The 55888-nt window shown below is 60.5% G+C and carries 55 protein-coding genes, 1 pseudogene and 1 riboswitch (1 of these 57 cut by a window edge); of the genes and pseudogenes, 28 read left to right on the top strand and 28 right to left on the bottom strand.

What is annotated here, in order from left to right; genetic code table 11:
• Nucleotides 1-295 carry the 5' portion of a c-type cytochrome gene (locus H8F23_RS17365; protein WP_194935204.1) on the bottom strand. The gene continues 155 nt to the left of window position 1, outside the view, so the window shows 295 of its 450 coding nt (coding positions 1-295); it begins with the start codon at nucleotides 293-295; the stop codon falls past the left edge of the window.
• Between the two features lie 128 nt (nucleotides 296-423).
• On the opposite strand from H8F23_RS17365, the gene mltA reads away from it, so the two are divergent.
• Nucleotides 424-1602, top strand: a complete 1179-nt coding sequence (gene mltA / locus H8F23_RS17360; protein ID WP_194935203.1) for a murein transglycosylase A — start codon at nucleotides 424-426, stop codon at nucleotides 1600-1602.
• A gap of 121 nt (nucleotides 1603-1723) precedes the next feature.
• Here mltA and H8F23_RS17355 read toward each other — a convergent pair whose 3' ends face one another.
• Nucleotides 1724-2107 carry an MAPEG family protein gene (locus H8F23_RS17355; RefSeq protein ID WP_008081053.1) on the bottom strand — a complete coding sequence of 128 codons (384 nt, stop codon included), beginning with the start codon at nucleotides 2105-2107 and terminating at the stop codon, nucleotides 1724-1726.
• Between the two features lie 38 nt (nucleotides 2108-2145).
• Nucleotides 2146-2979 (bottom strand): EamA family transporter, encoded by an 834-nt coding sequence (locus H8F23_RS17350; RefSeq protein ID WP_093429860.1) that lies wholly within the window; start codon nucleotides 2977-2979, stop codon nucleotides 2146-2148.
• Between the two features lie 328 nt (nucleotides 2980-3307).
• Here H8F23_RS17350 and H8F23_RS17345 point away from each other — a divergent pair, with 328 nt between their 5' ends.
• Nucleotides 3308-4477: an MFS transporter gene (locus H8F23_RS17345; RefSeq protein WP_194935202.1), complete on the top strand. Its 1170-nt coding sequence runs from the start codon at nucleotides 3308-3310 to the stop codon at nucleotides 4475-4477.
• A gap of 275 nt (nucleotides 4478-4752) precedes the next feature.
• Nucleotides 4753-6018: a cation:proton antiporter gene (locus H8F23_RS17340; protein WP_194935201.1), complete on the top strand. Its 1266-nt coding sequence runs from the start codon at nucleotides 4753-4755 to the stop codon at nucleotides 6016-6018.
• On the opposite strand, the gene H8F23_RS17335 is transcribed toward H8F23_RS17340, so the two are convergent.
• Together H8F23_RS17335 and H8F23_RS17330 are read right to left on the bottom strand one after the other, a co-directional pair.
• Nucleotides 6019-6906 carry a formate/nitrite transporter family protein gene (locus H8F23_RS17335; RefSeq protein WP_194935200.1) on the bottom strand — a complete coding sequence of 296 codons (888 nt, stop codon included), beginning with the start codon at nucleotides 6904-6906 and terminating at the stop codon, nucleotides 6019-6021. It lies immediately after the preceding gene.
• A gap of 174 nt (nucleotides 6907-7080) precedes the next feature.
• Complete coding sequence (locus H8F23_RS17330) at nucleotides 7081-7488, bottom strand: acyl-CoA thioesterase (protein WP_016984776.1); 408 nt, start codon at nucleotides 7486-7488, stop codon at nucleotides 7081-7083.
• Between the two features lie 198 nt (nucleotides 7489-7686).
• Nucleotides 7687-7785, top strand: a riboswitch (S-adenosyl-L-homocysteine riboswitch).
• Nucleotides 7786-7808: 23 nt separating this feature from the next.
• On the opposite strand from H8F23_RS17330, the gene ahcY reads away from it, so the two are divergent.
• The 4 genes from ahcY to H8F23_RS17310 all read left to right on the top strand — a co-directional run bounded on the left by ahcY (nucleotide 7809) and on the right by H8F23_RS17310 (nucleotide 13351).
• A complete protein-coding gene (ahcY, locus tag H8F23_RS17325; RefSeq protein ID WP_194935199.1) occupies nucleotides 7809-9218 on the top strand; it encodes an adenosylhomocysteinase in 1410 nt (469 codons plus the stop codon).
• Between the two features lie 173 nt (nucleotides 9219-9391).
• Nucleotides 9392-10237, top strand: coding sequence for a methylenetetrahydrofolate reductase [NAD(P)H] (gene metF, locus H8F23_RS17320; RefSeq protein WP_194935198.1), 846 nt, complete (start codon nucleotides 9392-9394; stop codon nucleotides 10235-10237).
• A 192-nt stretch (nucleotides 10238-10429) separates the two neighbouring features.
• On the top strand, nucleotides 10430-11242 hold the full coding sequence (locus tag H8F23_RS17315) for a substrate-binding periplasmic protein (protein ID WP_194935197.1): 813 nt from the start codon (nucleotides 10430-10432) through the stop codon (nucleotides 11240-11242).
• Between the two features lie 222 nt (nucleotides 11243-11464).
• A complete protein-coding gene (locus H8F23_RS17310) occupies nucleotides 11465-13351 on the top strand; it encodes a DEAD/DEAH box helicase (protein ID WP_034153634.1) in 1887 nt (628 codons plus the stop codon).
• 240 nt (nucleotides 13352-13591) lie between these two features.
• Here H8F23_RS17310 and H8F23_RS17305 read toward each other — a convergent pair whose 3' ends face one another.
• The 3 genes from H8F23_RS17305 to H8F23_RS17295 all read right to left on the bottom strand — a co-directional run bounded on the left by H8F23_RS17305 (nucleotide 13592) and on the right by H8F23_RS17295 (nucleotide 16858).
• Nucleotides 13592-14167: a YceI family protein gene (locus H8F23_RS17305; RefSeq protein WP_007913714.1), complete on the bottom strand. Its 576-nt coding sequence runs from the start codon at nucleotides 14165-14167 to the stop codon at nucleotides 13592-13594.
• 31 nt (nucleotides 14168-14198) lie between these two features.
• Nucleotides 14199-14750 (bottom strand): cytochrome b, encoded by a 552-nt coding sequence (locus H8F23_RS17300; protein ID WP_077574882.1) that lies wholly within the window; start codon nucleotides 14748-14750, stop codon nucleotides 14199-14201.
• Between the two features lie 338 nt (nucleotides 14751-15088).
• Nucleotides 15089-16858, bottom strand: a complete 1770-nt coding sequence (locus H8F23_RS17295) for a flavin monoamine oxidase family protein (protein WP_194935196.1) — start codon at nucleotides 16856-16858, stop codon at nucleotides 15089-15091.
• A 223-nt stretch (nucleotides 16859-17081) separates the two neighbouring features.
• Between H8F23_RS17295 and H8F23_RS17290 the strand changes: the two genes are divergently transcribed.
• Entirely contained in the window at nucleotides 17082-18488 is a 1407-nt protein-coding gene (locus tag H8F23_RS17290) for an adenosylmethionine--8-amino-7-oxononanoate transaminase (RefSeq protein WP_194935195.1), read from the top strand.
• A 143-nt stretch (nucleotides 18489-18631) separates the two neighbouring features.
• Entirely contained in the window at nucleotides 18632-19351 is a 720-nt protein-coding gene (locus H8F23_RS17285) for a 16S rRNA (uracil(1498)-N(3))-methyltransferase (RefSeq protein ID WP_194935194.1), read from the top strand.
• Nucleotides 19352-19481: 130 nt separating this feature from the next.
• Here the strand turns inward: H8F23_RS17285 and trhA are convergent, their stop codons facing one another.
• Nucleotides 19482-20099 (bottom strand): PAQR family membrane homeostasis protein TrhA, encoded by a 618-nt coding sequence (trhA, locus tag H8F23_RS17280; RefSeq protein ID WP_007964065.1) that lies wholly within the window; start codon nucleotides 20097-20099, stop codon nucleotides 19482-19484.
• A gap of 188 nt (nucleotides 20100-20287) precedes the next feature.
• On the opposite strand from trhA, the gene H8F23_RS17275 reads away from it, so the two are divergent.
• Nucleotides 20288-21208 carry a LysR family transcriptional regulator gene (locus H8F23_RS17275; RefSeq protein ID WP_194935193.1) on the top strand — a complete coding sequence of 307 codons (921 nt, stop codon included), beginning with the start codon at nucleotides 20288-20290 and terminating at the stop codon, nucleotides 21206-21208.
• 210 nt (nucleotides 21209-21418) lie between these two features.
• Here the strand turns inward: H8F23_RS17275 and madM are convergent, their stop codons facing one another.
• The 16 genes from madM to pilG all read right to left on the bottom strand — a co-directional run bounded on the left by madM (nucleotide 21419) and on the right by pilG (nucleotide 39791).
• A complete protein-coding gene (madM, locus tag H8F23_RS17270; protein WP_007913704.1) occupies nucleotides 21419-22183 on the bottom strand; it encodes a malonate transporter subunit MadM in 765 nt (254 codons plus the stop codon).
• A gap of 1 nt (nucleotide 22184) precedes the next feature.
• The gene (gene madL / locus H8F23_RS17265) at nucleotides 22185-22601 is read right to left on the bottom strand and encodes a malonate transporter subunit MadL (RefSeq protein WP_194935192.1); all 417 of its coding nucleotides are present in this window, start codon (nucleotides 22599-22601) and stop codon (nucleotides 22185-22187) included.
• 65 nt (nucleotides 22602-22666) lie between these two features.
• Nucleotides 22667-23587, bottom strand: coding sequence for a malonate decarboxylase subunit epsilon (mdcH, locus tag H8F23_RS17260; protein WP_194935191.1), 921 nt, complete (start codon nucleotides 23585-23587; stop codon nucleotides 22667-22669).
• Nucleotides 23584-24204: a malonate decarboxylase holo-ACP synthase gene (locus H8F23_RS17255; protein WP_194935190.1), complete on the bottom strand. Its 621-nt coding sequence runs from the start codon at nucleotides 24202-24204 to the stop codon at nucleotides 23584-23586. Before H8F23_RS17255 ends, mdcH begins: the two co-directional genes overlap by 4 nt.
• Nucleotides 24198-24983, bottom strand: coding sequence for a biotin-independent malonate decarboxylase subunit gamma (mdcE, locus tag H8F23_RS17250; RefSeq protein WP_194935189.1), 786 nt, complete (start codon nucleotides 24981-24983; stop codon nucleotides 24198-24200). The genes H8F23_RS17255 and mdcE overlap by 7 nt, the downstream gene beginning before the upstream one ends.
• Nucleotides 24980-25831 carry a biotin-independent malonate decarboxylase subunit beta gene (locus H8F23_RS17245; protein ID WP_194935188.1) on the bottom strand — a complete coding sequence of 284 codons (852 nt, stop codon included), beginning with the start codon at nucleotides 25829-25831 and terminating at the stop codon, nucleotides 24980-24982. Before H8F23_RS17245 ends, mdcE begins: the two co-directional genes overlap by 4 nt.
• A complete protein-coding gene (locus tag H8F23_RS17240) occupies nucleotides 25824-26123 on the bottom strand; it encodes a malonate decarboxylase subunit delta (RefSeq protein ID WP_007913697.1) in 300 nt (99 codons plus the stop codon). Before H8F23_RS17240 ends, H8F23_RS17245 begins: the two co-directional genes overlap by 8 nt.
• Nucleotides 26123-26995, bottom strand: coding sequence for a triphosphoribosyl-dephospho-CoA synthase (locus H8F23_RS17235; protein WP_194935187.1), 873 nt, complete (start codon nucleotides 26993-26995; stop codon nucleotides 26123-26125). Before H8F23_RS17235 ends, H8F23_RS17240 begins: the two co-directional genes overlap by 1 nt.
• Nucleotides 26995-28665 carry a malonate decarboxylase subunit alpha gene (gene mdcA, locus H8F23_RS17230; protein ID WP_038358792.1) on the bottom strand — a complete coding sequence of 557 codons (1671 nt, stop codon included), beginning with the start codon at nucleotides 28663-28665 and terminating at the stop codon, nucleotides 26995-26997. The genes H8F23_RS17235 and mdcA overlap by 1 nt, the downstream gene beginning before the upstream one ends.
• 296 nt (nucleotides 28666-28961) lie before the next feature.
• The gene (locus H8F23_RS17225; RefSeq protein WP_194935186.1) at nucleotides 28962-29327 is read right to left on the bottom strand and encodes a DUF6124 family protein; all 366 of its coding nucleotides are present in this window, start codon (nucleotides 29325-29327) and stop codon (nucleotides 28962-28964) included.
• A 508-nt stretch (nucleotides 29328-29835) separates the two neighbouring features.
• Complete coding sequence (locus tag H8F23_RS17220; protein WP_137217437.1) at nucleotides 29836-30306, bottom strand: chemotaxis protein CheW; 471 nt, start codon at nucleotides 30304-30306, stop codon at nucleotides 29836-29838.
• The gene (locus H8F23_RS17215; RefSeq protein ID WP_194935185.1) at nucleotides 30299-36196 is read right to left on the bottom strand and encodes a hybrid sensor histidine kinase/response regulator; all 5898 of its coding nucleotides are present in this window, start codon (nucleotides 36194-36196) and stop codon (nucleotides 30299-30301) included. Before H8F23_RS17215 ends, H8F23_RS17220 begins: the two co-directional genes overlap by 8 nt.
• A gap of 11 nt (nucleotides 36197-36207) precedes the next feature.
• The gene (locus tag H8F23_RS17210) at nucleotides 36208-38256 is read right to left on the bottom strand and encodes a methyl-accepting chemotaxis protein (RefSeq protein WP_194935184.1); all 2049 of its coding nucleotides are present in this window, start codon (nucleotides 38254-38256) and stop codon (nucleotides 36208-36210) included.
• 154 nt (nucleotides 38257-38410) lie between these two features.
• Nucleotides 38411-38950, bottom strand: coding sequence for a chemotaxis protein CheW (locus H8F23_RS17205; protein WP_194935183.1), 540 nt, complete (start codon nucleotides 38948-38950; stop codon nucleotides 38411-38413).
• 10 nt (nucleotides 38951-38960) lie between these two features.
• On the bottom strand, nucleotides 38961-39326 hold the full coding sequence (gene pilH, locus H8F23_RS17200; RefSeq protein ID WP_007913674.1) for a twitching motility response regulator PilH: 366 nt from the start codon (nucleotides 39324-39326) through the stop codon (nucleotides 38961-38963).
• A 60-nt stretch (nucleotides 39327-39386) separates the two neighbouring features.
• Nucleotides 39387-39791 carry a twitching motility response regulator PilG gene (gene pilG, locus H8F23_RS17195; RefSeq protein WP_194935182.1) on the bottom strand — a complete coding sequence of 135 codons (405 nt, stop codon included), beginning with the start codon at nucleotides 39789-39791 and terminating at the stop codon, nucleotides 39387-39389.
• A gap of 225 nt (nucleotides 39792-40016) precedes the next feature.
• Here pilG and gshB point away from each other — a divergent pair, with 225 nt between their 5' ends.
• The 7 genes from gshB to H8F23_RS17160 all read left to right on the top strand — a co-directional run bounded on the left by gshB (nucleotide 40017) and on the right by H8F23_RS17160 (nucleotide 46026).
• On the top strand, nucleotides 40017-40988 hold the full coding sequence (gshB, locus tag H8F23_RS17190; protein WP_194935181.1) for a glutathione synthase: 972 nt from the start codon (nucleotides 40017-40019) through the stop codon (nucleotides 40986-40988).
• A gap of 107 nt (nucleotides 40989-41095) precedes the next feature.
• A complete protein-coding gene (locus H8F23_RS17185) occupies nucleotides 41096-41995 on the top strand; it encodes an energy transducer TonB (protein WP_194935180.1) in 900 nt (299 codons plus the stop codon).
• Nucleotides 41996-42129: 134 nt separating this feature from the next.
• Entirely contained in the window at nucleotides 42130-42702 is a 573-nt protein-coding gene (locus H8F23_RS17180) for a YqgE/AlgH family protein (RefSeq protein WP_016985971.1), read from the top strand.
• A complete protein-coding gene (gene ruvX / locus H8F23_RS17175) occupies nucleotides 42702-43139 on the top strand; it encodes a Holliday junction resolvase RuvX (RefSeq protein WP_064589634.1) in 438 nt (145 codons plus the stop codon). The genes H8F23_RS17180 and ruvX overlap by 1 nt, the downstream gene beginning before the upstream one ends.
• Before the next feature lie 80 nt (nucleotides 43140-43219).
• Nucleotides 43220-43726 (top strand): bifunctional pyr operon transcriptional regulator/uracil phosphoribosyltransferase PyrR, encoded by a 507-nt coding sequence (gene pyrR / locus H8F23_RS17170; RefSeq protein WP_034153653.1) that lies wholly within the window; start codon nucleotides 43220-43222, stop codon nucleotides 43724-43726.
• A gap of 27 nt (nucleotides 43727-43753) precedes the next feature.
• Entirely contained in the window at nucleotides 43754-44758 is a 1005-nt protein-coding gene (locus tag H8F23_RS17165) for an aspartate carbamoyltransferase catalytic subunit (RefSeq protein ID WP_007913665.1), read from the top strand.
• On the top strand, nucleotides 44755-46026 hold the full coding sequence (locus tag H8F23_RS17160; RefSeq protein WP_194935179.1) for a dihydroorotase: 1272 nt from the start codon (nucleotides 44755-44757) through the stop codon (nucleotides 46024-46026). The genes H8F23_RS17165 and H8F23_RS17160 overlap by 4 nt, the downstream gene beginning before the upstream one ends.
• A gap of 93 nt (nucleotides 46027-46119) precedes the next feature.
• On the opposite strand, the gene H8F23_RS17155 is transcribed toward H8F23_RS17160, so the two are convergent.
• Entirely contained in the window at nucleotides 46120-46551 is a 432-nt protein-coding gene (locus H8F23_RS17155) for an NINE protein (protein ID WP_194935178.1), read from the bottom strand.
• 248 nt (nucleotides 46552-46799) lie between these two features.
• Here H8F23_RS17155 and H8F23_RS17150 point away from each other — a divergent pair, with 248 nt between their 5' ends.
• Nucleotides 46800-47423, top strand: coding sequence for a C40 family peptidase (locus tag H8F23_RS17150; protein WP_194935177.1), 624 nt, complete (start codon nucleotides 46800-46802; stop codon nucleotides 47421-47423).
• Between the two features lie 105 nt (nucleotides 47424-47528).
• Here the strand turns inward: H8F23_RS17150 and H8F23_RS17145 are convergent, their stop codons facing one another.
• Entirely contained in the window at nucleotides 47529-48563 is a 1035-nt protein-coding gene (locus tag H8F23_RS17145; protein WP_194935176.1) for a type IV pilus twitching motility protein PilT, read from the bottom strand.
• Between the two features lie 56 nt (nucleotides 48564-48619).
• On the opposite strand from H8F23_RS17145, the gene H8F23_RS17140 reads away from it, so the two are divergent.
• From H8F23_RS17140 to H8F23_RS17095, 10 genes are all read left to right on the top strand, one after another.
• Nucleotides 48620-49306: a YggS family pyridoxal phosphate-dependent enzyme gene (locus H8F23_RS17140; protein WP_194935175.1), complete on the top strand. Its 687-nt coding sequence runs from the start codon at nucleotides 48620-48622 to the stop codon at nucleotides 49304-49306.
• Nucleotides 49307-49329: 23 nt separating this feature from the next.
• On the top strand, nucleotides 49330-50148 hold the full coding sequence (gene proC, locus H8F23_RS17135) for a pyrroline-5-carboxylate reductase (RefSeq protein WP_093429835.1): 819 nt from the start codon (nucleotides 49330-49332) through the stop codon (nucleotides 50146-50148).
• Between the two features lie 10 nt (nucleotides 50149-50158).
• On the top strand, nucleotides 50159-50749 hold the full coding sequence (locus tag H8F23_RS17130; protein WP_194935174.1) for a YggT family protein: 591 nt from the start codon (nucleotides 50159-50161) through the stop codon (nucleotides 50747-50749).
• Nucleotides 50746-51042 carry a DUF167 domain-containing protein gene (locus tag H8F23_RS17125; protein WP_007913642.1) on the top strand — a complete coding sequence of 99 codons (297 nt, stop codon included), beginning with the start codon at nucleotides 50746-50748 and terminating at the stop codon, nucleotides 51040-51042. Before H8F23_RS17130 ends, H8F23_RS17125 begins: the two co-directional genes overlap by 4 nt.
• A 228-nt stretch (nucleotides 51043-51270) precedes the next feature.
• Nucleotides 51271-52410: a homoserine O-succinyltransferase MetX gene (metX, locus tag H8F23_RS17120; RefSeq protein ID WP_007913641.1), complete on the top strand. Its 1140-nt coding sequence runs from the start codon at nucleotides 51271-51273 to the stop codon at nucleotides 52408-52410.
• A gap of 7 nt (nucleotides 52411-52417) precedes the next feature.
• Nucleotides 52418-53038 carry a methionine biosynthesis protein MetW gene (gene metW / locus H8F23_RS17115; RefSeq protein WP_007913638.1) on the top strand — a complete coding sequence of 207 codons (621 nt, stop codon included), beginning with the start codon at nucleotides 52418-52420 and terminating at the stop codon, nucleotides 53036-53038.
• A 26-nt stretch (nucleotides 53039-53064) separates the two neighbouring features.
• Nucleotides 53065-53499 carry a DUF4426 domain-containing protein gene (locus H8F23_RS17110; protein WP_123454321.1) on the top strand — a complete coding sequence of 145 codons (435 nt, stop codon included), beginning with the start codon at nucleotides 53065-53067 and terminating at the stop codon, nucleotides 53497-53499.
• On the top strand, nucleotides 53496-54092 hold the full coding sequence (rdgB, locus tag H8F23_RS17105) for an RdgB/HAM1 family non-canonical purine NTP pyrophosphatase (protein ID WP_194935173.1): 597 nt from the start codon (nucleotides 53496-53498) through the stop codon (nucleotides 54090-54092). The genes H8F23_RS17110 and rdgB overlap by 4 nt, the downstream gene beginning before the upstream one ends.
• A complete protein-coding gene (gene hemW / locus H8F23_RS17100; RefSeq protein ID WP_228759278.1) occupies nucleotides 54089-55294 on the top strand; it encodes a radical SAM family heme chaperone HemW in 1206 nt (401 codons plus the stop codon). The genes rdgB and hemW overlap by 4 nt, the downstream gene beginning before the upstream one ends.
• Before the next feature lie 22 nt (nucleotides 55295-55316).
• Nucleotides 55317-55640, top strand: coding sequence for a DUF3392 domain-containing protein (locus tag H8F23_RS17095; RefSeq protein ID WP_034153666.1), 324 nt, complete (start codon nucleotides 55317-55319; stop codon nucleotides 55638-55640).
• 118 nt (nucleotides 55641-55758) lie between these two features.
• Here H8F23_RS17095 and H8F23_RS17090 read toward each other — a convergent pair.
• Nucleotides 55759-55884: pseudogene (locus H8F23_RS17090) on the bottom strand (tRNA (guanosine(46)-N7)-methyltransferase TrmB); the annotation flags it as partial.
• Nucleotides 55885-55888: the final 4 nt, after the last annotated feature.

Genomic DNA, 55888 nt, shown 5'->3' with positions numbered 1-55888 from the left:
GTGCCTGTTGTTTCCAGACATCGTCCTTGGCGCTGGTGTGATCTTCTTCGCGAACCTGCGGAAAATGTTTCCACGGTTCATGGGACAAGGCATCAAGTTTGATCGCGCCCTCGGCGAATTTCGGCCCGTCGAACGGAATACGCCCACGCAACATGCCCCCCAGATCTTCACCAGTCTTGAGCATCTGTTTGAAGATCGCCTTGCGCTGGCCCAGCGGAGAATTCGGATCGACACCGCCACAGGCGGACAAGCTCAGACAGGCCAGCAATACAACAGAAATGCTTTTAAGAGTCATGGTGGCTTCAGGTCACGGAATTCGGCGGCCAGTATCCTCGCGTCACCGCCAAACACCAATAGCCCTATTAAAAATACGGGTTGTTCGAGCGCATGGAGCACTCGGTCAACCGGCACAGGAATTACTCCATGAACAGCCGTTTCAAGGCCTGGCGTCACCCGCTGATCGCATCCCTGCCTCTAGTGGCGATTCTCGCTGGCTGCACCGGCGGTGATAGCGCCAAACCAAAAACCCACGCACTGGCCACATATTCCAGCGCCACTTGGGAAGCATTACCGGCAGTATCCGACAGCGATCTGGTCGCCGGTTTCGGTTCGTGGCGTAGCGCCTGCACCCGACTCAAAGCTGATGCCGTATGGGGCTCCACCTGCGCCGCTGCGGCCAACGTGCCGCAAAGTGCTGGCGAGATTCGCGCCTTCCTTAAGCAAAACCTCGACGTCTACGGCTTGCGCGCTGAAAACGACAACCCGAACGGGTTGATCACCGGTTACTACGAACCGGTCTACCCCGGCAGCCTGACGCCCACCGAAAGGGCCAATGTGCCGGTATACGGCGTGCCCGAAGACATGATCATTGTCTCGCTGGACAGCATTTACCCGGAGCTGAAAGGCAAACGCCTGCGCGGCCGCCTCGAAGGTCGCGTGCTCAAGCCTTACGACGATGCCGCCACCATTGAATCCAAAGGTGTGAAAGCCCCGGTGGTTGCCTACCTGACCGACCCGATGAATCTGCAATTCCTGCAGATCCAGGGTTCCGGGCGAATTCAGACCGAGGACGGCAAACAGTTGCGCATCGCCTACGCCGATCAGAACGGCCATCCGTATCGCCCAATCGGGCGCTGGCTGGTCGAGCAAGGCGAGCTGAAGAAAGAAGACGTGACCATGAGCGCGATCAGCAACTGGGCCAAGGCCAATCCTTCGCGCATTCCGGAACTGCTGGGCAGCAACCCGAGCTACGTGTTCTTCACGCGCAACCCGGACAGCAACGAAGGCCCGCGCGGTTCGCTGAACGTGCCGTTGACTGCCGGTTATAGCGCGGCAGTGGATCGCAAGGTGATTCCGTTGGGCAGCCTGCTGTGGCTGTCGACGACAAAACCGGATGGCACGGCCCTGGTTCGCCCGGTGGCGGCACAGGATACCGGCGGCGCGATTGCCGGCGAGGTGCGTGCGGATCTGTTCTGGGGCACCGGTGACGCGGCCGGGCAACTGGCCGGGGACATGAAACAGCAGGGGCAGATCTGGATGCTTTGGCCCAAAGGCGCAGCGCTGCCGCAAGTGCCGCAGGTGGCTGATACAGAAAAGAAGTAACCCTTGGAATCTGCTGAGGTAATCAGATAGCTATCGCGAGCAGGCTCACTCCTACAGGGGAACGCATTCCAAAATGTAGGAGTGAGCCTGCTCGCGATGAGGCTATCAGCAACACCGATAATCAAACAGACACAAAGAAGAACGAAGCAATCAACCCCATCCCCACAAACCACACCAGCGAGCGCAAGATTGCCCAGTCCGCCAGGTAGCAAATGATGTAGAGCAGGCGACTGGTGATAAACAGCACCGCCAGCACATTGACCGTCACCAGCTCCGCCGTCCCCACCAGGTGCGCAACAATCACTGCCGCCGCAAATGCCGGCGTCACTTCAAAGCTGTTCATCTGCGCGGCATGGGCACGCCTCGCCACACCGTTGAGACTTTCGAGAAAGTCGCGCGGGTCGTGGTTGTCACTCAGCCGGTAGCCACCCACGGCTTTCGCTACGCCAGTGCAGATATACGGCAGGAAAATCGCAATCAACACACACCACAGAGCCACCGTCATAACGCCGTCCTTTTTCGAGTTATAGAGTTCGCGAGCGGTCAGAACTTCATTACCAGCATGCCGATCAGTACCAGCCCACAGGCTAAGAGCCGCGGCCGGCCAAAAGGTTCTTTGAGGTAACGCATACCGAACAGCACTACCAGAATCACGCTGATCTCGCGCAATGCCGCCGCCTCCGCAATCGAGCCCAATTGCATCGCCCACAGCACCAGAGCGTAGCTGGCCAATACGCAGAAGCCCACCGCCAACCCCAGCTTCCATTGCTCACGCCAGAACAACATGAACGCCGGACGCTTGGCGACCCACGCCAACAGCGGAAACGGCCAGGCGCTGAGCAGCGTGACCCAGACCAGATAATCCAAAGGATGGGACCAGCGCCGCAACGCCTGGCCATCAATGTAGGTGTAGCAGCCGATGCACAGGCCGATCAGCGCCACCACCGGCAACATCGACCATGGCAAATGCTTGCCACCGCCACCCTGCCATAGCAGACAAACCATGCCGAACGGGATCAGCATGATGCCGAAGATTTGCTGCGTGGTGAGCACCTCTCCCGCGAAGATCAGGGTCAGCGCGAGCACCACCAAAGGCGATAATCCACGCATCAGCGGATACACCAGCCCGAGATCGCCGACCCGGTAGGCTTGAATCAGCAGATAGCGATAAAGCAGTTCAAAGGCTGCCGAAGCGAGTATCCACGGCCAGATTTCCATGGGCGGCAAGCTCACGAATGGAAACGCGATGGCAACGACCAGCAGCGCCACGGTGTCCATGCACGCCACCACCAACAGTCGCTCGGCGCTGAACTTGATTAACGTATTCCACGTCGCATGCAACAGCGCCGCCATCAATACCAAAGCTGTCGCCAGCACCTTTCACCTCTTATTTTTATGAGTCCCCGTGTAGGAGCTGCCGCAGGCTGCGATCTTTTGATTCTGATTTTCAACAACAAGATCAAAAGATCGTCCGAACGCGGCCCGAGCCTTCGGCAGCTCCTACAGTGAAAATCGATAATTCGAATAGTCAGATTATTGATTCGCGATGTGTCAGCAGCTGTTTATACTGCAAGCGACCACGCCGCACTCAGTTGCGCACAGAAAAATACCAATAATTCCTGCCTGCCCTGCTTTCATTCGAAAGCGGTCGTCGGCCTGCGTATGCCTGATCAAAGCGTCAAGACTACCGACAGAGACCTTGCGCATGCCACTCGCCTTGCTTGCACTTGCTGTTGCCGCATTCGGCATCGGCACCACCGAATTCGTCATCATGGGCCTGCTGCCCGATGTCGCCCGCGATCTTTCTGTGAGCATTCCCCATGCGGGCCTGCTGATCACCGGTTACGCCCTGGGCGTGGTGTTCGGCGCGCCGATCCTGGCGATCGGCACCGCGAACATGCCGCGCAAAGCGACGCTGTTGGGAATGACGCTGATGTTCATCCTTGGCAACGTGCTCTGCGCACTCGCGCCGAACTACGCGACGCTGATGGCCGCTCGCGTGGTCACCGCACTGTGCCACGGCGCGTTCTTCGGCATTGGCTCGGTGGTCGCCGCCGGGCTGGTCGCACCGAACAAACGCGCGCAGGCGATTGCAATGATGTTCACCGGACTGACCTTGGCCAACGTTCTCGGCGTGCCGCTGGGCACGGCGCTCGGGCAGTACGCCGGCTGGCGTTCGACGTTCTGGGCGGTGTCGGTGATCGGTGTAATTGCGGCGCTCGCGCAATGGTTGTGGCTGCCAAAACACATCCCCATGGACAAGGCCAATCTCGCCAGCGAATTCAAGGTGCTGGGCAAGGTCAACGTGTTGCTGGCGCTGGGCATGAGTGTGCTCGCGTCGACCAGTCTGTTCAGTGTGTTCACTTACATCGCGCCGATCCTGCAGGACATTACCGGCGTCAGCCCGCATGGCGTGACGGTGATGTTGCTGTTGTTCGGCGTCGGTTTGACCGGTGGCAGCATGCTCGGCGGGCGTCTGGCTGATAGCCGTTTGCTGCCGTCGCTGGTTGGTGTGGCCTTGGCGGTGGTGGTGATTCTGGCGGCGTTCAGTCAGACCAGTCGCTCGGTGGTGCCAGCGGCAATCACGCTGGTGCTGTGGGGGATTTTCGCTTTTGCGCTGTGCCCGATTCTGCAACTGCTGATCATCGATCAGGCGCACGAAGCACCGAACCTGGGCTCGACGTTGAACCAGAGTGCATTCAACCTTGGCAACGCAGCGGGTGCGTGGATCGGCGGGCTGGTGGTGGCCAGTGGCGCGGATCTGGCGGACTTGCCGTGGACGGGTGCATTGGTCGGTGTATTGACGGTGCTGACGGCGCTGCTTTTCATCTATCTGCAACGTCGCGAAGCGGCTGCGGTCAATGTGTCCGGCTAATCGTGTTGTGCCAGGAAGCGCCCTCACCCTAACCCTCTCCCAGAAGGAGAGGGGACTGACCGTGTTGAATGTTCGAGTTACATCGACCTGAAATTTCGAGCCGAACTCAGGCCCTGAAAGACTTGAAGATCTGCTCCCTTTCCCCCTCTCCCTAAGGGAGAGGGCTCTTGATCTCATCACACCATCAACTGTGTCCCGATCCTGACTCAACCCATCCAACCCCTGTACCAAAGATTCGGTGCGCTATCTTTCACCCCTCATCCAAAGGACCCCGGATGCTTGAACTTGTCGCCGCTTTCATCTGCCTCACCACCCTCCTGACCTTCGTCAACTTCCGCTTCATCGGCCTGCCGCCGACCATCGGCGTAATGGTCACCGCTCTGCTGTTCTCTCTGATCCTGCAAGGCCTGAGCGTGCTCGGCTACCCCGGTCTCGAAGAACGCGTGCAGCAACTGATCGGCCAGATCGACTTCGGCGATCTGCTGATGAACTGGATGCTGTCGTTCCTGCTGTTCGCCGGCGCCCTGCACGTTAACCTCAATGATTTGCGCAGCTACCGCTGGCCCATCGGCCTGCTGGCGACCTTCGGTGTGTTGATTGCCACTACGGTGATCGGCAGTCTCGCCTATTACATTTTTGCCCTGTTCGGCTGGCACGTGAGTTTCCTGTACTGCCTGTTGTTCGGCGCTCTGATTTCGCCGACCGACCCGATTGCGGTGCTAGGCGTGCTGCGTACCGCCAATGCGTCGAAACCGCTGAAAACCACCATCGTCGGCGAGTCGCTGTTCAACGACGGTACGGCCGTGGTGGTGTTCACCGTACTGCTGGGCATCGCCCAACTCGGCGAAACCCCAACCCTCAGCGCTACCGCGATGCTGTTCGTTCACGAAGCGATTGGCGGCGTGCTGTTCGGCGGGCTGATCGGCTACCTGGTCTATCGAATGATCAAAAGCGTCGAGCAGCATCAAATCACCGTGATGCTGACGCTGGCACTGGTCATTGGTGGTTCGGCGATGTCTACCGAGATTCACGTTTCCGCACCGATTGCGATGGTGGTCGCCGGTCTGATCATCGGTAACGTCGGGCGCAATCTGGCGATGAATGACATGACCCGTCGTTATCTGGACGGTTTCTGGGAACTGCTCGATGACATGCTCAACGCGCTGCTGTTCGCGCTGATCGGCATGGAGTTGTTGCTGCTGCCATTCAACTGGCTGCACATGGCCGCGGCAGGCTTGTTGGCGGTGGCGATTCTGCTGTCGCGCCTGCTCACCGTGGCCCCGGCGATTGTCCTGCTGCGACGCTGGCGGACGGTGCCGGCCGGCACCATCCGGATTCTGACCTGGGGCGGTTTGCGCGGCGGTGTTTCGGTGGCACTGGCGCTGGCCCTGCCGTTGGGCCCGGAGCGCGATCTGCTGCTGAGCATCACTTACATCGTGGTGCTGTCGTCGATCCTGTTGCAGGGTCTGACCATCGGCAAACTGGTCAAGTACGCGACTCGCCATGAGCCCGCGACTGCCCGCGAGCCCGCTCACCACTGATCATTTTTTGATCTTCTGCGGATCAGGTTTCCCGGCCTGATCCGCAGGCTCCGTAGGCGCACCGCTCTCGCTGCGAATCTGCGCATGGCTGATCAGCGCAAAGATAAAGCTGCCACCAATGATGTTCCCGGCCAGCGTGGGACCTGCGAAGACCATCCAGAAATCGCTCCACGGCAACTCGCCGGCAAACACCAGATACGACACTTCCGCTGAACCCACCACAATATGGGTGAAATCGCCGAGCGCCATCAGATAGGTGATGAGGATGATGATCCACATCTTCGCGCTCTCCATGGACGGAATCATCCAGACCATGGTGGCGATCATCCAGCCGGAAACGATGCCCTTGGCGAACATCTGGCTGGCGTGGTTTTCCATGACCTTGCGCCCTATTTCGAGGAAGGCATGATCAGTCTTGGTGTCGAAGATCGGCAGTTCGAGCATCACGTACGCGACCAGAATCGTGCCGCACAGATTGCCGAACAGCACCACACCCCAGAGCCGGATCAGCCGGCCGAAGTTTTTCAGGGTCGGTTTGGTCATGACCGGCAGTACGGCGGTCAAGGTGTTTTCGGTGAACAGTTGCTGGCGGGCGAGGATCACCGCGAGGAAGCCTGCGCAGTAGCCTAAACTGGCGATCACCTTGAACTCGTCACCTTCGGGCAGACGCGAATTGAGCAGACCCATGCCCATCAATGACAGGCCCATGGTCAACCCCGCCGCCAACGCCGACCACCAGAGCGCGGCGATGCTGCGCTCCAGTTCCTGATCGCCTTGGGTGCGGATGATTTCATGCAGAACGGCCGCGCGGGGCGGCTGGCTTTTCTCGACTTCGTGTTGCTCATCGGCCGAGAGATCGGGGGTCTTGCCGTCGGTGGGGGTGGTCATGGCGCGGGAACCGTGGGGGTGGTGTTTACCTACGACCCCGGCGGTTCATGGCTGTTCAGTGGCCTGATCAATCTTCGGTGACAGGACAACCGCTTTCGCGAGCAAGCTCGCTCCCACAGGTACAGCGTGATCCTTGTGGGAGCGAGCTTGCTCGCGAAGAAAGCACCGCCGATGTTATTTGGTGACTAACTCATCTTCCTGGAACTGATCTTTCACATATTTGATTTCAGTGCGCCCGTGCGGTGCCGGCAAACCGTCTTCACCGAGGTTCACAAACACCATCTTCTCAACCGTCAGAATGCTCTTGCGGGTGATCTTGTTGCGCACTTCGCAGGTCAGGGTGATCGAGGTGCGGCCGAACTCGGTGGCAGTGATGCCCAGTTCGATAATGTCGCCCTGGCGCGAGGCGCTGACGAAGTTGATCTCGGAAATGTACTTGGTCACCACGCGCTGATTGCCCAACTGGACGATCGCGTAAATCGCCGCTTCTTCGTCGATCCAGCGCAACAGGCTGCCACCGAACAGGGTGCCGTTGGGGTTGAGGTCTTCGGGTTTTACCCATTTGCGGGTGTGGAAATTCATCTTCACTCCTGAGTGTCTTGCCGAACGATGGACGGTATCTTGGCAGACTGAGCGGTCATGCTCCATGCGGCTTCGACTATGGTCGTCATTAACGATCTTCATCTGGCCGACAGAAACCCTTTGGAAGATCAGTCTAGACGGCTATAATCGCCCCCGTTTCAAAACGGTAACGTTCACTTGCTACCGTTTTCCCGCCACCTGTCCGAGGGGCGCTGCAGCAGGTTCAACCTGTCAGGCTCGGATGGGGCGTTGACTGGCTCAGGCCGGACACTAAACGCACAACGGCGCCCATTCGCATACATTACGAATGGAGGCTCTTCATGAGCGCTGTTATCACGCCTGCAGATTTTACCGATTACAAAGTTGCCGACATGTCCCTGGCTGCCTGGGGCCGTCGCGAAACCATCATCGCCGAATCGGAAATGCCGGCCCTGATGGGTCTGCGTCGCAAGTACTCCGGCGAACAGCCGTTGAAAGGCGCCAAGATCCTCGGCTGCATCCACATGACCATTCAGACTGCCGTGCTGATCGAAACCCTGGTTGCCCTGGGTGCCGAAGTACGCTGGTCGTCGTGCAACATTTTCTCGACTCAAGATCAGGCTGCTGCCGCTATCGCTGCTGCCGGCATCCCGGTTTTCGCCTGGAAAGGCGAAACTGAAGAAGAGTACGAGTGGTGCCTGGAGCAGACCATCCTGAAGGATGGCCAGCCATGGGACGCCAACATGATCCTCGACGACGGCGGCGACCTGACTCAGCTGCTGCACGACAAGTACCCACAAGTACTGGATCGCGTTCACGGCGTGACCGAAGAAACCACCACCGGCGTACACCGTCTGCTGGACATGCTGGCCAAAGGCGAGCTGAAAATCCCGGCCATCAACGTCAACGACTCGGTGACCAAGTCCAAGAACGACAACAAGTACGGCTGCCGTCACAGCCTGAACGATGCGATCAAGCGCGGTACCGACCACCTGCTGTCCGGCAAGCAAGCGCTGGTCATCGGTTACGGTGACGTGGGCAAGGGCTCCGCTCAGTCGCTGCGTCAGGAAGGCATGATCGTTAAGGTTTCCGAAGTTGACCCGATCTGCGCCATGCAAGCGTGCATGGACGGTTTCGAACTGGTTTCGCCGTTCATCGACGGTATCAACGACGGTTCCGAAGCGAGCATCGACAAAGCGCTGCTGGGCAAGATCGACCTGATCGTGACCACCACCGGTAACGTCAATGTTTGCGACGCGAACATGCTCAAAGCTCTGAAGAAGCGCGCCGTTGTCTGCAACATCGGTCACTTCGACAACGAAATCGACACCGCTTTCATGCGCAAGAACTGGGCATGGGAAGAAGTGAAGCCGCAGGTACACAAGATCCACCGTACCGGCCCGGGCGCTTTCGACGCGCAGAACGACGACTACCTGATCCTGCTGGCCGAAGGCCGCCTGGTGAACCTGGGCAACGCCACGGGTCACCCAAGCCGCATCATGGACGGTTCGTTCGCCAACCAGGTGCTGGCGCAGATCTTCCTGTTCGGCCAGAAGTACGCCGACCTGTCGCCAGCCCAGAAAGCCGAGCGTCTCACCGTTGAAGTACTGCCGAAGAAACTCGACGAAGAAGTGGCCCTGGAAATGGTTCGCGGCTTCGGCGGCGTGGTCACTCAACTGACCAAGCAACAGGCTGACTACATCGGCGTGACCGTCGAAGGCCCGTTCAAGCCGCACGCTTACCGCTACTGATTGGCTGAGCGTCGACGCGGTGTGCCTGGCGCACCGCGTTGCCTGACTGGCGCTGCTGACCGCTCTGTGTAGGAGCTGCCGCAGGCTGCGATCTTTTGATCTGCAAAGATCGCAGCCTGCGGCAGCTCCTACAAGGTGCAGCGTCCGGCTTACGTGTTTCCAAGGGTATGACCATGTCCCAAGACCGTCGCTACAGCTTCGAGTTCTTCCCGACCAAGACCGATGCTGGGCATGAAAAACTGCTCGCCACTGCCCGTCAGCTGGCCACATACAATCCTGACTTCTTTTCCTGCACCTATGGCGCTGGTGGTTCGACCCGTGATCGCACCCTCAACACCGTTCTGCAACTGGAAAGCGAAGTCAAAGTACCGGCCGCACCGCACCTGTCGTGCGTCGGCGACAGCAAGGACGACCTGCGCGGCCTGCTGAACGAGTACAAGGCTGCCGGCATCAAGCGTATCGTCGCGCTGCGTGGCGACCTGCCATCCGGCATGGGCATGACCAGCGGTGAGCTGCGTCACGCCAATGAACTGGTGGAATTCATTCGTGAAGAAACCGGTGATCATTTCCACATCGAAGTTGCCGCTTACCCGGAGATGCATCCGCAAGCGCGCAACTACGAAGACGATCTGACCAATTTCATCCGCAAGGCCCGTGCCGGCGCCGACAGCGCCATCACCCAGTACTTCTTCAACGCCGACAGCTATTTCTACTTCGTCGAGCGTTTGCAGGCGCAGGGTGTGGATCTGCCGATCGTTCCGGGGATCATGCCGATCACCAACTACAGCAAACTCGCGCGTTTCTCCGATGCCTGCGGTGCGGAAATTCCGCGCTGGATCCGCAAGCAACTGGAAGCCTACGGCGATGACACGCAAAGCATTCAGCGCTTTGGTGAGCAAGTCGTCAGCGAGATGTGCGAACGCCTGCTGCAAGGTGGCGCGCCGGGTCTGCACTTCTATTCCATGAACCAGGCTGAGCCTAGTCTGGCGATCTGGAATAACCTGAAGTTGCCTCGTTGAAACAGCGGCAAGCTTCAAGCTGAAAGCAACAAGCAAGATCAAAAGATCGCAGCCTTCGGCAGCTCCTACATAGGATTTAATTACACCTGTAGGAGCTGCCGAAGGCTGCGATCTTTTGCTTTTAAATCCCCGAATTAGAGCTTGTGCAGGCACTTTCTGGCTCTTTCGCGTTTCTCGTCGTAATCTCAAGCCATGCCTTTGATCACGCAGTTATTCGCCGTGCTGGTTTTTGCTTGCCTGAGCTTCGCCGCTCGAGGCGAGAAGTTGCGTATTGTCACCGAGCCGTGGGCGCCCTATGTCTACGAAGAGAACGGTAAAAACCTCGGGCTGGATTACGAAACCACGGCCATTGTCTTTAAACGTCTGGGCATCGAAGTCGAATGGCAGTTCTTGCCGTGGAAGCGCTGCCTGTCGATGCTTGAGACCGGTCAGGCCGATGGCGCGCTGGACATTTTTCACAGCGACGAGCGCGACGCCACCCTGCTTTACCCGAGCGAGCCGCTGTCGGACGTCGAGTTCGTCCTGTTCTACGCCAACGACCGGCCGCACCCGTTCAGCAAACTCGAAGAACTCAAAGGTCTGACCATCGGCACCTCGCCGGGTTATCTGTACAGCCCCGATTTCAGCGAATCAACACTGTTTACCCGTGAACCGGCACCGACCCACGAAGCCAACTTCGGCAAACTGGTGCGCGGTCGCATCGACTTGCTGATCACTGATCGCCGCGTCGGTCAGCACTTGCTCGATGAGCTGAATATTCGCGATCAGATCACCGAAAACCCCACTGTCATTAGCCGCCAGAGCCAGTTTCTCGCGGTTAGACGCAATGCCGGCATGGATTTGCTGGTGCAGCGATTTGGCGCCGAGCTCAAGCGATTCAAGCGTGAACCGGCTTACGCCGAGCTGAGCGCACGCTACGGCGCGGCTCCCGCCATGGCTGCGCCGCTGGGCAATGCCACGGCCAGCGGCAAAACCGTTGAGCAGCAGGAAAGCAGCGCGCAGTGATTGCTCTGTTATACTCCGGCGTTCCCGCCAGGCTCACGCCCGGACGCCCGGAACCGTAACAGGCCTCTCGACCCGCTACAGCGCAGCTTTGCAGCCCGCGCGAGCGCTCCAGACGTGCCTTCGGAACCGCAGCAGGACCGGACGGGATTGCGTCCTCTTAAACGCCATTCGCGCCAGGCAAGACTCCCATTGGGCCAAGCCCTAACTAAAACAGGATTACTCATGTCCTTTGCTTCCCTCGGTCTCTCCGAGGCTTTAGTCCGCGCCATCGAAGATGCGGGCTATACCGAGCCTACTCCGGTGCAACAGCGGGCCATTCCCGCCGTGTTGCAAGGTCGCGACCTGATGGTTGCGGCACAGACAGGTACCGGTAAAACCGGCGGTTTCGCCCTTCCGATCCTGGAGCGGTTGTTCCCCAACGGTCACCCGGACAAATCCCAGCGTCATGGCCCGCGCCAACCGCGCGTACTGGTCCTGACCCCGACCCGCGAACTCGCGGCCCAGGTTCACGAGAGCTTCAAGATCTACGCCCGTGACCTGAAATTCGTCAGCGCCTGCATCTTCGGCGGCGTCGGCATGAACCCGCAGGTTCAGGCCATGTCCCGTGGCGTCGACGTGCTCGTCGCCTGCCCGGGTCGTTTGCTCGATCTGTGCGGCCAGGGCAGCGTTGACCTGTCCCACGTGGAAATCCTCGTCCTCGACGAAGCCGACCGCATGCTCGACATGGGTTTCGTGCACGACGTGAAGAAAGTCCTCGCGCGCCTGCCGTCCAAGCGTCAGAACCTGCTGTTCTCGGCGACCTTCTCCAAAGACATCACCGACCTCGCCGGCAAGCTGCTGCACAACCCGGAACGCATCGAAGTGACGCCGCCGAACACCACGGTCGAGCGCATCGAACAACGCGTGTTCCGTCTGCCGGCCAGCCACAAGCGTGCGCTGCTGGCCCACCTGATCACCGCCGGCGCGTGGGAACAGGTGCTGGTGTTCACCCGCACCAAGCACGGCGCCAACCGTCTGGCCGAGTATCTGGACAAGCACGGCCTGCCGGCTGTAGCGATCCACGGTAACAAGAGCCAGAACGCGCGCACCAAAGCGCTGGCCGACTTCAAGGCGAACCAGGTGCGCATTCTGGTTGCGACCGACATCGCCGCACGCGGCCTGGACATCGATCAGTTGCCACACGTGGTCAACTTCGAACTGCCGAACGTCGATGAAGATTACGTCCACCGTATCGGCCGTACTGGCCGTGCCGGTCGTTCGGGCGAGGCGATCTCGCTGGTTGCCCCGGACGAAGAAAAGCTGCTGAAAAGCATCGAACGCATGACCAAGCAGAAAATCGCCGACGGCGACCTGATGGGCTTCGATTCGAGCACCATTGAAGCCGAGAAGCCGGAAGTGCGTGAGCGTCCGGACGTGCGTAACCCGCGCAATCCACGTGGCCCACGCGGCGACGGCCCGAATGGCGGCGGCGGTGGCGGCGGTCGTAAAGACAAAGGCAAAGACAAGGGCAAGGAAAAACCGGCCGGCGAACGTGGCGAGCGCCCTGCTCGTCAACAGAAGCCGCGCGAAGGCACCCCAGCCCGCGAACAGCGTCCGAGCCAACCGCCACGTGCGGCGGCTGATCGCGCACCGGACGAGTTCCTCGACGACGATGTGGATAACTTCGGTAACCGCGTTGACTACGTGCCCAAGCCTGCCCCTGCCGGCGGTCGCGGCCGTCGTCCAGGCGCACCGGCTCAAGGTGCTGGCGCAGGTTCGGGCGCACCACGCGGCGGTCAGTCGCAGGGTCGTCAAAACGGTCCGCGCAACAGCAACGGCTCGAGCACCGGCACCCCGCCAGCCAAACGCAGCGGCGGCCCGCGCAACGGCGCACCGCGTGATGGTCAGTCGGGTCGTCGCGACGACTCCGCCTCGTCCTCGCGCAACCGTCGTCCGGCCCGTGACGATCAGCCTCGTAGCGAGCCAGCCGTGCAGAACCCGCGCAGCAACGGCCCGAAGATCATGCACAAGGAATCGAAAGCCGACCGCTTCCCGACGCCTGAGCAACTCGATCAACTGCCAAGCCGCCCGCGTGGCGAAAAACCAGCCTTGCTGACCCGCAATCGCTGAGTTAACGCCGCCATAAAGGATGCCCCGCCTCGCAAGAGCCGGGGCATTTTTTTGGACGACCCAAACCCGCTTCCTGTAGGAGCTGCCGAAGGCTGCGATCTTTTGATCTTGATCTGCAAAAAGCCAGGATCAAAAGATCGCAGCCTTCGGCAGCTCCTACAGGGGGAATTGTGTTTTGGCGGACAATAAAAAACGCCCCCGATCTTTTGACCGGGGGCGTTTTTGTGTGGCGGACGAAAGTTATTTAACTTTCACGCCTTCCAGCGAGATATCCAGATCCGCAGTTTGCGAGGTAGGACCTGGGCCCTTGATCCCGAAATCGTTCAGGTTCAGGGTGGTCTTGGCGTTGAAGCCAGCGCGTTCGCCGCCCCATGGATCCTTGCCTTCGCCGTTGAACGTAGCCTTGAAGGTCACAGGCTTGGTCACACCGTGCAGGGTCAGGTCGCCAGTCACATCAGCAGTCTTTTCACCGGTCGATTTAACGGCGGTGGAGACGAACTTGGCATCAGCAAACTTGCCCACGTCGAGGAAGTCTTTGCTGGCGATGTGCTTGTCACGTTCGGCGTGGTTCGACCACAGGCTGGCGGTTTTCACATCAACCGAGATCTTGCTGGCTTCAGGCTTGGCCGAATCCCACGAGAACGTACCGTCGAAATCTTTGAAAGTACCGTGAATGAAGCTGTAACCCAGGTGGCTGATTTTCCAGTCAACGAAGGCGTGCTGACCTTCCTTGTCGATTTTGTAGTCCGCTGCCATGGCCTGGGCCGAGAGCAGTGCAGAACCGATTGCCAGAGCGGCCAGAGTCTTTTTCAACATGCTTTCTTTTCCTTTGAGTCGAGGTTGAATTTCAGGCTTTGCGACCGAGCATTCGCGTCAGGGTCGCATCACGATCGATAAAGTGGTGCTTCAATGCTGCCAACGCATGGAGGCCGGAAAAAATTACCAGTGCCCACGCGAGCCAGAGATGAATCACCCCAGCGGTATCTGCCTGATCCGGTAGCCCGGAAACCAGTGCAGGAACTTCAAACAGGCCAAACACCGGGATCCCGACACCGTCTGCGGTGGAAATCAGGTAACCGGCGAGCATCACAGCGAACAGCGCCAGATACAGAAACCCATGGCCGAACTTGGCGCCGATGCGGGTCATCCGGCTGTAGCTTTGCAGCGTCGGCGGCGGTGGGCTGATAAAGCGCCACAACACCCGCAACACCATCACACCCAGCAGCACCAGTCCGATGCTTTTGTGCAGATCCGGCGCCTCTTTGCGCCAGCTGCTGTAGTAATCCAGCCCGACCATCCACAGGCCCAGCGCGAACAGTCCGAAGACCACCAGCGCCACACCCCAGTGCATGAAGATGCTGACCCAACCATAGCGCGAAGAAGAGTTACGTAGCTGCATTGCCCAAATCCTGTGAGAACTGCGAACCAAGACTAGCGAGTTATCTATCGAATTAAAGCGGAAAATTTTGCTTTGAAATATCGAGAAATACGATCAAGAGTCTGGAAGTGGCTTGTTAAGGAAAGATTAAAGGGAAAAGTATGGCGGGATGTTGTTGCCAGGCTATGGATTTGCGTTGTCTGAGCGGGCCCTATCGCGAGCAGGCTCACTCCTACAATAACCGTATTCCAATTGGAGAAATTCGGCCCCCTGTAGGAGTGAGCCTGCTCGCGATAGCGGTCTTACAGGCAAAAAAAAGCGCGGCATGAACGCCGCGCTTCTTCATTCACCGCAAGGCCTTACTGCCCCTTGGTCTCGGTCGTTGCAGCAGGCTTGGCCGCTGGCTTCTTCGCCGGTTCGGCCTTTTTCGCTGCCGGTTTGGCCGGGGCCTTCTTCGCCTCGGTTTTAGCTGCAGGCTTCTTCGCCGCTGGCTTGGCCGCTGCTTTCTTCGCCGGTTCAGCTTTCACCGGGGTCGCTGGTTTCGGTGCTTCCACCGGCGCTGGCGCAGGTGCCGGGGTCGGCGCAGGCGCTGGAGCGACTGGTGCAGGAGCCGGCTCTGGCGCCTTCACTGGCTCAGGCTTCTTCTCGTCATCCGAACCGCCGAACAGATTAGTGAAGAAGTTGCCCTTCTTCGCCGCCACGGCACCCGCCGCGCCTGCCGCTGCTGCAGCCGGAACCACTTTGGCTGGTTCGAACGATTTGCCTGCCGCCAGATCTTCAACCTGGCTGGCCGCACGCTGACCAGTGCGCAGTGCGCCTTCCAGGGTGCCCGGGTACAAGGTGTCGGTGTGTTCGCCGGCGAACGTCACGCGTTGCAGCGGACGTTCCCACAGGCGCCAGAACTTGCTGATCTGGCCCGGACCGAAGGCCAGGTAGGCGCCGCCCATCGACGGGTCGGTGCTGTAGCGACGGATTTCATAACCGGTGAACGAGCCACGGGCCTGTGGATAAAACGCGTGCAGACGAATCAGCACCTGATCGACCATTTGCTTGTCGCCAAACGCCTGCATCACACGAGCGTTGTCGCCGGACAGGTTGATCACCACGTTGGCGCCGCCCTTCAGGGCAGGTTCGATCCAGAGCATGCCGAGGCCGGTGTTGCTGTAGATCTCGCCGGACATGCGCGCCTTGCTTTCCCACACCGGCGTCTTGAACTTCAGCATGATCTGGTCGCGCCAGCCGTAGTTGGTGCCCTTGATCGCAGCCAGATGCTGAGCGTCCAGCGCCGGCGTCAGGGCAATCTTGTTCAGTGCACGCAGCGGCACAGCCAGCACAACGTAGTCGGCCTGGTAGCCAACACTGCCGACCTTGACGGTCACGCCGTCCTTGTCCTGAGTGATCGCGGACACCGGCGAGTTGGTCTTGATGGTTTTGATCTGTTTGACGAACGCCTGCGCCAGCACTTGGCTGCCGCCGACCAGACGCGAAGCGCGCAGGTCACGGTCGGAGATGCCGCGATACACGCGGTTCTGCTGAGCGAAATACAGCAGCGACAGACGCGAAGGCTCGTCGTAGTGGGTGCGGATATCCTGGTTGACCAACTGACGCGCAGTGGCCGGCAGGTTCTGCTTGTCGAGCCAGCTCGATACGGTGATCTGGTCCAGCGCGTGCAGGGTGCTGGTCGCCGCCGGGTTTTGCGGATCGTCGATCGAACGCGCCAGATCATCGAGGGTTTTCTGATAGCGCTTCAAGGCATCGGCGGTGGCCGGTTGCTTGGTCGCCAGGTCGGCGGCAGAGAAATACTCGCCGTCGATCAGGTAGCCCGGGGTCCGCACGAACTCTGGCGCTGGCGTGGTGCCGAGCTTGAAGGTCGACACGTACTTGTTCAGCACTGGCTGGGTCTTGTCGTTGCCGATCCACTCGCTGGTGGCCATACCCGAGCGACCACCCAGGCTCGGTTTGGCTTCCAGCAGGGTGACCTGCCAGCCTTTGTTTTGCAGCTCATAAGCGGCGGTCAGGCCCGACAGGCCGCCGCCGATCACGATTGCAGTTTTATCCTTGGCCAGCGCTGTAACGCTGAACAGCCCCAACATCACCAGCGCACAGGCGCGCAGCCAACCGACAGACATTCAGCGAACTCCGGAAATACACGTAGGAAAAAGCAGTTTTGCGGGTCAGACGACCCAAAGAACCGCGAAGAATACGTTAGCCATCAGAACGCCGCCAGCGACGTCTATCGGCTCATACAAAGTAGCTCAATCGACACAATGGGTTGTCCCCGCGCGACGCATTGCATAGGCTTGCGCGATTGTTTGCCCGCGCCTGACGCGAGCCGCCTCGAGGAGACTGTAAATGGGCCTGAATAACCAGTGGATGCAACGCGACCTCGCGGTGTTGTGGCATCCCTGCACCCAGATGAAAGACCACGAACAGCTGCCGCTGATCCCGATCAAGCGCGGTGAAGGCGTCTGGCTCGAAGACTTCGAAGGCAAGCGCTACCTCGACGCCGTCAGCTCCTGGTGGGTCAACGTGTTCGGCCACGCCAACCCGCGCATCAATCAGCGCATCAAGGATCAGGTCGATCAGTTGGAACACGTGATTCTGGCCGGTTTCAGCCATCAACCGGTGATTGAGCTGTCCGAGCGCCTGGTGAAGATGACCCCCGAAGGCCTGAACCGGGTGTTCTACGCCGATAACGGTTCGTCCTGCATCGAAGTCGCGCTGAAGATGAGCTTTCATTACTGGCTCAATCGCGGCCAACCGAACAAGAAGCGCTTCGTCACCCTGACCAACAGCTACCACGGTGAAACCATGGCAGCGATGGCGGTCGGTGACGTGCCGCTGTTCACCGAAACCTACAAAGCGCTGTTGATGGACACCATCAAGGTGCCGAGCCCGGATTGCTACGGGCGCCCCGACGGCATGAGCTGGGAAGAACACTCGCGCAACATGTTCACCGCCATGGAACAGACCTTGGCAGAAAATCATGACAGCGTCGCGGCAGTGATCGTCGAGCCGTTGATTCAGGGTGCCGGCGGCATGCGCATGTATCACCCGGTGTATCTGAAATTGCTACGCGAAGCCTGCGACCGCTACGGCGTGCACCTGATTCTCGACGAGATTGCCGTTGGTTTCGGTCGCACCGGGACGATGTTTGCCTGCGAACAGGCCGGTATTCGCCCGGACTTTCTCTGCTTGTCGAAGGCGCTGACCGGCGGCTATCTGCCGCTGGCGGCGTGCCTGACCACCGATGAGGTCTACAGCGCGTTCTACGACGACTATCCAACCCTGCGCGCCTTCCTCCATTCGCACAGCTACACCGGCAACCCGCTGGCGTGCGCGGCGGCACTGGCGACGCTGGATATCTTCGAGCAGGACAACGTCATCGAGAACAACAAGGCGCTGGCTCAGCGCATGGCGTCGGCGACGGCGCATCTGGTCGATCACCCGAACGTCTCCGAAGTGCGCCAGACCGGCATGGTCCTGGCCATCGAGATGGTCAAGGATAAAGCCACGAAAGAGGCCTACCCTTGGCAGGAACGTCGCGGTTTGAAAGTGTTCCAGCATGCCCTGGAACGTGGCGCGTTGCTGCGCCCGCTGGGCAGCGTGGTGTATTTCCTGCCGCCGTACGTGATCACCCCGGAGCAGATCGACTTCCTCGCTGAAGTGGCTAGCGAAGGCATCGACATTGCTACGCGTGACAGCGTCAGCGTGGCCGTGCCGAAAGACTTCCACCCCGGCTTCCGCGATCCGGGTTGATTCAAAATTTGTGGCGCCTGAACTGCCGCTTTCGCGAGCAAGCTCGCTCCCACAGGGGAATGCATTCCAAATGTGGGAGCGAGCTTGCTCGCGAATGAAGTCGACACCGTTTTAACTGATTCACATCTTTCCAGAGACCCGAAATGAGACTGTCCCGCTTCTTTATCGACGCCCCGCTGAGCACCGGCGAACACGAACTGCCGGAGGCCCAGGCGCATTACATCAGCCGCGTACTGCGCATGGCCGAGGGCGATGCGGTGCAGTTGTTCGACGGTTCCGGCCATGAGTTTCGCGGCGCCCTGCTGGAAGTCGGCAAGAAACGCGTGACCGTACAAATCGACGAGCAATTCGCCGGTCAGGTCGAATCGCCGCTGCACATCCACCTCGGCCAGGGCTTGTCCCGAGGCGAGCGCATGGATTGGGCGATTCAAAAAGCCACCGAACTGGGCGTAAATGAAATCACGCCGATCTTCAGCGACCGCTGCGAAGTCCGCCTCAAGGACGAACGCGCCGACAAACGCCTGCTGCATTGGCGTCAGGTGGCGATCAGTGCGTGTGAACAATGTGGTCGTTCACGGGTGCCGGTGATTCATCCGCCAGTGTTGTTGGCGGACTGGATCAAGCAGACCGAAGCCGAGCTGAAACTGGTGCTGCACCCGGTGGCGGAGCCGTTGGTGAGCCATGCAAAACCTTCGACACTGGCGTTTCTGATCGGGCCTGAAGGCGGTTTGACGGATGCCGAAGTCGAGCAGGCCAAGGGCAACGGTTTCCACGCGGCCCGCCTCGGCCCGCGTGTGTTGCGCACCGAGACGGCGCCAGTGGTTGCACTGGCGGTGGCCCAACAGCTTTGGGGTGACTTCTAAATCCACAATTGGAATACGTTCCCTGTAGGAGTGAGCCTGCTCGCGATAGCGGTCTATCAGTCAAAAACACTGTTGACTGACCGGACGCCATCGCGAGCAGGCTCACTCCTACAGGGGGATGGTGGCGTCTCTAGAGGACATAAAACAGAATCGCGACAAAGTGCAGCAAACTCCCGGCAATCACGAACAGATGCCAGATCCCATGCGCATGCCGCAGTCGGTGATCCAGGGCAAAAAAGATAATCCCCACCGTGTACAAAACCCCGCCCGATGCCAGCCAGGCAAACCCGGCGGTACCCAGCGCCGCGATCAAAGGCTTCACCGCCACCAACACAATCCAGCCCATCACCGCGTAAATCACGATCGACAGGATCCGCGCCTCCGAACGCGGTTTGATCTCTTGCAGAATGCCGATCAGCGCCAGCCCCCAGACAATTCCGAACAACGTCCAGCCCCACGGCCCACGCAGGGTGACCAGACAGAATGGCGTGTAGCTACCGGCAATCAGCAAATAGATCGAAAAATGATCGACCTTCTTCATGATCGCTTTCTTGCGCCCGCGCACGCTGTGGTACACGGTCGAGGCGCTGTAGAGCACCAGTAAGGTAAACGCGTAGATCGCCACACTGACAATCTTCCACGGGCTGCCGTCGAGGCTGGCGATCACCAGCATCCAGACGCCGCCGATAAACGCTGCCACTGCCCCGACCAAATGCGTCCAGGCGTTGAGTTTTTCTCCGTGATACATGTATCGCTCACCTCAATATTCGTTACCGCAGCGCGCAAGGCTCGGGCCTTGAGCGTAAAAGCGCAATCAAAAGATCGCAGCCTTCGGCAGCTCCTACCTTCGAACGCATTCCAATGTAGGAGCTGCCGAAGGCTGCGATCTTTTGATGTTCAAGGCACAATCGACGCATTCCAAAAAGAGTCCGCGCCATGCTGATCGACGAAGAATTGACCCTGAAAAAACTCGAGGTGTTCCTCGCTTTCATGCGCACCGGCAACCTCGCCCGTGCTGCTGCCGAGCTGCAGACCAGCAACGTCAGCGTGCACCGCGCGATTCACTCGCTGGAAAGCGCCCTGCGCTGCCCGCTGTTCAAACACGAAGGCCGCAACCTGACGCCGCTGGAAAGTGCTTACGTGCTCGAAGAGCGAGCGCAGAAGCTGATTCAGGACGTGGTCGAAAGCGTGCGCCTGACCCGCGAAGCCGCCGGGTTCTCCGCTGAACGTTTCAAACTCGGTTCGCTGTATTCGCTGACGGTGAAAACCGTACCGCAACTGATCATGGGTCTGAAGATTCGCCGCAGTGAACTCAACATCGACCTGATCCTCGGCTCGAACATCGACCTGCTCTACAAGCTGAAGAACATGGAAGTCGACGCGATTCTGGTGTCGCTGGACGACAGCATCAACGACCCGGATTGCGAGCAGATTGCGCTGTTTTCCGACGACATCTTCCTCGCCACGCCGGCGGATTCAAAGTTCGCGCAACGCAGTGAAGTGGATCTGGCTGAAGTGCGCGATGAGACTTTCATCACCCTGACTCAGGGCTTTGCTACGCATCAGGACGGTAACCGGGTATTCAAGCAGGCGGGGTTCGAGCCGAAAGTGGCGATGCAGGTGAATGACATCTTCACGCTGCTGAGCATGGTCAGCTCGGGGGTGGGTTATGCATTGCTGCCGGGAAGGATTGCGGCGGTGTATGAGAACCGGGTGAAGCTGATTCCGCTGCAGGAGAAGTACCGGTTGCAGCAGCACATTGGCGTGGTGTTTTTGAAGGCCAAGGAGAGGGATCCGAATTTGCTGGCGTTGCTGGCGGAGTGTCGGATGTATGCCAATCGCCAGGCTGGGGTTTAGATCAAGATCAAGATCAAGAGCTACCCCCTCACCCCAGCCCTCTCCCCCAAGGGGGCGAGGGGGAAAGGGAGCAGATCGGGGAGATTTCAAGACCTGAGTTCGACTCGGAAATTTCAGGTCGGCGTACCTCCAACATCCAACGCGGTCAGTTCCCTCTCCCTACGGGCGGTCCGACGTTTCGGGAGGGCTAGGGTGAGGGGCTTTTGATCTTCAGCCCACAATCCCGCGGACAATGAAGAACAACAGCGATGGCCCCAGCAAGCACCCAAGCCCGGTGTGGAACGTAGCCGTCAACGCCCCATAAGGCACCAACCGCCGATCCGTCGCCGCCAACCCAGCTGTAACGCCGCTGACAGTCCCGGCCAAACCGCCAAACACCATCGCCGAACGCGGGTTATCCAGGCCCATCCAGCGCGCCGCCACCGGCGTGCCGACCATCACCAGAATCGCCTTGATCAACCCGGTGGCAATCGACAGCGCCATCACATCCGACGTCGCACCAATCGCCGCACCGGTCACCGGCCCGACGATATAAGTCACCGCGCCCGCGCCAATAGTGGTCATGCTCACCGCATCGCGATAACCGAACGCCCAAGCCATGCACGCGCCGACAATGAACGGCAGGATCGTGCCCAGCAGCAAGGCAATGACACCAATCAACCCGGCCTTCTTCGCCTCGGTCGCCTGCACTTCAAACGCTGTGGCAACAATCGCAAAATCACGCAGCATCGCCCCGCCCATCAGACCGATGCCGGAGAACAACGTCAGATCCGCCAGGCCTTTCTGGCCGCCAGTCATGGTGCCGCCGACCCACGCCAATACCAGGCCGATAACGATGGCAATCGCCGAGCCGTGAATGCGTCCGAACGTCAGGCGTTTGGACAGAACCACCGACACCCACATGATCACGCCGACAAAAGCGAATGCAGTGACCAGCCCGTTATGTTCCAGACCTTTCTCGATGAGATCCCACATATCAGCGACCTCCTACTGGCGTGCCGACCGGGGAGATTTCCGCCGGCTCGTCAGGCAATGGTTCGCCCTTATGGGTGCGGCTGATCAAGGCAATCGTGCAGCCACAAACCACCACCGAACCGATCGCCGCCAGTACCGCCACCTGCCCGCCATGCAGCGCGGTGACGACGTTCTGTTGCGCAGCCATCGCCACCACCACTGGAATGTACATCGCGCCCCAGAAGCCGACGCCCATCTCGCATTCCTTGGTCATGCCGCCGCGCTTCTGCATCCACAACCGCGCGCAGATCAACAGGATCATGGCGATGCCGACCCCGCCGACATTGGATTTGACGCCCAACAACACGCCGAGCATGTCACCCATGATCACCCCTGCCAGCGTACAGATCGCGAGCAGCGCCACACCGTAAATAATCATTGTTGTAGTCCTCAAAGTGCATCGTCGAATGTTGTTTTTGTTGTTCGAAGCTTGAGTCGGCGGTTTTAGAGTTGGCGGCCACCCTCCTCTCGCAACAGCGCTTGCAGGGTGTCGAGGCGAGCACTGTCAAAGGCAGTGACCGTGCCTTGTTCGAACACCCGGCGCGCCAGCCCGGTCAGCACCGCACCGGGCGGCAGTTCGATCTGTAAACGTACGCCGCGCTCGTAGGCGCTTTGCACGGTGCCGCGCCAATCCACCACGCGGCACATGTTGAAGGCGAGGTCGTCGCGCAGGGCGTCAGGCTTGATCACCGGACGCGCGCGGCTACCGCTCAGGTAAGCGATTTTCGGAGTTTTCAGTTCAACTCTGGCGAAGGCCTCGGCGAGGTTTTGTGCAGGTGCCTCCAGCAACGGGCAGTGCGACGGCACACTCACCGCCAGGCGTTTCGCCAGACCAGCGCCACGACTGCGCGCCAGTTCAGCCACCGCTTGCAGGGCCTCGTCACTGCCGGCGATCACCACCTGGTTATCGGCATTGATGTTGGCCAGATACACCGGCGAATCCTCGCTGTGCACCTGCGCCAACAGCGTTTCGACTGTGGATAATTGCAGGCCGATGATCGCGGTCATGCCGTAGCCCTGTGGATAAGCTTGCTGCATCAACTCACCGCGCAGGCTGACCAGATGCAACGCATCGCTGAAGCTCAACGCCCCGGCGACCACAGCTGCCGGGTAGGCGCCGATGGACAAGCCAGCAACGTAATCCGCCATGAGCCCGTCCTGCAATAACTGCCGCGATGCAGCGACGCCGGCGATCAGCAGGCACAGCTGAACCGCCCTTGTCGTGCGCAATGCTTGAGCAGAATCGAGCAGCAAAACATCTTCGCCAAGCACATCGCTGGCCTCGACCAAGGTCTCGCGGGGCAAGCGCTGAAGCATGCCCGCTTGCTGCGCACCCTGGCCGGGGAACACCAACAGGCTGCTCACGCTGCTTGCTCCTGCGGGTTCCATGGATCAATCACCAGGCAAGCCTGATGAGCACTTTTCAGCAGCACGCGCGCCGAACCGCTGGCCCACTCACGCAAAGCCACCGCACCGAATGGCGTCTGTAATTGCAGGTCGACCCGGCACGGGGCTTGATCGAAAAGCTCCACGAGTTTGCGTGCCTGATTACGGGTGATCAGTTGCGGTGTACGCAGGATCAGATCGAGATCGCTGGCCATGTGCATCGCGGTAAAACCACTGGCCAGTTCAAACCCGACACTGCCGCTGACACCCCAGACCCAACCGCAGTCATCGAGCATCGGCCGCAGTTGTTTGAGCGCGCGCATGACCGGCAGATCGCGCTCGCTGTCGACATGACACAGCGCCTCCGGACTGACCCGACAGGCTATCGAATCCAACGCCATAAACGCCGCCAACCGCTGCTCGCGCAACACACCGCGCACGCCGACCGCGACAAAACCTTCTGCACTCAACGCCCGCCGCACCACCACCGGTTGGCCGGCGGCCAGCGACTCGACTGCCCACAGCGGCGCATCCGCCGGCAACTGCGCCGGGGTCATGCCCCAGAGCAGATCGTGGGCCAGAGGCGTGTTCACCATTGCGCCCTCAACAGTTCGCGAACCTTGCTGGAGGCAGCACGATTCTTCGCGCCGAGACGATTGCTCAAGTCAGTACCGGCGATATCGCTGATGGCTTGTTTGAGGCATTCGTTCACCCGTGCCAGATCCTCCGCCGTCGGCTGCTCAATCTGTTGCACCGACAGGCTTTCCCAGAGCAAACCGAGGCTGGCATAACTGTCGATGTCATACGCCATCGGCGGCACGCTCGCCGCCAGCGCTTCCAGTTCTTCGACACTGCGCAACGTCACCCGCGCCGCCGACGCCTTGCCCATCGCATGCACCATCACGCCGGGATCGCGCAGCGCAATCAAACGGTTGGCCTGATAACCATGAGCGAGAAACGCCCCGGACATTGCCTTACCGACCAGTAATGCAATCACCGGATGCCCGGCCAACCGCGCACGGGCATAACTGTCCGCCGCGCCGGCCAGCGCCTGATGAATGCCGAGTGCTTCTTCGCGACGACCATAAGCCTGGCTCGGCACATCGACGATGGCGATGATCGGGCGTTTTTGCGCTTTGTCGCGGTCAGCCGTGATCGCGTCATCCACAGCCTTGGCCAGACCCCAGCCTTCAAGCAAGCCGACTTCGCCATTGCGAGCGCGAGGAAAACGATTGTCCGGATCAGCGACCACGGCGATAAAACGTCCAAGTTCACCATCGGCAACCCGCAGCGATGGCGGCAAACCCTCAACGGCTTTCGCCCCGGCGCTCAAGGCGTTGAACCAGTTCAAACCGCGCAACGAATAACCGCTCATGAGCGCTCTCCTTGATACAGATCGCGAACCACCGACGGTTCGATTTGCGGGTCAGTGTTCAGACTGCTGAGGCGTTGCAGGAACCATTCGGCGCGCTGGCTGCGTGGTTTCGCTGGCAAACCCTGCTGCAGTAATTCACCGACCTGCTGACGAATCTTCGCCACATCATCGGCGACATAACGATCCACCAGACCACTGGCGAAACGCTGCTCGCCACCGGTCAGGCTCCAAATGAACGGCCGGTCGCGGGAGTCGTATTCTTCGATCCCCGCTTCTTGCTCGATCACTTGCGGGCCGTTCAAACCGAGGCGTGCTTCCTGAGTCACCAGCAGGTAGCTGCACAGCGCCGCCGCAATCGACATACCGCCAAAACAACCAACGCTGCCCGCCACGACCCCAACCACCGGTTGGTACTGCTGCAAATCGACAATCGCCGCATGAATATCAGCAATCGCCGCCAACCCGAGATTGGCTTCCTGCAAGCGCACGCCACCGGTTTCCAGCAGCAATACCGCACGAGTCGGAATGCCTTTGCGGTTGTCTTCAGCCGCCAGTTCCAGCGCGCCAGCAATCTTCGCCCCGCCGACTTCGCCAAGGCTGCCGCCCTGAAACGCGCCTTCAATCGCCGCGATCACCACCGGCAACCCGTCGAGGCTGCCCTTGGCGATCACTACACCGTCATCGGCCTGCGGCACCACGCCCTGACGTTCGAGCCACGGCGACATCACCCGTTGAAACGGATCGAGCAATTCGCGAAAGCTGCCGGCATCGAGCAGGGCTTGCGCCCGTTGCCGCGCGCCGAGTTCGACGAAGCTGTGTTTGTTGAGCAACGCTGCGCTGTCAGTCATGGCCGATCTCCTCGAAACCTTGTTCCAGCCGCAAACGCACCACCCCCGGCGTCGCGCCGAAATCGTGGATATCGATGGCCATCGCCGGTGGCGTGGTGCCGTCGAACATCCGCGCGAACAAATGTTGCCAACGCAGTTGCGCGCCGTTGACCGAGGTCTGCACATTGATCGTCAGTTTGCCGGCCAGACCCGGTTCGATCAGCACTTCCAGATCACCCGAGCCGACACAACCGACCAGCGCGCGACCGCGTGGCGGCTGCCCGGCGGGGAATTCAAACGATAGGGTTTCCATCAAAACGCTCCCTGAGAGATGCCGTCGCGCTCGATACGATCGAGCAGCAGCGTGGCGGCGAGCAAGTCGGCGGCGCCACCGGGCGAGGCATTCAATGCGATGAGTTGTTGATCCAGTTCGTGCAGCTGCCGACGACCGCTGAGGCTGGCGCTGCCACCGGCGTCGAGCACCGCTTGCGCGCCGTGTTGCATGGCCTGCAAACCCTCTTCGCCGGCGCGGTAGAGCACGCAGGTGTCGGCGAGGTCAGTCATGATTGCGAGCAAGGCGTCGAGCCGAGCGTTCTGCTCGCCATGACCGTTGGCGCGGCTGCGCTTGAGTTGTGGCAGGCCGCGTTGCAGCACCGAAGGGAAGCCGAGCTGCGCTTCTTCACGAGCGCCACGTGCGCCATAACGCAGGGCGACTTGGGCGCCGTGGCTCAAAGGTTTTGGTGCGTAGTGGTCATCCAGCAAGGCCAGACGTGCGGCGCGCAGGGTCACGGCATTGGCGCTGAAGGATTGCGGTTCCAGTGCAGCGGCCGTCACCAATAATCCCAGCGCCCAAATGGCGCCGCGATGCGTGTTAACGCCGTTGGTGGTGGTGAGCATCGCTTGCTCGCCTTCTCGACCGATCCGGCCAATCGCTTCGCGTAACGTTGAATCGACTTCGCTGATTGCAACCGCCGCTTCCGCCATTTCCTTGAACGCCGGCCACAACGACAGCGCCGAAGCGTGCATCAGGCCCAGGTGCAAATCGGTGTGCGCGCCATTTCCGCGACGGTCGACCAGCGCCGGTTTCGGCGACAGATCGGCTTCGTCGATCAAGGCATCCACCGCCAGATCGGCCAATCGATCCGCCAGGGACAGCGGTTTCGCTTGCAGGTTAAATGCGTGCATTACCAGCTCCTGAATTTCGCGGGCGGGTTGTACAAACCGCCGGACCACTCGACCAGATCGGCCACACTTTTCGCCGCGAGCAATTCGCGAGTGGCGTCAGTGCGGCGGATGCCGAGGTCTTCGGGCAAGGCGATCAGGCCTTCGCGGCGCATGCGTTCGGTGTCTTTCGGGTTGTGGCGCAGGCCGATGGCGGTGACGCCGGCGACCGCGGCGATCATCGCCTGGCGCTCTTCCAGCGAGCGCGCCTTGTACAGGTAAGCGATGCCTTCTTCGGTGAGCAGGTGGGTGACGTCGTCGCCGTAGATCATGATCGGCGCCAGCGGCATGCCGCTTTTTTTCGCCACTTCGACCGCGTCGAGGGTTTCGACGAAGGTCGGTTTGCCGCCCTCCTGGAACGTCTCGACCATTTGCACCACGAGTTTCTTGCCGCGTTCGAGCATCGGTTGCTGCGCATCGTCGTGGCGCATGTCCAGCCACGCCGGGGTGCCGTGACGCCGACCGCGCGGGTCGTGGCCCATGTTCGGCGCACCACCGAAACCGGCGAGACGGCCACGGGTGACGGTCGAGGAATGGCCGTCGCCATCGACCTGCAACGTCGCGCCGATAAACAGATCCACCGCGTATTGCCCGGCGAGTTGGCAGAACATCCGGTTGGAACGTAGCGAGCCGTCGCGGCCGGTGAAGAACACGTCCGGGCGCGCGGCGATGTAGTTTTCCATGCCCAGCTCGGTGCCGAAGCAATGCACGCTTTCGACCCAACCGCTCTCGATTGCCGGGATCAATGTCGGGTGCGGGTTGAGCGTCCAGTTGCGGCAGATCTTGCCCTTCAAGCCAAGAGACTCGCCGTAGGTCGGCAGGATCAATTCGATGGCGGCGGTGTTGAAACCGATGCCGTGGTTGAGCGACTGCACGTTGTGTTTTTCGTAGATGCCACGGATCGCCATCATCGCCATCAACACGTGCACCGGCTTGATGTGGCGTGGGTCGCGGGTGAACAGCGGTTCGATGTAGAACGGCTTGTCCGCCACCACGACGAAATCGACCCATGACGCAGGAATATCTACGCGGGGCAGTTCGCTGACGTCGTCGACCAATTGGTTGACCTGGACGATGACGATGCCGTCGCTGAACGCGGCCGGTTCGATCAATGCAGGGGTGTCTTCGGTGCTCGGGCCGGTGTAGATGTTGCCGGCACGGTCAGCCATGAAGCCGGCCGAGAGCACGACGTTGGGGATCAGGTCCACCACCAGCCGGGCGTAGAGTTCGATGTAAGTGTGGATCGCGCCGACTTCGAGCAGGCCGTCTTCAAGCAACTGGCTGATGCGCAGGCTCTGGGTGCCGGCGAAGGAGAAATCCAGCTTGCGGGCGATGCCGCGTTCGAACAGATCGAGGTGCTCGGAGCGACCGACGCTGGGCATGATCATGTGCAGGTCGTGGAGCTTTTCCGGGTCGGCCTTGGCCAGCGAGCGCGAGAGGAAATCCGCCTGCTTCTGGTTGTTACCCTCCAGCACTACGCGGTCGCCGGGATGAATCAGCGCTTCGAGCGCGGCGACGATCTTGTCGGTGGGCAACACCACACCGTCGGCCAGCCCGCGCACCTTGTCGAGGCGGCGCTGCTTCTCATCGCGCCGCCGCGTCCAGCGCGAGTCGGGGGAAATTGTTGTTGTCATGCTCACTCCACGGGGTTCGCTGTCGTGGAGCTAAGGTAGGCGTGTGAGGTGGGGGCATCAATCAAGCGCGGTGGTGAATCATTACGCTCAGGGTAACGATCAAGAGTGCCCTCACCCTAGCCCTCTCCCGGAGGGAGAGGGGACTGACCGAGGTGTCTGGCGCCATACATCGACCTGCCCCACCGAGTCGATTATGGATTCACAGCAGTATTTTCAGGTCGGCGTAACTTGTGAGCATCCCACGGTCGGCCCCCTCTCCCTCCGGGAGAGGGCTGGGGTGAGGGTCGGCGTTTAAATCACTCCGTCGGCACCAACCTATCCAACACACGGTTGACTGCCATCTCCGCCACCATCACCACCTGCGCAATACCTTGCACAGTCTTGCGGTGCGTACCTTCCACCGTTGCCGCATGGTTGTTGAGCATCACCGTAGCCGAACCGAGGGTTTCGCTGGCGTCGGCCAGCAAGGATTCGGTGTCGGCATTGGGGTTGGCCATGTACAGCGTGTTCGGGGTGTAGGGCGTAGCCATCAGGTCGGCGTTGGTCGGGCCGAGGTAATGGTCGAGGGCGCGTTCGGCGGCTTCGTGGAATTTCTTTGAGTCGGGGGATTCGTAGGGGGATGCCGGGTCGGTGGGCGGCGGGTTTGGCGTTACTTTGAACATTTACCAGATCCTCATTCGGGCTAGCCACCGCTTCCCTACTAAAAGAAGTGGAGGCAGCTGTGCGCAGGTTAGTAGACCGGGGATCTGGGAAACCGGCGCGCCCGAAGGCGCCCTGCGCACAACCACCATAAAGTGCAGGTATGGAGTACCTGACTGTTTGATGAGCTATACGCCCCAAATATGACGGGCTACTAAACCCGATCACTGGAAATCAGTGACGGAATCAAGTTACGCAGCATGCCCAAGGCGCACAAGCCGGCGGATTCTGGTGCATGCGTAGGCAGCGGCGCAAGGATTTGTAGGCTAGGGAGCCGTAACACCGGGTGTCTTTAAACAGCTGTGCCTGGATGCGTTTATTGCGCTGCGGGGATTGAGGATTTGTCTGTCGGATTTTGGTGGCTGCCGCAAGCGCTATCGCGAGCAGGCTCACTCCTACAGGGGAATGCATTCCAAATGTAGGAGTGAGCCTGCTCGCGATGAGGCCAGTCAGGCCAATGAAAATTCTGGATCAATGGACGAGACCAGCATCCACCAACAACTTCTCCAACCCAAGCAAATCCGGCACCTTCGCCACTTGCTCCCCGACCTGCACCGCCGCCTGTTCCAGCGCACACAACGGCACATCGACATAGCTCAACTGACTGTCGAGCTTGTACGACCGCGGAATCCCCTGCACCAGCAGCGCAATGAACTTCAACTCCGGCAACCCACCGAGCGCATTCAAAATCACGATCCGCGCGCGCTCGCCAATGACGATTTTCTGCCCGCACGCCGACTCGAAACTGAGCAACGGAATCTGCCGCTCGCGCCACTTCACGCGCCCCAGATACCACGGCGGCGTGTCCAGATCGAAGGCACTGGCCTGATAGTCAATCAACTCAGCGACAGCGACGTTAGGCAGGATCAAATTGCGATCCGCCAACGGCAGCAGCAGCCCGGTGAGTTGGCTGCTGCGCTGATTATGCCGGCGCTCATGCATGTTTCTTGCTCCATTGGGCAATGCTTTCGAGCAGCACCGACTCTTGATACGGCTTGCCGAGGTAGTCGTTGACGCCAATCGCCATGGCACGGTCGCGGTGTTTCTGCCCGGTGCGTGAGGTGATCATGATGATCGGCAAGTGTTGCAGGCGTTCGTCGTTGCGTACCTGGGTGGCGACTTCGAAGCCGTCCATGCGCGGCATTTCGATGTCGAGCAGCATCAGGTCGGGCATGTGTTCTTCGAGCAGTAGCATGGCGTCGACACCGTCCTTGGCCGTCAGCACGTTCATGCCATGGCGTTCGAGCAAGCGGCTGGTGACCTTGCGTACGGTGACCGAGTCGTCGACCACCATCACCAGCAGCGGCTTGTGCGGTTCGCTGTCGATCTCCGGCACCGTCGGTGTCTGCGCAACCCGCGCTTGCATCGCCCGAATCGGTGCGAGCAAATCGAGAATCAGCACCACCCGACCATCGCCCAGAATCGTCGCGCCGGATACGCCCTGCACTGCCGCGAATTGCGCGCCAAGGCTCTTGACCACGATCTCGCGGGTGCCGGCCATGGTATCGACCTGCACCGCGATGCGCCGGTCGTTGTAATGCACCAGCAGCACCGGCAACGGCAGGTTCTGGCCGAGCAGTTTCGGCCGTGGCGCGGTTTTCAGCAGTTCGCCGAGGTAGCACAGTTCATAGGTCTGGCCGCCGTAGTGGTAGCGCGGTGGATCCTGGCGGAAGTGCCCTTCCAGATCATTCGGCAGAACACGGACGATGCCTTCGATGGTGTTCAGCGGAATCGCGTATTGATCCTCGCCGCACTGCACCATCAACGCGCGGTTGACCGACACGGTGAACGGCAGCCGAATGCGGAAATGCACGCCCTGCCCCGGCACCGAGTCGATGCTCATGGTCCCGCCCAACTGGCGGACTTCTTCATGCACCACGTCCATGCCGACGCCGCGTCCGGAAATCTGGGTGATCTTTTCCGCCGTGGAAAACCCCGGCTGGAGGATGAACTGCAACACGTCGCGGTCGCTGATTTCGGCCTCCGGCGCGAGCATGCCGCGCTTGATCGCCTTGCGCCGCACCGCTTCCAGTGGCACCCCGGCGCCGTCATCGCGAATGTCGAAAACGATGTCGCCGCCCTCGCGGGACAGGTCCAGGCTTACCGTGCCCTGCGCCGGTTTGCCTGCCGCCAGACGCACTTCAGCGGACTCCAGACCGTGGTCGACGGCGTTGCGCAGCATGTGTTCCAACGGCGCGGCCATGCGTTCGAGTACGTTGCGATCCATCTCGCCTTCGGCGTTGCCGACGACAAACGCGACGTCTTTGTTCAGTTCTTCGGCGACCTGGCGGACGATGCGTTTCAAACGCGGCAACATGCGCTCGAACGGCACCATGCGCGTGCGCATCAGGCCTTCCTGCAATTCGGTATTGATCCGCCCCTGTTGCTGCAACAGGTTCTCCGCGTCGTGATTGCGCCGGTCGAGGGTTTCCTTGAGGTCGAGCAAGTCGGAAGCCGATTCGAACAACGCCCGCGACAGTTGCTGCAACTGCGAATGGCGGTCCATTTCCAGGGGATCGAATTCTTCGTAGCCAAGGCGTTCGGCATCGACTTGCTGGCGACTGAGAATCCGTCCCTGGGTTTCCGTGTCGAGACGGCGCAACTGATCGCGCATCCGTTCGATGGTGGTTTCCATCTCGTTCAGGGCGATCTGCGCGTCGTTGACCTGCTGTTCGATACGGCCACGGAAGATCGAGGTTTCCCCGGCCAGATTGACCAGTTCATCGAGCAGTTCGGCGGAAACTTTGACCATGTCCGCGCCAGCCTCGGCAGCCGGCGGTGCAGGTTCGGTCTTGACGGGCAGCGGCAACGCTGGCGGCGTTTCAACCGTTACCGGATGACTGAAATTCTGGATCGCGTTGATCAGCCGATCGGCCGGTGGACACGGTTGCCCGGCGCGCACGCCATCGAGCATTTGTGCCAGCCGATCATGGCCGCGCTGCACCAGCGCAAACAGTTCGGTCGACGGCTGCAATGTTCCGGAGGAGAGACTTTCGTAAAGGTATTCCAGCTCATGGGCAAGGTCGCCGATCGGGCCGATCTCGACCATCCGCGCGCCACCCTTGAGGGTGTGCAGATCGCGCAGCAGGGTTTCCACTTCCTGGCGATTGCCCGGCTCGGCTTGCCAGCGCAGCAGCGCGGCGCCGGAGTTTTCGATGATGTCGAAACCTTCTTCGAGGAAGATTTCCAGCAGTTCGGGATCGTGGCCAGCGCTGTCGTGCTCGGCTATTGCTGGCGGCGCTTCGGCGACGCTGTGGCCCTGACGTACCTGACGGATCGTGTCGATCAGATCCTGTGCCGGGGTCAGCGGCTGATGGTTTTGCAGTTGATCAAGCAACAGCGCCAAGCGGTCATGGCTCTTGAGCAGCAAGCGCCCCAGGCTTTCGCTGTAGTGGTAGCGACGATCCACCAAGCCTTCGTAAAAGCTTTCCAGCTCCTGAGCCAGATCGCCAATGGCCTCGACTTCGGCCATCCGCGCGCCCCCCTTGAGGGTGTGCAGATCGCGTTGCAGCGAGGACAGCGGTGCAGCGTTGTCCGGGTCGCTCAACCAGCGCTGCAAGGCCTGGCCTGAGCTATCGAGAATGTCGACCGCTTCTTCAAGGAAAATCTCGACGATCTCGTCATCGTGTTCAAGCGCCGTTGCCTTTTGCTGCAACTCGGCGGTGGCGCTGCCCAGTTCACGGATGCTCAGGGTACGGCTGCCATCGCTGCGAATCAGGCCCATGGACGATGGGTCGAGGCTCTGATCGAGCAGATCATGCAACGCCCGGATCCGCGCCGGTTGTGGCGTGACTTCCTGCCCGGCGGCCAGTTCGTCGAGCATGTTGATCAGCGCTTCGTGAGCGTTCTGCGCTTCGCGGAAAAACTGCTCGCTGACCGCCAGGCTGCTTTCTTCCACCGCGCCATACAGGTCGAGCAAGGCTTCGCACAACACGTCCACCGGCAGCAGATCCGCCAGATGTGCGCCTTCGCCGAGGGTGGTCAGCTCATCCAGCAAGGCGCTGAGTTCCTGACGCTCGCCGGGGTGTTGTTGCCAGCGCTGCAACAGGCTTTCGGCGTCGAGCAGGATGTCCATGCCCTGAGCGAGGAAGTTGTTGATCAGTTGCGGGTCACGCTTGATCCGCAGGCCGGTGTGCGGCGCATCGAGGATCGATTCCAGACGCTCGGCGAGCAGGGTTTCCGAGCGTTTGATCAGCGACTGCGCACCGACGATCGGCGCCAGCGGATCATGCTTGAGTTGACGCAGGCCGACGCGGAACAGACCCTCGGCTTCCAGCAGCAACTCCACTTCGTCGAGGTCCAGCGGCAACTGGTGCGCCTTGAACTCGCGGGCCAGTTGATCGAGCGGCGCAGCGAGTTCGGCAATCGGCAATACGCCAGCCATCGAGGCGCTGCCCTTGAGCGTGTGCAAGGCGCGCTGCAGTTCGTCGCTGGCCTGCAGCGGCACATGCTCGGCGGCCTGATCGAGAAAGCGGTTGAGGCTGGCGAGGTGGGTCTCGGCTTCTTTGCGGAAGATTTCCAGCAACAGCGGATCGAGCGCCGCGACATCGTCCACGTCTTCGGCGGCCAATGGCTCGTCACCTTTGGCCAAGGCGTGAGCACGGGCCGCGAGCTGATCGACATCGCCGCGCTGGCGCTGGTTACTAGTGGCGAATTCGCTGATCAACTCGGGCAGCAACAGCACGGTGTCGGTCAGCACTTGCTGCACCACCGAGCCCGGTTCGACACTTTGTTCGAGCACACGGTTGAGCAGGTTTTCCACCGACCACGCCAGCTCACCGAGAATCAGCGCGCGGACCATGCGCCCGCTGCCCTTGAGCGTGTGGAAGGCGCGACGCAGTTCGGTCAGCGCATCGCGGTCCTGCGGATTGGCAATCCAGTGCGGCAGGTATTCGTGGAGGACTTCGAGGACCTCGTCGGTCTCTTCGAGGAACACTTCGCGCAGCTCATCGTCGACCGGTTCTTCATCGGCCGGCGGCGGCATCAGGCTACCGGGGGTGATCAGCGCTGGCGGGTTGAGCGCTGAAACCGGGCTGGCCAGAACATCGGCCAGCGACTGCACGGTTTCCGGGTCATCAAGCGCTTGCATGTCCTGCATCACCAGCGCTTCGCTGGGGCTGAGCACGTCGTCGAGCACGGGCACATGCGGCTCATTTGGAAAGAACCCCAGACTCGCAAGGGACTTCTGCGCGACATCCAGCAGCTGCTCGCTCGGCGCCTGCGGATCGTCGCTCAGACGTTCGAGGTAATACTCGAGGCTGCTGATGACATCGGCCAGATAATCCAGCTCTTCCCAACCCGGCTCGTGCGGATCAAGCAACAGATGTTCGCGGATAAAGCCGTTGCACGCCTCGACCAGACTTGCCGCGCGGTTCAACGGAATCATCGCCAGTGCCCCGCGCACCTGGGTCAGCAGCGCCGGCAACGGTTGCAGGTGCTGGCGATCCCAATCGGCGTCGATGTAGTCGACGATCATGTCCTTGGCCTGTTGCAGGCAGATGCGCGCTTCCTTGATCACGATCTGATGAATCTGCGTCAGGTCGGTGGTCGGCAAGCGCGTATCTTCCGGGCTTTCCGGCTCGACGGTGCCGACCATTCCAGCCAGCGTCGCTTCGACGTAGAGCAGCGCGCCGGCAACGTCCATCAGGATCGCGTCGTTCGGTTCGCGCTGGCCCTGGGCGAGGCTGAGTACGACGGCCAATTGATCGATGATCACTTTGCGCGGCTGGCCGAAACCGAGCACCGCGAGGGTGTCGGCGATCTGCCGCAGGGGTGCGAGCAGGTTTTCCAGATCCGAGGTGTGCTGGCGGTCGCTGCGCACGAACAGGTCGAGGCGCTCCTTGACCCGCACCAGTTCTTCACACAACGCCGCCAGCACCGAGCGCATCGCATCGCGATCGGGGCCGGCCAGGCGCGCGCGTTCTTCGTCGACCATCGCGCTGTCGGGCAACGCGTCGTCCAGGGAGTAGCGATCTTTCATGGTCAGCATCTGCCCGGTGGGATGTTCGGCTTTGGCAATATAGAACAACAGGCTTTTCAGCAGCTCAGCCGGAGGCGGCTGATTGAGGCCGGACATACCTTGCTCGAGCAGACGCTTGAGCTCTTTGTCGGCATCCTTGAACAGGCTGCGCAGCGCCGGGCTGTTGGCGATGACGCCTGCGCGCATGCCCTCGACCAGCGCCGAGGCGACTTGCCACAGCGGACTCAGCGGCGAATCACCGCTCAGCGCTTCGAGGCGAGTGAATACTTTGGCCAGATAACCGAGGTGGGTCTGGTCATCCTGCTCGCGCAGCAAACCGACCAAAGCCATTTGCAGCATCTGGCGCAATTTGCGCAGTACGTTCGGCAGTTCTGCCGGCTCCAGCAGGGTCAACGCTTCTGCGTTTAGCGGCGCCAGTTCGGGCAGTTGCGGGCTGAACAAGCTGGTTTCCGAGAGCAGGCTTTCGCCCCGGGCACTGCGCAGATCATTGATCAGCGGCAACACCACCAGCGGCAAATCGCGGCGGGCGCTCTGCACGCGGTCGAGGTAGATCGGCAATTGCCCAAGGGCTTGCAGCAACAGGTGCAGGGCTTCGTCGCGATGGCTGACGCGTTCGTGCTGCAGGGCTTCGACCAGATGCTCCATTTCCTCGGCGAGCAAGGCTGCGCCGTAGAACTCGACCATCTGCAGACTGCCGTGGACCTGATGGATGTAATCCAGGCACTCGTCCAGTCCGGGAAAGGCCTGCGGATCATCGAGCACGGCTTCAATCGCCTGATGCGCCTGTTTCAGCGTTTCGGCAATTTCACCTTTGACCCATTCGAGGGCCACGTAGTCGTGCCGATCACCCATAACCACTCCACTCACGCTTTATCTGTCGCCGCCGGCAAGGTGAAGCCGGACACCGAACGTCGTAGCTGACTGGCCATTTTCGTCAGGTTGCCGATGCTCTCGGCGGTGGCCGTGGAGCCGGACGAGGTCTGCGAGGTGATCTGCTGGATCACGTTCATCGTCAGCGAGATCTGCCCGGCCGAAGTCGTCTGCTGCTGCGCTGCGTTGGAGATGCTTTGAATCAGCGCCGCAAGGGTCTTCGACACGCCTTCGATTTCTTCCAGGGCCACACCGGCATCCTGCGCCAGTCGCGCGCCGCGCACCACTTCGGTGGTGGTCTGCTCCATCGAAATGACCGCTTCGTTGGTGTCGGTCTGAATCGCCCGCACCAGGGTTTCGATCTGCCGGGTCGCGGCGGACGAGCGTTCAGCCAGTCGCTGCACTTCATCGGCGACCACGGCAAACCCGCGCCCGGCATCCCCGGCCATCGACGCCTGAATCGCCGCATTGAGGGCGAGGATGTTGGTCTGGTCGGCAATGTCGTCGATGAGGCTGACAATGTCGCCGATTTCCTGCGACGACTCGCCGAGACGCTTGATGCGTTTGGCGGTGTCCTGAATCTGCTCGCGGATGTTGTCCATGCCGTGGATGGTGTTGTGCACTACCTCGTTGCCCTTGTTGGCGATTTCCACAGAACGCTCGGCGACCGCCGAAGATTCGGCGGCGTTGGCCGAGACCTGATCGATGGATTCGGCCATGTCGCTGATCGCCGTCGAGGCTTCGGAAATCTGCTGGGCCTGATGCTCCGAGGCCTGCGCCAGATGCATGGCGGTGGCCTGGGTTTCCTGCACGGCGGCGGCAACCTGGCCGGCGGTGAGGTTGATGGTCGCGACGAGATCGCGCAACTGGTCGACGGAATAGTTGATCGAGTCGGCGATGGTGCCGGTGAAGTCTTCGGTCACCGAGGCGGTCACGGTGAGGTCGCCGTCAGCGAGGTCTTCGATTTCATCGAGCAGGCGCATGATCGCGTTCTGGTTGCGCTCGTTCTTCTCGGCGGTTTCACGCAACTGGCGGTTGGTTTCCCGGACCATCACCAGACCGATGAGGATGATCGAGGCCAGTGCCAGCAAACCGAGGACGTAGCCGCCGATGGTGTCGGTGTTACGCCCACCGGCAAGGTTCTCGAAACCGGTGGCCAGGTGCGAGGCTTCGTCGAGCAGGGTCTGCGAGAGGCTGAAGATGTTGCTCGCCGATTCGCGGACTTTGAACAGCTCCGGCGAGGTTTCGAGGATTTCATCGACGGAGCCGGAGACAAACTGGAACAGCTCGGAGATTTCACTCAAACGAGCACGGGCGTCGCGATCTTCGACCTGGCTGATTTTCAGCGCCGGGTTGCCTTGCAGCATGCCGTTGAGCACTTGGCCGAAACGGGTGGCATCACGGCCAAAGGCATCGGCGGCTTGCTGCGAGTTTTCGTCGCCGGCGAGCACCGTGTTGACCGCGCCGAGGATGCGTTCGGCGAGCAGCGACTGACGTTGGGCCATCGCCACTTGCGCGGCTGGGGCACCGCGCTGGAGGAGGATTTCGACGACTTTTTCGTATTCGATCTGCAACTGCGGCACGGTTTCGGCCAGCGTTGCGGCGACCTGATGCAGCGACAGCACGGTCTGTTCGCTGGAAAGAATCGCGTCGGTGTTTTTCAGCAGGCGTTCCCAGTCGAGCTGCACGGCGCGCATTTCCGGGCGCACAGTAGCCGGGGCGGGAGGCAGGCCGGTGGCCGGATCACCCTTCTTCAAGTAACCCCAGCGCTGAGCGAAATCGTTGCGTGCATCGCTGAGCAGCTTGAACGCGGCAGCCTTGCCGGCAGCGGCTTCGGTGGCGTTCTTGGCAATGCGTTGCGAGAGTACGCGCAGCTCACCGGCGTGGCCGATGTACTGTTTATCGTAGTTCGCCTGGGTGTTGAGGTAAGCGAAGTTGGCGAACAGCAGCATGATGAACACGATCAGTGCGATGAACAGCACGATGATCTGCGAGCGACTGCGCGAGCCTTCCGCCGGCTTGCCTGTTTTTGCTTTTGTCATCGGTCCTCGCCCTTAACCCACACCTTTGAGGCCTGCTGCAATCCCTGTGGGAGCGAGCTTGCTCGCGAAAGCGCTGGGTCAGCCAATATTTGTTTCGCCTGACACGCCCTCTTCGCGAGCAAGCTCGCTCCCACAGGGGACGGTGTTGAATCTGTTATACCGCGACGCTCATGAACACCGGGGATTTGGCCAGCGCAAACAGGCTGAACACCCGCCAGTTCTGCTCACGGCGGAAATAGCCTTTGACGAACTCGGCCTTCGAACCCTGGCGTTTGCTGATCGACAGCGGTTCAAAGCTGTTCTGCTCAAAGTGCTGCAAGCCAATGACTTCATCGACCATCAACCCGGCAAACACATCGCCATGCTCGACCACCAATACCCGTCGTTGTTTACGCAACGGCGACAGCTCATGCCCGAAGAAACCGCACAGATCCATGATCGGCAGCAGCCGCCCACGCAGGTTAGCCACACCTTTGACCCACGGCTTGACCCCGGGCAACTGAGTGAAACGCGGTTCGTGCAGCACTTCGCTGACTTCGCCCATCGGCGCCACATACCAATGCTCGCCGAGGCGAAAGCCGATGCCGCTCCAGCGATCCTGGCGCGCTGCTTGCGACGGCAGGTCTGCCGCCAGCAAGCGGCAGCGCTGGTCGATTTGCCAGAGCAGTTCGAACGCGGTCAGCGATTCGCTCATGGTCGCGCGATCAGCCTTTGAGCACGTTGTTCAGGGTCTTGATCAAGGTGTCTTCGTCGACCGGTTTGGTCAGGTAGTCCTTGGCGCCCTGACGGGTGCCCCAGACCTTGTCGGTTTCCTGATCCTTGGTGGTGATGATGATCACCGGGATGTGGCTGGTGTCGGCATCCTTGGTCAACTGGCGGGTCGCCTGAAACCCGTTGAGGCCGGGCATGACGATGTCCATCAGTACCGCGTCAGGTTTTTCCTGACGGGCCAGAGCCACGCCGTCGGCGCCGTTTTCGGCCTTCAGCACTTCATGGCCGTGCTTTTCGAGCATGCCGGTGAGTTTGTACATTTCAGTCGGCGAATCATCAACGATCAGGATACGTGCCATGGTTTTCCCCATTTTTCTTGTCGACGCGCGGCCCGCTGGCCGCGTGTCTCTGTACGTGTCTTACTGCGGCAAAACGGCGGCGAAGCCCGGAACATGGGCCTGAATCGCGTTGAGCAGTTCTTCCTTGCTAAAAGGCTTGGTCAAAAATTGATCAGAACCGACAATCCGCCCCTTGGCCTTGTCGAACAGCCCGTCGCGCGATGACAGCATGATCACCGGAGTCGCCTTGAACGCGCTGTTGTTCTTGATTAAAGCGCAGGTCTGATAACCATCCAGACGCGGCATCATGATGTCGACAAAAATGATCCCGGGATGGTTGTCGGCGATCTTCGCCAGGGCGTCGAAACCGTCGATCGCCGTGATCACGTCGCAACCGACATTCTTCAACAATGTTTCGGCGGTGCGACGAATCGTTTTCGAGTCGTCGATCACCATGACCTTCAAGGCGCTGGACTGCTGTTCCATAAGAGGGCTCTACCGTCGCCTTTGCGAATCAAATTGTCCGTTTTGCGATGAGTAATGGCTGGAAACCCTTGATGTTCAAGGGCCAGCACCGCTTGGCAGCCTTTTTAGCACAGTCTCCAGATGCAATCTATCGACGGGTTTTTCCTTGACCGAAAACCCGCCCGGCGCCACTCTGGCGGCACTTTTTCAATACCGATCCGGTAGCCAATTTTCGAGGAAAACCCAATGAGCGTTCGCGTCGGGATTGTCATGGACCCTATCGCCAGCATCTCCTATAAAAAGGATAGCTCGCTGGCCATGCTGCTGGCCGCGCAGAAGCGTGGCTGGGAACTGTTCTATATGGAACAGCGCGACCTGTATCAGGGCGAAGGTCAGGCACGGGCGCGGATGAAGCCGCTGAGAGTCTTCGCCAACCCGGAAAAATGGTTCGAACTGGACGCCGAGCAGGACAACCTGCTGAGCGATCTGGACGTGATCCTGATGCGCAAGGATCCGCCGTTCGACATGGAGTTCGTTTACTCCACCTACCTGCTCGAACAGGCCGAAACCGCTGGCGTGCTGGTGGTGAACAAGCCGCAGAGCCTGCGCGACTGCAATGAAAAGCTGTTCGCCACGCTGTTCCCGCAGTGCACGCCGCCAACCGTGGTCAGCCGTCGCGCTGACGTGCTGCGTGAATTTGCCGCGAAACACGGCGACGTGATCCTCAAGCCGCTGGACGGCATGGGCGGTACTTCGATTTTCCGCCACCGTGCCGGTGACCCGAACCTGTCGGTGATTCTGGAAACCCTGACCGCCCTCGGTGGCCAGCAGATCATGGGCCAGGCCTACCTGCCGGCGATCAAGGACGGCGACAAACGCATCCTGATGATCGACGGCGAGCCGGTGGATTACTGCCTGGCACGGATTCCGGCGCAGGGCGAAACCCGTGGCAACCTGGCTGCCGGTGGCCGTGGTGAAGCGCGCCCGCTGACCGACAAGGATCGCTGGATCGCCGCTCAGGTCGGCCCGACGTTGCGTGAGAAAGGCCTGCTGTTCGTTGGCCTCGATGTGATCGGCGAAAGCCTTACCGAAATCAACGTCACCAGCCCGACCTGCATCCGTGAAATCGACAATGCCTTTGGCACTGATATCGGCGGCATGCTGATGGATGCCATCGCCAAGAAGCTGCAAGCCGCCGGCAAATTGCCGCAAGCTTGATGCACGTCACATGCAGTCTGTCGCTTGAAGCGTGAAGCCCAAGGCGTGAAACCAACATTGCGTTATCATGCGCAGCCTCTGAAAAACGCGATGTTGGTTTTCTTGTCATGACCCTCCCGTCCGATCTGCCCGCAGAACTCGCCCACCGTGGCGTGCGCCCGGCCGATCGCCTCGGATTTACCCTGTTTCTCGCGGCGCTGATTCATTTGGCGCTGCTGCTCGGCGTCGGCTTCACGATGGTCGAGCCCAAGCAAATCAGCAAAACCCTGGAAATCACTCTCGCCACCTTCAAGAGCGACAAGAAGCCGGAGAAGGCTGACTTTCTCGCTCAACAGCATCAGGAAGGCAGCGGCACGCTGGACAAGAAGGCGATTCCGAAGACCACTGAGGTGGCGCCGTTCCAGGACAATCAAGTCAAGAAAGTCACCCCGCCACCGGCCGCCAAGCCGGAGGTGCAGGAGGCCGCACCCAAAGCTGCGGTGACCACCGTCGCGCCGAAACCTAAAAAAGCGCCGACCAAAAAAGAAGAAAGCAAGACCGAGGTCAAACCAACGGTCGATGCGCCGGAATTCGACAGCTCGCAGCTGTCCAGCGACATCGCCAGCCTCGAAGCCGAACTGGCCAAGGAACAGCAGTTGTACGCCAAGCGCCCGCGTATTCACCGTTTGAGCGCGGCGTCGACCATGCGCGACAAGGGTGCCTGGTACAAAGACGACTGGCGCAAGAAGGTCGAGCGCATCGGCAACCTCAATTACCCCGAAGAAGCACGGCGCAAGCAGATCTACGGCAATTTGCGCCTGATGGTCTCGATCAACCGCGACGGTTCGCTGTATGAAGTGCTGGTGCTGGAATCCTCCGGCCAGCCGCTGCTGGATCAGGCGGCGCAGCGCATCGTCCGGTTGGCAGCACCGTTTGCGCCGTTTACCGGGGACTTGTCGGACATCGACCGTCTGGAAATCATTCGCACCTGGAAATTTGCCCGGGGCGACAAGCTCTCGAGCAATTAAGGGCAAGATCAAAAGATCGCAGCCTTCGGCAGCTCCTACATTGGCCTGCATTCACATGTAGGAGCTGCCGAAGGCTGCGATCTTTTGGCGGCTTCAGCTTGTCAGTTTGCCCCCCGAACGCCACACTAGCGCACATGAAAAACGTCAGCCCCAGCTACCTCAAGCATCAATTCCTGATCGCCATGCCACACATGGCCGACCCGAACTTTGCCCACACCTTGACCTACATCGTCGAGCACACGGCCAATGGCGCTATGGGGATTGTGGTCAACCGGCCGCAAGAGCTGAATCTGGCCGACATCCTTGAGCAATTACGTCCGGACATCGACCCGCCAGCACTCTGCCAGCATGTGCCGATCTTCATTGGCGGCCCGGTGCAGACCGATCGCGGTTTTGTTCTGCACCCGGCGGGCAAGACCTTCCAGGCCACCGCGCAATTGGACGGTGATCTGGCCCTCTCGACCTCGCAGGACGTGCTGTTCGCCATTGCTGACGGCGTCGGCCCGGCAAAAAGCCTGATTGCCCTCGGTTACGCCGGTTGGGAAGCCGGGCAACTGGAAGCGGAACTCGCCGACAACGCCTGGCTGAACTGCCCGTACGACGCCGATATCCTGTTCAACACCAGCAGCGAATTGCGTCTGGAAGCGGCGGCCCGGCACCTGGGGATCAACCTCAGCCTGCTGACCAGCCAGGCAGGTCACGCCTGATGGCCCTGCGCCTGATTCTCGGCTTCGACTACGGCACCAAACAGATCGGCGTCGCGGTCGGCCAGGTGATTACCGGCCAGGCCCGTGAGCTGTGCACCTTGAAGGCACAGAACGGCGTTCCCGACTGGAACCAGGTCGAAGCCCTTATAAAAGAATGGAAACCCGATGCCGTTGTTGTCGGACTGCCGCTGAACATGGACGGCACCCCGAGCGACATGTGCGTACGCGCGGAAAAGTTTGCCCGCCGCCTCAATGGCCGCTTCAATCTGCCCTTCTATACCCACGACGAACGCCTGACCACGTTTGAAGCCAAAGGCGAGCGACTGGCCCGTGGCGGTCAGAAAGGCAGTTACCGCGACAACCCGGTGGACGCCATCGCCGCCGCTCTGCTGTTGCAGGGCTGGCTCGATGAAAACACTGCATTGTTTGAATCCTGACAAGCGCTTCGGCGCTTTTCTTTTGAGTGAAAAACCGAGTCGTGTCCAAGGACCCGATTCGCCCCCAACAAGGAGCAACCATGAGCCTGCCAAATCCCGCCGATCTGATCAGCCAGATGGCGACCCGCCTCAAGGCGCACCTTGCCCAGCGTGAAATCACTGAACCGCGTTACATCGGCATTCGCACTGGCGGTATCTGGGTCGCGCAGGCCTTGCTCAAGGAATTGGGCAGCGACGCGCCACTGGGCACGCTGGATGTGTCCTTCTACCGCGACGACTTCAGCCAGAACGGCCTGCACCCGCAAGTGCGCCCGTCCGCCCTGCCCTTCGAGATCGAAGGCCAGCATCTGGTGCTGATCGACGACGTATTGATGAGCGGCCGCACCATCCGCGCCGCCATGAACGAATTGTTCGACTACGGCCGCCCGGCCAGCGTGACTCTGGTCTGCCTGCTGGACCTCGACGCCGGCGAGCTGCCGATCCGCCCGAACGTGGTTGGCGCGACGCTGTCGCTGGCCGCTCACGAACGGGTGAAGCTGTCCGGCCCCGAGCCGCTGACGCTCGAACTGCAAGACTTCAACCTTTAATCCGCCCTATTGAGAGTCCCCTTCGCGATGACGCCTCTAGATACCAAGCGCCCGCTGCAGCTCAATGATCAGGGCCAGCTGCGCCACTTCCTCTCGCTCGACGGCCTGCGCCGCGAGTTGCTGACGGAAATCCTCGACACTGCCGACTCGTTCCTCGAAGTCGGTGCCCGGGCGGTGAAGAAAGTCCCGTTGCTGCGCGGCAAGACCGTGTGCAACGTGTTCTTCGAAAACTCCACGCGCACCCGCACCACCTTCGAACTGGCGGCCCAGCGGCTGTCGGCGGACGTGATTACCCTGAACGTGTCGACCTCGTCGGCGAGCAAGGGCGAAACGCTGCTCGACACCCTGCGCAACCTCGAAGCCATGGCCGCCGACATGTTCGTCGTGCGCCACGGTGATTCCGGCGCCGCGCACTTCATCGCTGAGCATGTCTGCCCGCAAGTGGCGATCATCAACGGCGGCGACGGCCGTCATGCGCACCCGACGCAGGGCATGCTCGACATGCTCACCATCCGTCGGCACAAGGGCGGTTTCGAAAACCTCTCGGTGGCCATCGTTGGCGACATCCTGCACTCACGGGTCGCGCGCTCTAACATGCTCGCGCTGAAAACCCTCGGTTGCCCGGACATCCGCGTGATCGCGCCGAAAACCCTGCTGCCGATCGGCATCGAGCAATACGGTGTGAAGGTTTACACCGACATGACCGAAGGCCTGAAAGACGTCGACGTGGTGATCATGCTGCGCCTGCAGCGGGAACGCATGACCGGCGGCCTGCTGCCGAGCGAAGGCGAGTTCTACCGCCTGTTCGGCCTGACCACCGCGCGCCTGGCCGGGGCCAAACCGGATTGCATCGTCATGCACCCGGGGCCGATCAATCGGGGGGTGGAGATCGAGTCCGCAGTGGCCGACGGCCCGCACTCGGTGATCCTCAACCAGGTCACCTACGGCATCGCGATTCGTATGGCCGTGCTGTCCATGGCCATGAGCGGGCAAACCGCGCAGCGTCAATTCGAGCAGGAGAACGCCCAGTGAAGCTCAGCATTCTCGGCGCACGCGTCATCGATCCAAGCAGCGGCCTGGATCAAATCACCGACATTCACGTTGAAGCCTGCAAGATCGTCGCCCTTGGCGCCGCTCCAGCGGGTTTCACGGCAGTGGAAACCATCGATGCACAAGGCCTTGTCGCCGCTCCAGGCCTGGTCGATCTGAACGTGGCCCTGCGCGAGCCGGGCTACAGCCGCAAAGGTTCGATCATCAGCGAAACCCGCGCAGCGGCTGCCGGCGGTGTGACCAGCCTGTGCTGCCCACCGAAGACCAAACCGGTGCTCGACACCTCCGCCGTGGCCGAACTGATCCTCGACCGCGCTCGCGAAGCCGGCAACACCAAGGTGTTCCCGATTGGCGCGCTGAGCAAAGGTCTGGACGGCGAACAACTGGCTGAGCTGGTGGCGTTGCGCGACGCCGGTTGTGTGGCGTTCGGCAACGGTCTGGAGAGCTTCCGCAACACCCGCACCCTGTGCCGGGCGCTGGAATACGCGGCGACCTTCGATCTGACAGTGATCTTCAACTCGCAGGATCACGATCTGGCCGAAGGTGGTCTGGCTCACGAAGGCGCGGTGGCCAGTTTCCTCGGCCTGCCGGGGATTCCGGAAACCGCTGAAACCGTGGCCTTGGCCCGTGATCTGCTGCTGGTTGAGCAAACCGGCGTACGTGCGCACTTCAGCCAATTGACCAGCGCGCGCGGCGTCGCGTTGATTGCTCAGGCTCAGGCCCGCGGCCTAAAGGTGACGGCGGATGTCGCGCTGTATCAGCTGATTCTGACCGACGAAGCATTGATCGACTTCAGCAGCCTGTATCACGTGCAACCGCCGCTGCGCACCCGTGCGGATCGCGATGGTCTGCGTGAGGCAGTGAAATCCGGCGTGATCTCGGCGATTTCCAGCCATCACCAACCGCACGAACGCGACGCCAAACTGGCGCCGTTCGGCGCGACCGAGCCGGGCATCAGCAGTGTTGAGTTGCTGCTGCCGCTGGCGATGACGCTGGTTGAGGATGGGTTGCTGGATCTGCCTACCTTGCTGGCGCGTTTGAGCGCTGGCCCGGCTGAAGCGCTGCGTCTGCCGGCGGGCAAACTGGCAGTGGGTGGTGCGGCGGATATCGTGCTGTTCGATCCGCAGGCTTCGACGGTGGCCGGTGAAGGCTGGCTGTCGAAGGGTGAGAACTGCCCGTTCATTGGGCACACTTTGCCGGGTGTGGTTCGCTACACGCTGGTGGATGGGCGGATCAGTCACCAGGCTTGATACCGGGTCAAGCCGATCGCGAGCAGGCTCACTCCTACATTGGATATGTGAACGACACAAATCCCCTGTGGGAGCGAGGCTGCTCGCGAAGCTTTACTGGAAGGTGCCTCTGCCTTCGGCGTTGCGTACGGACACCTGATCATTCAGCGTCCAGAAGTCATACAGCACCCCCAGAAAGAACAACCCGCCTGTCAGCAGATAGATCAGTCCGCTGATCCACTTGCCTTGGTACATCCGGTGCACGCCGAGTGCGCCAAGGAATGTCAGCAGAATCCACGCCACGTTGTATTCGATCGGCCCTGCGGTAAAACGCAGATCCGCCTCGCGATCCATCGCCGGGATCAGAAACAGGTCGATCAGCCAGCCAATACCGAGCAAACCGAAGGTGAAGAACCAGATCGTCCCGGTCACCGGCTTGCCGTAATAGAAGCGGTGAGCACCGGTAAAACCGAAAATCCACAGCAGATAACCGATGATTTTGCTGTGCGTATCTTGCTGCTGAACAAATTGTTGATAGGGGTTCATGAAGACCTCGATTCACACGATAGATAAATATTCTTGAATTCTTTGTGACTTTTTTACAGGTAGCCGACGTACGGCAAATGTTACCGTTGCTACCGTCAAAGCCTTATAGCACCTGACTTCTGTCCGACAATTGCGTCCATTTGCCGCTTATTTGGTTCCGTTGGCCGCCAACTGAATCGACCAACGGACTCGGAATGAAAAAAAACTCTGTTATAAAGTTGCGCGCTATCACTAAAGAGCCACGCCTAATGCGACCATTTTTCAAGACATGGCTAACCATCTGCCTATTAATGCCACTGGCCGCCCACGCCACCAATCGTGAGCAACGTCTTCCCAACGTTAACGGCTTTACCCCTAAATCCCATGCTTCGGCTCCTTCGAGCAAAAGCAGCAAAAGCAAAAACACCACGCTGAGCAGCAAGAGCCACAGCAAGCTGGTGCCACCGATGGCGAGCAAGGAAAGCAGCAATGTGCTGAGCCGTGCGGTCAACGTCCTCGGTACACCTTATCGTTGGGGCGGCAGCAGCCCAAGTAAAGGATTCGATTGCAGCGGTCTGGTGAAATACGCGTTCAACGACGCTACGTTCGACCTGCCACGCACCTCCAACGCCATGGCCAGCGGCCACGGCGAGAAAGTCGAGCGCAAGGATCTGAAGCCGGGCGACCTGATTTTCTTCAACATCAAGAGCCGTCGGGTCAACCACGTTGCCATCTACCTGGGCAACGATCGCTTCATCCACGCCCCGCGTCGTGGCAAAGCGGTGAGCATCGATACGCTGAACAAGCCGTATTGGGAACAGCATTACGTAGTTGCCAAGCGGGTGTTGCCGAAAGAGCCTGCAAGCAAGCAGATGCGCGTCGTTCAGCGCTAAGTCTTCGAAGCAAGATCAAAAGATCGCAGCCTTCGGCAGCCCCTACAATTGGAATGCATTTCCCTGTAGGAGCTGCCGAAGGCTGCGATCTTTTGCTTTTGGCGTTTAAAAATTATCCGGCGTGCGCGCCTTCTCCCGCGCATGTTCGCGGCTGATCAAGCCCTTGGTCACCAGTTCCTTCAGGCACATGTCCAGTGTCTGCATGCCCAACGCCCCACCCGTCTGAATCGCCGAATACATCTGCGCGACCTTGTCCTCGCGGATCAGGTTACGGATCGCCGACGTCCCCAACATGATCTCGTGCGCCGCCACCCGCCCGCCGCCGACCTTCTTGATCAGCGTCTGCGAAACCACCGCCAGTAACGACTCCGACAACATCGAACGCACCATCGACTTCTCGTCACCGGGGAACACGTCGACCACGCGGTCGATGGTTTTCGCCGCCGAGGTGGTGTGCAGCGTGCCGAATACCAAGTGCCCGGTTTCGGCTGCGGTCAGTGCCAGGCGAATGGTTTCCAGGTCACGCATCTCACCGACCAAAATTACATCCGGGTCTTCACGCAGTGCCGAGCGCAACGCAGTGGCGAAGCTGCGGGTATCACGGTGGACTTCACGCTGATTGATCAGGCATTTGCGCGATTCGTGAACAAACTCGATCGGATCTTCGATAGTCAGGATGTGGTGATGCCGGTGGGTATTGAGGTAATCGATCATCGCCGCCAGCGTGGTCGACTTGCCCGAACCGGTCGGCCCAGTCACCAGCACCAGCCCGCGCGGCGCATCGGTGATCTTGCGGAAGACGTCGCCCATGGCGAGATCTTCCATGCTCAGCACTTTCGACGGAATCGTACGGAATACGGCGCCTGCGCCACGGTTCTGGTTGAAAGCGTTGACGCGGAAACGCGCCACACCCGGCACTTCGAAGGAAAAGTCGGTTTCCAGATGTTTCTCGAAGTCGACCCGCTGGGTGTCGTTCATGATGTCGTAGATCAGTTCGTGCACTTGTTTGTGATCCAGCGCTGGCAGATTGATCCGCCGCACATCGCCATCGACGCGGATCATCGGCGGCAGACCGGCCGACAGGTGCAGGTCGGAAGCTCCCTGTTTGGCGCTGAAGGCCAGCAGTTCAGTGATATCCATAGCGCTCCTCAATTCCAGTAGAATGCCGCGAACCTTCCGACCGCTGGCGCCTCTTGATGTCCACGATAGCAGACAACATCCAACTGGTTAGTTCGCGCATCCAGGCAGCGGTAACAGCTGCAAACCGCGCTGAAAACAGCGTCCAGCTGCTCGCGGTCAGCAAGACCAAACCCGCCCAGGCCCTGCGCGAAGCGTATGCCGCCGGCCTGCATGACTTTGGCGAGAATTACCTGCAGGAAGCCTTGGGCAAACAGCTCGAACTGGCCGACCTGCCCTTGATCTGGCACTTCATCGGCCCCATTCAATCGAACAAGACTCGCGCCATCGCCGAGCATTTCGACTGGGTGCACTCCGTGGATCGCCTGAAAATCGCTCAACGCTTGTCCGAACAGCGCCCGGCCGAGTTGCCGCCGCTGAACATCTGCATTCAGGTCAACGTCAGCGGTGAGGCGAGCAAGTCCGGCTGCACCCCGACAGACCTGCCGGCACTGGCCGCGGCCATCAGCACCCTGCCCCGATTGAAATTGCGCGGGTTGATGGCGATCCCCGAGCCGACCGAGGATCGCGCCGAGCAAGACGCGGCCTTCGCCGCCGTGCAGAAACTGCAGGCGAGCCTCGATCTGCCGCTCGACACACTGTCCATGGGCATGAGCCACGACCTCGAGTCGGCCATTGCCCAAGGCGCCACTTGGGTGCGTATCGGTACGGCCCTGTTTGGTGCCAGAGATTATTCCCAGTCTTGAACCATTCCAGATAAGGACCACACATGAGCAACACACGTATTGCGTTTATCGGTGCGGGCAACATGGCGGCCAGTCTGATTGGCGGCCTGCGCGCCAAGGGGCTGGAAGCCGCACAGATCCGCGCCAGCGACCCGGGTGAAGAAACCCGCGCCAAAGTCAGTGCCGAACACGGCATCGAAACCTTTGCCGACAACGCCCAGGCCATCGACGGCGTCGATGTGATTGTGCTGGCAGTCAAACCACAGGCGATGAAAGCCGTGTGCGAGGCGATTCGCCCAAGCCTGAAACCCAATCAACTGGTGGTCTCCATCGCGGCCGGCATCACTTGCGCGAGCATGACCGCGTGGCTCGGCGAGCAGCCGATCGTGCGCTGCATGCCCAACACGCCAGCGCTGCTGCGTCAGGGCGTCAGCGGCCTTTACGCGACCAGCGAAGTGACCGCCGAACAGCGTCAGCAAGCCGAAGAGCTGCTGTCCGCCGTCGGCATCGCCCTGTGGCTGAACGAAGAGCAGCAACTGGATGCCGTGACCGCTGTGTCCGGCTCCGGCCCGGCGTACTTCTTCCTGTTGATCGAAGCCATGACCGCCGCCGGCGTCAAACTTGGCTTGCCCAAGGACATCGCCGAGCAACTGACTCTGCAAACCGCCCTCGGCGCCGCGCACATGGCGGTTTCCAGTGACGTCGACGCCGCCGAATTGCGCCGCCGCGTGACTTCGCCAAATGGCACAACGGAAGCTGCAATCAAGTCATTCCAGGCCAATGGCTTCGAAGCCCTGGTCGAAACCGCACTCGGCGCCGCCGCGCACCGCTCGGCCGAAATGGCCGAACAACTGGGCAAATAAGGAGCCTTACATGATTGGATTGAACACCGTAGCGGTTTACGTGCTGCAAACCCTCGGCAGTCTGTATCTGCTGATCGTGCTGCTGCGTTTCGTCCTGCAATTGGTGCGGGCGAACTTCTACAACCCGCTGTGCCAGTTTGTGGTCAAGGCCACACAGCCGCTGCTCAAACCTCTGCGCCGGATCATTCCGAGCCTGTTCGGCCTCGACATGTCGTCGCTGGTGCTGGCGATTCTGGTGCAACTGGCGCTGATGGCGCTGACCCTGCTGCTGACTTACGGCACCACCGGCAACCCGCTGCAACTGTTTATCTGGTCGCTGATCGGCGTGACAGCACTGTTCCTGAAGATCTTCTTCTTCGCACTGATCATCAGCGTGATTCTGTCGTGGGTCGCGCCGGGCAGCCACAACCCGGGAGCTGAACTGGTCAACCAGATCTGCGAGCCGGCACTGGCGCCATTCCGGCGTTTCCTGCCGAACCTTGGTGGCCTGGACCTGTCGCCGATTTTCGCCTTCCTCGCGCTGAAGATTATCGACATGCTGGTGATCAACAACCTCGCGGCGATGACGATGATGCCGGAAATCCTGCGCTTGCTGATGTGAGCTGGTTCCGTTGGGACGGTGACGACTTGATCCTCGAGTGTCACCTGCAACCGGCAGCCCGTAGCGATGACTTCGCCGGGCTGCACGGTGATCGTTTGAAGATTCGCCTGACTGCGCCGCCGGTTGAGGGCAAGGCCAATGCGTATCTGATGGGCTTTCTGGCCAAGGCATTCGGGGTGTCCAAGAGCCAGGTCAGTTTGCTCAGCGGCGAGCTGAACCGGCAGAAGCGCGTGAAGATTTGCTCGCCGAAGAAGTTGCCGGATTTGCCTGGGTTGGTTGGGCGCTTGTCTTGAGTTTTGCAGCGCCTGCGCCCCTCACCCCAGCCCTCTCCCCCTGGAGAGGTTGCCGATCTAGGGTGTTTTCGGAACCTGAGTTCAGCCCGGATAGATCAGGTCGGCGTAGCTCAAAAGAACACCTCGGTCGGCCCCCTCTACCTCTGGGAGAGGGCTAGGGTGAGGGCCGCTTGCCGCTAACCCCCCCGGTCTTTAGACTTACGCCTCATTTCAACGAGAGCAGGGTCGATGCCAACTGCCTTTCCCCCCGATTCTGTTGGTCTGGTGACGCCGCAAACCGCGCACTTCAGCGAACCGCTGGCGCTGGCCTGCGGCCGTTCGCTGGCCGCCTATGACCTGATCTACGAAACCTACGGCACGCTGAACGCGCAAGCGAGCAACGCCGTGCTGATTTGCCACGCCTTGTCCGGCCATCACCACGCCGCCGGTTATCACAGCGTCGACGACCGCAAACCCGGTTGGTGGGACAGCTGCATCGGCCCGGGTAAACCGATCGACACCAACAAGTTCTTCGTGGTCAGCCTGAACAACCTCGGCGGCTGCAACGGCTCCACCGGCCCGAGCAGCATCAACCCGGAGACCGGCAAACCGTTCGGCGCCGACTTCCCGGTGCTCACCGTGGAAGACTGGGTGCACAGCCAGGCGCGTCTCGCTGATCTGCTCGGCATCGGCCAGTGGGCGGCGGTGATTGGCGGCAGCCTCGGCGGCATGCAGGCGCTGCAATGGACCATCACCTACCCGGATCGCGTGCGTCACTGTCTGGCTATCGCTTCGGCACCGAAGTTGTCGGCGCAGAACATCGCCTTCAACGAAGTCGCGCGTCAGGCGATCCTGACCGATCCGGAATTCCATGGCGGTTCGTTCCAGGAAGCGGGCGTGATCCCCAAACGCGGGCTGATGCTGGCGCGGATGGTCGGGCACATCACTTACCTGTCCGACGATTCCATGGGCGAGAAATTCGGCCGTGGCCTGAAGAGCGAAAAGCTCAACTACGACTTCCACAGTGTCGAATTCCAGGTCGAAAGCTACCTGCGCTATCAGGGCGAAGAGTTCTCCGGACGCTTCGACGCCAACACCTATCTGTTGATGACCAAGGCGCTGGACTACTTCGATCCAGCGGCGAATTTCGACGATAACCTGGCGAAAACCTTTGAAAACGCCACGGCCAAGTTCTGCGTGATGTCGTTTACCACCGACTGGCGCTTCTCTCCGGCCCGTTCGCGGGAACTGGTGGATGCACTGATGGCGGCGCGCAAAGACGTCAGCTATCTGGAAATCGACGCACCGCAGGGCCACGACGCCTTCCTGATTCCGATCCCGCGCTACTTGCAGGCGTTCGGCAATTACATGAACCGCATCACGCTGTGAGAAAGCCATGAGAGCTGATCTGGAAATCATCCAGGAATGGATCCCCGCCGGCAGCCGCGTCCTCGACCTCGGTTGCGGTGACGGCGAACTGCTGACCTGGCTGCGCGACAACAAGAATGTCACCGGTTATGGCCTGGAAAACGACGCCGACAACATCGCCCAGTGCGTGGCCAAAGGCGTTAACGTCATCGAGCAGGATCTGGACAAGGGGCTGGGTAACTTTGCCAGCAACAGTTTCGACATCGTCGTCATGACTCAGGCCCTGCAAGCCGTGCATTACCCGGACAAGATCCTCGACGAAATGCTCCGGGTCGGTCGCCAATGCATCATCACTTTCCCGAACTTCGGCCACTGGCGCTGCCGCTGGTATCTGGCGAGCAAGGGGCGCATGCCGGTGTCCGAGTTCCTGCCGTACACCTGGTACAACACGCCGAACATTCACTTCTGCACCTTCGAAGACTTTGAAGAACTTTGCCGCGAACGTGATGCGAAGGTCATTGATCGGCTTGCCGTGGATCAACAGCACCGCCACGGGTGGGCCAGTAAGCTATGGCCTAATCTGTTAGGTGAGATCGGTATCTACCGCGTCAGCAGCCCGCAGCTTGCAGACCACAAAGTCGCGGTCTGAATCCCGTCATTTCGAGGAGCACGATCATGGGTCGTTTAGCGTTGTTGTTATTGACTGCCTGCCTGAGCGCCAGCGCCCTGGCGGCCGACGTCATCAAGGGCGAGCGCCAGGAAACCTTTGGCGACGTCACGGTGCACTACAACACCTTCAACTCGACGTTTCTGACGCCGGACATCGCCAAGGCAGCGGAACTGGTGCGCAGCAAGAATCAGGGCGTGATCAATGTCTCGGTGATCAAGGACGGTAAACCACTGATCGCCAACGTCACCGGCACGGTCAAAGACTTGACCAGCCAGAGCGTGCCGCTGAATTTCCGCCAGATCACCGAACAGGGCGCGATCTATTACATCGCCCAGTACCCGGTGGAGCAGCAGGAAACCCGCACCTTTGAAATCAAGGTGCAGAACGGCGACAAGATCAACACCATCAATTTCAACCAAGAACTCTTTCCCGGCGAATGATGAACATCAAGCAGCTCGTACTGGCCAGCCATAACGCCGGCAAACTCAAAGAACTCCAGGCCATGCTCGGCGACTCGGTGCAACTGCGCTCGATTGGCGAGTGGAGCAAGGTCGAGCCGGAAGAAACCGGTCTGTCGTTCGTCGAGAACGCGATCCTCAAGGCCCGCAACGCCGCACGCATTTCCGGGCTGCCGGCACTGGCCGACGACTCCGGTCTGGCGGTGGATTTCCTCGGCGGAGCGCCGGGCATCTATTCGGCACGTTATGCCGACGGCCAGGGCGATGCGGCGAACAATGCCAAATTGCTCGATGCACTGAAAGATGTGCCGCAAGCCGAGCGCGGCGCGCAGTTCGTCTGCGTGCTGGCATTGGTGCGTCACGCCGATGATCCGTTGCCGATTCTCTGCGAAGGCCTGTGGCACGGACGGATTCTGACCGCTGCCAGCGGCGAGCACGGTTTCGGTTATGACCCGCTGTTCTGGGTACCGGAACGCGACGTGTCCAGTGCTGAACTGAGCCCGACCGACAAGAACCAGATCAGCCACCGCGCCCGTGCAATGGATCTGCTGCGCCAGCGTCTGGGCCTGAAATGACCGACAGCCCCTCCGCGTCGTCGCTGATCATCGGCGGCGCCGCTTCTTCGCCTCGGGCGCCGCTGCCGACGCTGCCGCCCCTGGCGCTGTACATCCACATCCCGTGGTGTGTGCGCAAATGCCCGTATTGCGATTTCAACTCGCACACTGCCAGCCCGGTGTTGCCGGAGCAGGAATACGTTGATGCGCTGCTGGCCGATCTCGATCAGGATCTGCACGCCGTGTACGGTCGTGAAATCAGTTCGATCTTCTTTGGTGGCGGCACGCCGAGCCTGTTCAGCGCCGAAGCCCTCGGGCGGCTGCTGGAAGGCGTCGAACAGCGGATTCCGTTTGCTCACGACATTGAAATCACTCTGGAAGCCAATCCCGGAACGTTCGAGCAAGAGAAGTTCGTCGCCTACCGCAAGCTGGGGATCAATCGCCTGTCGATCGGCATCCAGAGCTTCCAGCAGGAAAAGCTCAAGGCGCTTGGCCGGATTCACAACGGTGATGAAGCGGTGCGCGCGGCGGGCATGGCGCGGCAGGCCGGGTTCGATAACTTCAACCTCGACTTGATGCACGGTTTGCCCGATCAGTCGCTGGACGATGCCCTGAGCGATCTGCGTCAGGCCATCGCGCTGAATCCAACGCACATTTCCTGGTATCAGCTGACGCTGGAGCCGAACACGGTGTTCTGGAATCAGCCGCCGGTGCTGCCGGAAGACGACACGCTGTGGGACATCCAAGAGGCCGGGCAGGCGCTGCTGGCCGAGCACGGTTACGCGCAGTACGAAGTGTCGGCTTATGCCCAGGCCGGGCGTCCGGCGCGGCATAACCTCAATTACTGGAGTTTCGGCGACTTCATCGGCATCGGTGCGGGCGCGCATGGCAAGTTGAGTCATCCGGACGGGCGCATCGTGCGGACGTGGAAGACGCGGCTACCGAAGGACTATCTCAACCCGGCAAAAAGCTTCCAGGCTGGCGAAAAAGCGCTGACCAATGACGAGATGCCGTTCGAGTTTCTGATGAACGCTTTGCGCCTGACTGCGGGCGTTGAGTCGCGTCTGTATCCGGAGCGCACCGGGCTGTCGCTGGAAAGCCTCGCCGAAGGCCGGGCCGCGGCAGAACAAAGCGGTCTGTTGCAGGTCGAACCGTCACGTCTGGCGGCCACCGAGCGCGGACAGCTGTTTCTCAACGACTTGCTGCAACAATTTCTGAACTGATTTCAGTGCTAAGGGAAAACGCATGGATTTGATACTCGACCTGCTCGCCACCGTCTCCCGCTGGAGCCGCAGCAACCTCTCGGAAATCGCTCTGGCCCTGGTCGGCTGCCTGCTGGTGCTGTTCGGCGCTGACTTCAAAGGCTGGGTCGAGCAGCGCCTGGGCAGCATAGCCGGCGCCTTGCGCATACCGCTGATGTCGCTACTGTGCGTGATCGGCAGCGGCGCCGCGCTGATCTACGCCACGCCTTGGGTGATCAAGGGTTTGAGCCAGTTCAACAACTACAGCCTGGCGCCAGTCCTGCTGGTAGTCCTTGTCCTCATCGGCGTAGTCGCCGACCGCCGCTGATCTTTCAGTACACCCAAAACGACTGTAGGAGCTGCGGCACGCTGCGATCTTTTGATCTTGATTTGAAGATCAAGAGATCGCAGCGTGCCGCAGCTCCTACAGGGGTATTGCGTGATGCTTAGGACTGCTTTTCGAACTTCAGGTCCCACACGCCATGGCCAAGACGTTCGCCGCGGCGTTCGAACTTGGTGATCGGGCGTTCGGCCGGGCGTGGTACGCACTTGCCGTCTTCGGCGAGGTTGCGCTAG

The organism is Pseudomonas neuropathica (genome assembly GCF_015461835.1).
In the GTDB taxonomy this organism is placed as follows: Bacteria; Pseudomonadota; Gammaproteobacteria; order Pseudomonadales; family Pseudomonadaceae; genus Aquipseudomonas; species Aquipseudomonas neuropathica.
This window is presented reverse-complemented; position numbering and strand designations above follow the sequence as displayed.

Bases quoted from the DNA above. Each gene is read 5' to 3' on its own strand.
- H8F23_RS17155 (WP_194935178.1), bottom strand. From the start codon at position 46,551: ATGAACCCCTATCAACAATTTGTTCAGCAGCAAGATACGCACAGCAAA.
- H8F23_RS17245 (WP_194935188.1), bottom strand. From the start codon at position 25,831: ATGACTGACAGCGCAGCGTTGCTCAACAAACACAGCTTCGTCGAACTC.
- ruvX (WP_064589634.1), top strand. From the start codon at position 42,702: ATGGCCCTGCGCCTGATTCTCGGCTTCGACTACGGCACCAAACAGATC.
- H8F23_RS17345 (WP_194935202.1), top strand. From the start codon at position 3,308: ATGCCACTCGCCTTGCTTGCACTTGCTGTTGCCGCATTCGGCATCGGC.
- pilG (WP_194935182.1), bottom strand. From the start codon at position 39,791: ATGGAACAGCAGTCCAGCGCCTTGAAGGTCATGGTGATCGACGACTCG.
- H8F23_RS17255 (WP_194935190.1), bottom strand. From the start codon at position 24,204: ATGGTGAACACGCCTCTGGCCCACGATCTGCTCTGGGGCATGACCCCG.
- H8F23_RS17130 (WP_194935174.1), top strand. From the start codon at position 50,159: ATGATTGGATTGAACACCGTAGCGGTTTACGTGCTGCAAACCCTCGGC.
- hemW (WP_228759278.1), top strand. From the start codon at position 54,089: ATGACCGACAGCCCCTCCGCGTCGTCGCTGATCATCGGCGGCGCCGCT.
- H8F23_RS17140 (WP_194935175.1), top strand. From the start codon at position 48,620: ATGTCCACGATAGCAGACAACATCCAACTGGTTAGTTCGCGCATCCAG.
- H8F23_RS17220 (WP_137217437.1), bottom strand. From the start codon at position 30,306: ATGCATGAGCGCCGGCATAATCAGCGCAGCAGCCAACTCACCGGGCTG.
- H8F23_RS17355 (WP_008081053.1), bottom strand. From the start codon at position 2,107: ATGACGGTGGCTCTGTGGTGTGTGTTGATTGCGATTTTCCTGCCGTAT.
- mdcE (WP_194935189.1), bottom strand. From the start codon at position 24,983: ATGAGCGGTTATTCGTTGCGCGGTTTGAACTGGTTCAACGCCTTGAGC.
- H8F23_RS17165 (WP_007913665.1), top strand. From the start codon at position 43,754: ATGACGCCTCTAGATACCAAGCGCCCGCTGCAGCTCAATGATCAGGGC.
- metF (WP_194935198.1), top strand. From the start codon at position 9,392: ATGTCCCAAGACCGTCGCTACAGCTTCGAGTTCTTCCCGACCAAGACC.
- H8F23_RS17180 (WP_016985971.1), top strand. From the start codon at position 42,130: ATGAAAAACGTCAGCCCCAGCTACCTCAAGCATCAATTCCTGATCGCC.
- metX (WP_007913641.1), top strand. From the start codon at position 51,271: ATGCCAACTGCCTTTCCCCCCGATTCTGTTGGTCTGGTGACGCCGCAA.
- H8F23_RS17305 (WP_007913714.1), bottom strand. From the start codon at position 14,167: ATGTTGAAAAAGACTCTGGCCGCTCTGGCAATCGGTTCTGCACTGCTC.
- H8F23_RS17300 (WP_077574882.1), bottom strand. From the start codon at position 14,750: ATGCAGCTACGTAACTCTTCTTCGCGCTATGGTTGGGTCAGCATCTTC.
- pilH (WP_007913674.1), bottom strand. From the start codon at position 39,326: ATGGCACGTATCCTGATCGTTGATGATTCGCCGACTGAAATGTACAAA.
- H8F23_RS17340 (WP_194935201.1), top strand. From the start codon at position 4,753: ATGCTTGAACTTGTCGCCGCTTTCATCTGCCTCACCACCCTCCTGACC.
- ahcY (WP_194935199.1), top strand. From the start codon at position 7,809: ATGAGCGCTGTTATCACGCCTGCAGATTTTACCGATTACAAAGTTGCC.
- pyrR (WP_034153653.1), top strand. From the start codon at position 43,220: ATGAGCCTGCCAAATCCCGCCGATCTGATCAGCCAGATGGCGACCCGC.
- mdcA (WP_038358792.1), bottom strand. From the start codon at position 28,665: ATGACAACAACAATTTCCCCCGACTCGCGCTGGACGCGGCGGCGCGAT.
- H8F23_RS17335 (WP_194935200.1), bottom strand. From the start codon at position 6,906: ATGACCACCCCCACCGACGGCAAGACCCCCGATCTCTCGGCCGATGAG.
- mltA (WP_194935203.1), top strand. From the start codon at position 424: ATGAACAGCCGTTTCAAGGCCTGGCGTCACCCGCTGATCGCATCCCTG.
- H8F23_RS17285 (WP_194935194.1), top strand. From the start codon at position 18,632: ATGAGACTGTCCCGCTTCTTTATCGACGCCCCGCTGAGCACCGGCGAA.
- madL (WP_194935192.1), bottom strand. From the start codon at position 22,601: ATGATTATTTACGGTGTGGCGCTGCTCGCGATCTGTACGCTGGCAGGG.
- gshB (WP_194935181.1), top strand. From the start codon at position 40,017: ATGAGCGTTCGCGTCGGGATTGTCATGGACCCTATCGCCAGCATCTCC.
- H8F23_RS17290 (WP_194935195.1), top strand. From the start codon at position 17,082: ATGGGCCTGAATAACCAGTGGATGCAACGCGACCTCGCGGTGTTGTGG.
- rdgB (WP_194935173.1), top strand. From the start codon at position 53,496: ATGATGAACATCAAGCAGCTCGTACTGGCCAGCCATAACGCCGGCAAA.
- H8F23_RS17145 (WP_194935176.1), bottom strand. From the start codon at position 48,563: ATGGATATCACTGAACTGCTGGCCTTCAGCGCCAAACAGGGAGCTTCC.
- proC (WP_093429835.1), top strand. From the start codon at position 49,330: ATGAGCAACACACGTATTGCGTTTATCGGTGCGGGCAACATGGCGGCC.
- H8F23_RS17330 (WP_016984776.1), bottom strand. From the start codon at position 7,488: ATGAATTTCCACACCCGCAAATGGGTAAAACCCGAAGACCTCAACCCC.
- madM (WP_007913704.1), bottom strand. From the start codon at position 22,183: ATGTGGGATCTCATCGAGAAAGGTCTGGAACATAACGGGCTGGTCACT.
- H8F23_RS17185 (WP_194935180.1), top strand. From the start codon at position 41,096: ATGACCCTCCCGTCCGATCTGCCCGCAGAACTCGCCCACCGTGGCGTG.
- H8F23_RS17235 (WP_194935187.1), bottom strand. From the start codon at position 26,995: ATGCACGCATTTAACCTGCAAGCGAAACCGCTGTCCCTGGCGGATCGA.
- metW (WP_007913638.1), top strand. From the start codon at position 52,418: ATGAGAGCTGATCTGGAAATCATCCAGGAATGGATCCCCGCCGGCAGC.
- H8F23_RS17315 (WP_194935197.1), top strand. From the start codon at position 10,430: ATGCCTTTGATCACGCAGTTATTCGCCGTGCTGGTTTTTGCTTGCCTG.
- H8F23_RS17225 (WP_194935186.1), bottom strand. From the start codon at position 29,327: ATGTTCAAAGTAACGCCAAACCCGCCGCCCACCGACCCGGCATCCCCC.
- trhA (WP_007964065.1), bottom strand. From the start codon at position 20,099: ATGTATCACGGAGAAAAACTCAACGCCTGGACGCATTTGGTCGGGGCA.
- H8F23_RS17275 (WP_194935193.1), top strand. From the start codon at position 20,288: ATGCTGATCGACGAAGAATTGACCCTGAAAAAACTCGAGGTGTTCCTC.
- H8F23_RS17240 (WP_007913697.1), bottom strand. From the start codon at position 26,123: ATGGAAACCCTATCGTTTGAATTCCCCGCCGGGCAGCCGCCACGCGGT.
- H8F23_RS17215 (WP_194935185.1), bottom strand. From the start codon at position 36,196: ATGGGTGATCGGCACGACTACGTGGCCCTCGAATGGGTCAAAGGTGAA.
- H8F23_RS17310 (WP_034153634.1), top strand. From the start codon at position 11,465: ATGTCCTTTGCTTCCCTCGGTCTCTCCGAGGCTTTAGTCCGCGCCATC.
- H8F23_RS17205 (WP_194935183.1), bottom strand. From the start codon at position 38,950: ATGAGCGAATCGCTGACCGCGTTCGAACTGCTCTGGCAAATCGACCAG.
- H8F23_RS17295 (WP_194935196.1), bottom strand. From the start codon at position 16,858: ATGTCTGTCGGTTGGCTGCGCGCCTGTGCGCTGGTGATGTTGGGGCTG.
- H8F23_RS17150 (WP_194935177.1), top strand. From the start codon at position 46,800: ATGCGACCATTTTTCAAGACATGGCTAACCATCTGCCTATTAATGCCA.
- H8F23_RS17095 (WP_034153666.1), top strand. From the start codon at position 55,317: ATGGATTTGATACTCGACCTGCTCGCCACCGTCTCCCGCTGGAGCCGC.
- H8F23_RS17210 (WP_194935184.1), bottom strand. From the start codon at position 38,256: ATGACAAAAGCAAAAACAGGCAAGCCGGCGGAAGGCTCGCGCAGTCGC.
- H8F23_RS17110 (WP_123454321.1), top strand. From the start codon at position 53,065: ATGGGTCGTTTAGCGTTGTTGTTATTGACTGCCTGCCTGAGCGCCAGC.